The organism is Vibrio sp. Y29_XK_CS5 (genome assembly GCF_024181835.1).
GTDB classification, from domain to species: Bacteria; Pseudomonadota; Gammaproteobacteria; order Enterobacterales; family Vibrionaceae; genus Vibrio; species Vibrio harveyi.
Map to the genome: position 1 here is coordinate 1 of NZ_JAMZAM010000013.1, position 51,616 is coordinate 51,616.

A 51,616-nucleotide genomic window follows, 5' to 3' on the forward strand; every position below is an offset into this window, starting at 1 on the left:
ACCACGGTTGATTAAGGCTTTGTTGTACTGCTTCCAGTTAGTTGTTTTGTAACGAGGTTTAGGCATGAGGCTACGACGATTGATGGGTGTAGCCGATCAGATCGTAGCTTCTAGATTTAGTGCCATCGATTTAAGCAACAAAGCCGCTTTTGATTATAAAAATGCATGCTTTACTGTACAGTTGTCTTGAGCTTCGTTCACGAAGTTCGTGAAAGATCCAATATGTTAAATAGACCTGTTTTGAGCAAACAATTCTTCCATGCGGTTAAAATACGCAGTGCATATCAATGTTTAATTTGGAGTAAAGATGATGGACAGGTTTAATAGTGAAGCTATTTTCTTGTTGGATGCAGGATTAATCGATTGGGATAATCCTAATTTTAATAAAGATGAATTGTTGAACATGTATAGGTTTGCTCAGAAGGTAATGCAGTTTAATCCAGAAGATAATATGGATTATCAGCGTGCGGAGAGTGTGTTTTTTTCATGTGTACGTGTAGTTAGATTTTTTATCTCTGAAGAAGCTCGAAAAATAGTGAACAACGGTAATGATTATATTATTGAGCCTCAAGAGCTGTTCGACAACGCTAAAAATAATTATTCATATATGTTTAAATGTTAAATGAGCAGGAAATTTGAGTGAATAAATCATATATTGCATTTTATCCATTAGAACCTTTCACTGTAAAATATAAGATAAATGGAATATGTTCAGATAGAGAGGTGACTTTCACTGAGCAGATGAGCGAAATTATATATAACTATAAGTTTAATTATTTTGAACTTGAGATGTTTCGAGATGGAAGAATTATGTTTGAACTTAGGCACTCTAATGATATGCCTGAGATGCTTGATATTGAACGACATATAATATGTTGGAATAAATGGCTTTTAAAGTTAAATGCTTTCTATCTTATATTGGCTTCAGAAATTAACCAGAGTAAGGTAAATCCTTTTTTTTCTGTTAGTGCGTTAACTAGTCGAGACGTATTTCTTATGTCAATTAGAGATGGAGAAGTACGCGAGGGTCTTATTGATAATTCAAGTTTTAGAAAACATCAATATGCGAGGCTCTCAAGTAACTACCTAGAAGCAATAAGAGAAAACCCTAAAATAGCAATGGGTTACGTTGCCGATATTGATACTTTAAATAAAGTGTCTCAATGCTTTGAGATGATATTATCAATATCGGGCTTGACAAAAACAATAGCCTTTTTAACAAAAAGTATTGGCGAATATGAATCGGGGCAATTTGATACATCAATCATTTTTTCTTGGTTTTGTATAGAACGATTACTAAAAGCCAAAGCCAAAGCCAAAGCTAAAGAAACCATATTCAGTGTAATCGAAAGCCAAAAAGAAGATCTTGGAGATGAACTATATGAAAGCTTAAATAAAGTTCGTTTAAATAGGAATGACATTGTTCATCATGACGTTCGTCTTGATATTAAACAAAAAGATGCAATGCTTGCAATTATTACAGCTATAAATCTTATAGATAAATATCATTGTATTAAATTGGAACCAAGAATTTCAATTAATGTTAAGGCTTTTTGTCTTTGACTTGCATTATGATTTTTTCTTATATGTCTAAATAGACAAAGTTCGTATAAATAGCTTTATTGTTAAATGACCGCCCACAGTGGCGGTCTTTTTGTACCCTAAAGGTACTTTGTGAAGAAGTTACCAATACTTTTCCTAATATCAACCAGCCTGAATAGAGCTGGCTATCTAACAAAGTTTTGTCCAAAAACGAGTTACACCGCCAACTTTTTCAACTCTTTGCGTGGGTTTACATTTCAAGGACTTATATTTCTATGGGTTTACATTTCAATTTCGTATTACAGATCATATGTTAAATACCTAAATTTAGGGTGATTTTTGCTGGCTCCATTCTCTGATTGCTACAGAATGGCAGAAATCACCCGTCTTCAACCTCAATACCTTGTATTTTTCGCCTGTAAGTTAATTACAGTTTTCTGCCAAATGTTAACGAGTTGTGACTTCGTTTTTATTTCGTACTGATTTCGTGCCGTAAGCTCTAAAAATGGGACTTTCCTTAAATGCTGGCACTTTACGTAGCTATGAGGTAACTATCCCAATAATTAAGGCTTGGGGAAAGGAACGATAGTCTTGAATAGGCTACTGTATGGTAATTCAGCCCAATCATAGGTTTTTACTAACCAACCAACAAAAAGTAGTAGCGCAATAAATAATGCAGTACCTAGACTTTTTATAAACAAGTGTCGCCACTTCGCTTTCCAATCATATTTGCTATCAAGCTTTGACTCTGCATCTTTCGCTGCAAGCTTTAAGGCATGATTTTCATGTTCTAGCTCTAGTTCTGCTTTCTTGATAGTGATCTGCCGATATTGTTCAGAATTCAACTCTTTAAGTTTTCGATGTTCATCAATGAAGCGTTGAAGCGCATCTTCCACATCACCTAATACATCTGAATCATCTTCACTGTATATGTCTAAATTGCGAACTTTTTTCTTTAATTCAACAAGGGCATCAATATTAAAATCTTTATATTCACGGTTTATATCTTTGATTGCTCTTGGTATTTTTAGTCTTGGTGTTGCTATTGTCTGTTGAACTGAGTTTGGTAGGACTGATGCGGAAGCTAGCACAGATTTAGGAAGACCAGAACTCACTTTACTTGCTAACTCTGCTTGCTTTAAAACAGAGTCATGAGCCTTAAACCCTGCCGTTATTTTTGATATTGATGAAAGATAGTTTTCTTTTTCACTCATAAATGCTTATTTTTAATTCGGATGAACAACTATATGTGCTTGATACGTTTCTGCATTCCACTCTTTCATTTCAGCAAGGAAAAGTCCGTGCTGATTTATCGAGTCGAGAAGTTCCGGTGCTCTCTCCAACTGGATGAGCATTGAAAGCGGGGCGACTTGTTTTTGCTCATGGTCAAAGCCATGCTCTATCTGTTCTTCAATCATGTATAGAACGCCAGCTTCAGGCTCACTGCCTTCTTCAAACAAGCGTGACTCGATACCTTCTACATCGTAAAGGTGAACGAGTAGGTTATAGAGCTTTTCAGCACCAACAAGTTTTGTGCGATTGGCCTGCGAGTTTAGATCGTACAATCTCATTTCTAGATTCCCTCCCTGCTTTCGAGCTACATTAAGCATGAGCTTAATGTCTTTTTTGATATTAGATAAACCTTTGTTAGTCACTTTGGGTTTGAGGTATCGGATCAGAATTTCGTTACGAGTCGAAACGGGAACATGACGAGCCGTTTCTGATACTTTGCTAAGTAAATGAAGTAAGGCATGAGTCACTAGGTTATGCAGATTGTGGTAATACTCAAAATCTCGTTTGATTTGCATCGCTGTTTTAGGCTGCTCTATACATGATATGAAATATGGGTGCTCGTTGATCTGCATCATCACAAGACTGAATCAGGAAGAGGGCGAACCCTCTTCCTGTCCAGCTTACTTCACCATTTCGTAGACAACGAAGCGTGCCAGAAAGTCGGTGTGTGCATCCTTGTAACGCACCTCACAAAGTGAGTCGCGGACAAGCCATAGTCCCACCAACACAGTGATACAAATCACTACTAATCCCGCTAAGGCGGTTTTACTTCTTGGCATTTTTCATTGCCTCCTAATGGTAAAGAGGCTAGTATTTGTATTGTTGGATACATATACGTTGCCTCGTTTGAATTTATAGTTCATTCGGGGCTTTGTATTTTCTACCACTTACAAAACAGGTTTTGCTCATGGTAGAAAACCAAGAGCACCCAGCGACATTCTAAAGCTTTTCGGCTTCTCTCTCTATCCTTTTGTTTCTCAAACCCATTTTAAATATTCTTTCTTAAACGTACATATACGAATAAGGGGTGAATTATTTATCCTGCTAAACGATGCAGTGGTTCTGGTGTGTCAAGAAAGTATCTTTTCCGAGGTTTTAATTGACTGGTATACCATGGCATACTTTTTTGAACCCAAGGTGTTTATTGTTTAGATGGGTTTAAATTAGTGTGCTGGTTTAAGCCTTGCTGTTGAAGTTCGGTCTATATTGGTGCCGTTTCCAGTTGCAATTGATGCTCGATATTGGGTTCGAGTTGGGCGTTACCGCAAGCGATCGGGCTTTTTGTCGCTTCGCTCCTCGTGCCGATAACTTAACTCAATACGAGCTGGCTAATACCAGGTTCATACTTCACTTGGTATTAGCCGGCTCTTTTCGTTTAAGTTCCTGTCACACAATCCCTAACGCAACTTCGCTATGCGTCTGAGGCGACGCGCTGCGCCTCGTTCCTCGTTGCAAAAAACATCTTTCGTTTTAGTCTGCTAAGTGGCTGGTAATCGCACCTTACCTTCTCGTCAGTCATGCCGTTTCCTATGTGAGTTCCCATCTACGTCTCGTTTCTTCCTGTTAACCATCCTCAATCAGACCCTAAATGACAAGGTAAGGCAGAGCCGCTTCGCGCCCTTGTCATTTAGAACCATGCTTGAGGGCTGGACTGTCAGACGACGATGAAGATGAAAACTCAAACAAACATAGGAAACTTCACCATGACTGACTCAAACGTAATTTGCTCAACCATCACTAAGCAGCCTAAACCGACCAAGTTCTCGGACTTGGAGCCGAAGACTTCCTCTAAAGATGAGTTTTTAAAATCTTTTACGAGTAGTAAGTTACGTAAGAATGCGAAAAAGAAAATCGCTCAGTTACTTGCTTATGCTGACACTGTAACGCTAGAAACCCAATCTATGGGTATGGATGATTGTTTCCGTCACAATGAGCCTGTATCAATGCCTAAATCGGATTTTTGGGCGTGGTATGAGCGCGAATATTCGGACATGGTGATCATGCTGACAGTACAAGATGGTGTATTAACGTGCGCGAAGTTTTGCGACTGCATTTACCACTTTTCAAATGATGTGGTGATGACTTTTTCTCTAGAAAAAGAAGAGATAGAGGAAGAAAATTCAAAGGTTGAAAAGCTTATGTTTAGCTTTACGCAAGTGACCGAAGCTCTAGAGCAAGGTGACATTTCACCACTTAACCACGACCAAAAGCACCCAGAGCCAACCCCACCAACGGACGAAACCAAGACCCGTAAAGTCAGCAGTCTTGGCGATTATCAAGAGCGTATCGAGAGCAAAAAAGATCGTTTAGAAGCGCGAGCAGAAAAAGCCCAGGCGCAATCTAATACCCGTTTTGAAACCGCTCACCAGTTGGGGCATGTTCTACCATTCGGACAACCTATTCTTGTGGGACACCATAGCGAACGTAAGCACCGCCGACTGATTGAAAATATTGATAACAACATGTGTAAATCTATCGAAGCGCAAGATAAGGCAAACTACCTAGAGGCGAAAGCAGCGAGCGTAGGAAGCGCAGGGATAGCGTCAGACGACCCAGAAGCAATCCAAAAGTTAAAAGATAAGCTGGCGAACCTTGAGTGCAGTCAAGAAATGATGAAAGCCATTAATAAGGTGATCCGTTCAAAGCACATGAGTAACACAGACAAAGTTGAGTACATGATACAAACTCATAAGCTCACCGAAAAACATGCGGCAGAGCTACTAGAAGGGGACTTTTGCGGTCGAGTGGGCTTTCCAAGCTATGCCCTACAGAACAACAATGCAACCATTAGAACAACGAAGCAGCGCATCGAGGAGCTAGAAAAGCTGCACAATGAAGCGCCTTTAGATGATGCTGGCGAGGTAGAGGGCGTAAACTGGACGCTTTATGAAGAAGACGGACGCATCAAGTTTTCGTTTGATGGTATCCCATCGGAAGCGGTGAGAAAGGTGCTTAAATCGAATGGTTTTAAATGGTCACGCTATTCTAAAGCATGGGTACGTAAAATGACGGGGAACGCCGTGAGAGTGACGAAGTTTGTCGTTGAAGAACTGAAAGAAATGTAGTGGTCATATCCAGCCTTCGGGCTGGATTTTTGCGAGCGCGGCTCATTCTTCGCCGCGCATCATGGCTTATTAGCTTTTATAAAGGTTTGTGCTGGCTGCTATATGCTTGCATGTAGAGTCAGTGCAAAGCCGACAGAGCGAAGCGGCGTCAGTTGTATACAAATCATTGAACTGGGTGTGTATACAGTGTAATAGTAAGGTATTGATTGAGAGAATTATTCAGAAGGTAATCTAATATGAAAAAACAATTAATGACAGTGACCTTACTTTCTATCTTGGGAAGCCCAACCACCTTAGCCGATACATTGCCGGAACAATATGTGTACCAAGTGGCGCTATTTAACGGCGATGATCTTTTGTATAGAGACTCAGGTTTTACTACGGACAGTAACCGATTTTCCAACGGAAAGAATGTACCATACTTTATAAAAACGTGTGAAAAAAAAGGGACAAAAACCATCAATAAATCGGGCGGTAAACAATTCTATCAAGGGGTGGGCTATCAGATCGATGTTCATGCCGCTACTGTGATGTTTGTCGAAACGGTTATCGATGAATCTACGTACATTGAGCCACAGAAAGACGAGTTTAACTTGTGTATGAATACAGGCGAGCCCCAAGAGAAAGAATACGAGTACAACGCGAACTTTGATCTAAAAGCTCAGGGAGTTCAACAATTCACCTTTGATAATAACCGCCGTGTCGAGATCATTGTGCAAAAAGAAGGGTGAATGACATAAGCGGTTTGCTGCTGTCAGAACAGTAAATCTTGCTCTCTTTTGCCTATTTGAATGCTGATTTTTAGCAATTTCGCCGTAAACCCTCGCCCGATGAGGGCGGGGATATAAGGCGTAAGACGCGATAGCGTCTTAATCTGGGGGCGATTGACTCTATATTGAGTCAGGTTGGGGGTCATCATTCCAAAACTTGGGCGTTACCCTTCGGGCAGGGCTTTTCGCTTGAATCTTCCATCTATGGACTAAGACCTTCATCCCCCTGGAAAGTCACAAGTGCCTTCCCAGGGTGTGAAGCTCTAAAGCCCCTATCTGCAAGGATATCGCTTCAATCCTGAACACCTCCGTTCATTTCATTCACTGTGCCTCGTCGTACCTCCTCGTTACCTTTCACTGCCTGACATTAAGTTCGAGTAAGGACTGTTTTTTTATGCGCCGATTTTCCTTTCTACTCGCATCACGTTACGGGCTCGCAAGCTGTTTAACCTTCTCTCTCCACAACCTGTTTTGCAAGGGAGGCTTCGCGCTGTATCCCTAGAGCAGCAAGCTGCTAAGGGCTACTCGCCCCTTGTCAAACCAGAGCGATGGAGAGAGTACGGACAGCTAAGCGGCTCCGGAAAGTGATACTCAAACAAAAAGGAAATTCAATATGGCGCAACAAAACTCAACCCTAACTCTCCCTAAAATGCCAAACAGCGACCAACGTCTCGCCGTTGGGCACGAAAGCCCTCCTAAAAATGATGTCTCTTTGTCCGAGGTTCAAGTTGGCTTCATTCAACTGGTTGATTGCGATTCTCAGCAGGTTCTTGCTCAACGTGAAGGTCTTAATAAGCCAACGTGTTTTGAGTATCTACAAGAAAAAGTATGGAGCGTGGTCGCGGGGTTGGAGATGCGCTTTGTTGAGCAAACAGAGGTGGTTCATCCTTATAAGTTCTTCTGTGCAGTGCCTAAAGCCTCCGTCGTAAAGGTTTATCACAGCCAGCTAGTGAGCCAAGAGCCAGTAGATGTAAAGCCGGTTTGGCAAGGACTTGCGGTGCAACTTGAAGAGAGTCGTGCGCTTATCGAAAGTGCGCAGTGGGATGCCTTTGACCTTGAAGGCAACTGGATTGGCACATCGGAATACTAAGCGAGGGATTGAGCATGACTCCACTATCTAACAACACCGTTCGTTTTGTTCAACTTCATGAGCAAGTTAAAGCGTTGCGCCAGTCAACGAGAGGGACCTCTGCATCACAAGGTGTCACTAAGCTGTCTTCACGTGAGTTGATGAGCCAGCGTCTGCAGCATTTGAAAATGTTCAGCCGCGGTAAGAGTGAAGAGCAATTGCGCGACGTGGCAGTGTTAAAAACATTGGGGCTGCGAGATACCATCAAAAGCCTGTTCCCTGAACTAGGAAAGCGTGCGCTCCAGCATCATGAGATTTTCGAGCTTGTGCTTGAACTAGACAGCAACATTGAACTAGGCGAGTGGCGCTTAAGAGAGAGAGCGCACGAGGTGATTGTGTATGCGTATTATGGCTCTGTCTTCCCTGGTCTGCGCTTTAAAAAATGCGGTGATGTTTACCACTGCGCAGGTTTCAACTTTGATATCCGTTTATCGGAATGAGGTGGTGAATGATGAATAACATTGAAATCCCAGTGACTTATGACGCCCTTGGTCGCATGCGGTATCACCCTGACTTTCACCCAAACCACGGTTCGCCTTGGAAAACGACAGAGCAAAAATATCTGATTGAGCGTTACGTGCTTGATGGACCTGAGCAAGTCAGTTTTGCGCTTGGTCGAACCATTCATACCGTGATGGCAAAAGCCTGCGAACTGCGAAAGCTTGATCTCATGCCAAAGCTAGTCAAATTAAAACACCATCGCCGAGTTCAACGTTCAGAAGGAAAATGAGATGAAAACGCCGAGTTATTTGGTTGCGCTCTCAGCGCTCACTGGTCGTGATTTTAAACGCCGGGCTGTCATTACTTCCAAGCGCCGCTTTGAGCTCTATGACGATGGTAAGCAGTACAATGTGCACAACTGGTCAACTGAGTATCAAACACATATTTATCATCAGCTAAGCCTTTCTATAGTGGACGATAAGCCATTGTATTTTGTTGACACCCATTGCTCATTGACTCAAAGCTGGCTTTGCTCGCAGACGTACCGAACTATCAAGGAAGTGAAAGAAGCTTGGCACGGTCTATTGTAGAAGATCAATTTATTGGTGCGGGTTGCCACTGAGTCAATCTACATCGTTTCAATTAGGTTATTGAGGTGTAAACATGAGCATTCACTTACTCTTTGTCAAAATCCAATCTCTCTCAGAGCAGGCCAGTATTGATAGTGGGACGTCTTATGAAGAATACCTTCGCCTTTTTACGCTCTATTTTGAACGCAGCTTTAAGAGAAAGTCAGAGGTAGCACTGAAAATTGCTGGAGTGTTTGGTTATGACACATCGATGCGTCAGCGTGTCACGGCGCAAGGTTCGAATCGTCGCTGTCGATAACCTGGCATATCTGGCTTTCCGTGTTCTTTCGTCTATCGCTCCTTCCTTTAAACCGTCTCTCGCCACGCTTTGTTTGCAAGGGAAGTACACGCGATATCCCTAAAGCAGCAAGCTGCTAAGGGCTAGCGCCCCTTGCAAAGCACAGCGATGGAGAGATGCCGGGCAGTCAGGCGATAACGAAATGAACCGGAGTAAGCCATGACTGCATCGATTACCTACACCAATAACGCTCTTTTTACTGCTGAAGAACAAGCGACCTTAGCGCTTGCTGCAGATATCCTAAAGTCAAAACTCACCATCAGTGAGCAACCAGCACTGACCTCTCCAGGCATGGTGAAAACCTTTTGCCAACATTCCCTTGCTGCCAAAGAGCATGAAGTGTTCGGCGTTATCTTCCTAGATAACCAACATCGAGTACGCTCTACCGCAGAGCTTTTCACTGGTACGGTAGATGCTGCATCGGTTTATCCTCGTGAGGTGGTTAAGAAAGCATTAGCTGAAAATGCTGCTGCCGTTATCTTGTACCACAATCACCCGTCGGGCGTTGCAGAGCCGAGTCAAGCTGACCGTCGTATTACGCACCGATTGAAGCTGTAGCGCAGCGTTTTGGTAAAACACAGCTTTACGTGCATCAGCGCATGAAATGAGCCGCCGTTGAGTCGGTTATCCTCGATGCATACCGTGAAGGTAATGTCTCGCTAGAGCGTGTCATGTTGTTCACCATTGCCAGCCCTGAGCGTCGGCTTGAAGAGTGGGAGCGAGTAAAAGACAGAGCATTCTACGGGGATAGTCAAATTCGCAATATGCTCAAAGAGTCTGCGTTAGAAGCATCAAGTGGCTTGATGGTTAGGATTTTCAATCCTAACCATCGAATTAATGTAACAACGCTAATTTTAGCACTACATGATATTTTAGTTCCCTGCCATGCGACAGAGCTTTAAAAGCGCAATTGGGCTCCAAACATTAGACCGCTGGAGTCAAAATCACTGTTTTTTGAATATACATATTCTGCGTTTAAGCCGAAATATTTATAACTCCAACTTATACCACCTGCCGCTTCTCCACCGATGCTAGCATGGTCGATATTTTTGGTCTGGTTATTTACTTTATATGTATACTCAAGAGTGTAATATGTAACGCCGGCTTTACCGTAGAGTTCAAATCCTGAACCCAATGGGTAGCTCGCATAGCCACTCATTCGGGGACCTGAGAAACTAGTGTCAGAGATTTGAGAAATCTGGCTAACGATTGCTGAACCGATACCGTCAAACGCTCCTTTATAACCAGCTTCAATACCGAAATTGTGCATTGGCATATATCTATAATAAATCTCGCCGAGGAACATGTCTCCAGATTCTTTACTTGTTGGTGCGTCGTAATTTACACCTCCATAACCCATGTTTGTGCCAATAATATGTTTATTAGTTGTGGCATTAGCAGATAGAGAAAATGTGGATAAAACCAAAACAGCAATAAATGAATAACGCATATTGCGCTCTCCTTTAGATTAGGGTGTCACCATGACTCACATATCAAAGCATAAATTTTAAATTATATATACTGGCGACCAGATACAGATAGCTTTTTGAAGCGCATCGATAAAGGCGCTCAGGGGCTCAAGAAAGGCGATTTGGTGGCTCAGGCCACTTACTTCTAAGTGGCGGTGATACCTGCTTATGCAGGCACAGAAAGCGCATTTCGATAAGTGGATGCCAAAGGGCTTCTAACTCAACAAGATAGGCCGTCCTAACGGACTGCCCATCCGCACTACTTGGAGAGTGACCCATGGCTAACCTTGGTGTACTGCGTATTTATAAAACCCGTCGATTTGTCGCTTGTTGGGGGGAAGTGCAGTTGTATTGCGTTGTGTATGATAGGCGATGTTATGAAATGAAAACGAAAGTTCCTATCTGGGCGTTGCTCAAAGGCTCTTATTCTGTCCCTGAAAATCGAGACGGTAGGGTAGTTAAGCCTATTCATGCGCTCAAGCATGTTCATCAACGTATGATGAGAAATAGTTTGTTGTAAGCTGTTCATGTATTTCATGGGATAGGCCGTTTCACTGCCTATCCTGTTGTCAAAGTTTCAAAGTTTCAAAGTGCTGAGTTACCTTGATTTTTTTCAGTACGGGCTTTTGCAGGCGTAGCTTTTGCAAAATGGTGTATTCGGAAAATGATCGGAAGATTTATCAATTTCTGATTTCGTGTTTTTCTGTCCTGGCGGTTCGTTCGCCCTCGCGCCCTACGGTTGCGGTCTTGTATTTTTGCACAGCAAAAATGGGTTGTAGCGAGTTTGCAAAGCGTCATTACAACATCTTAACCCGTTGTATTTTGAACAAAGAAACTAAAACCATGAAATATTTATCAGATTACACCAATGAAAAACAAACCGTTTTATTTGACCAGTTAGGCGCATTTTTTGCCTTTTCAAATGAACAATTTAACGCAGCGAAAAAAGAGGGGATCAAATACGTTTCACTTGGCTTTGGCATGATCGTGCCAGAGAGTAATGCGAGTGCTTTAGTCGAAAAGCTAGACGAGATCCAAAAGGAGGGGATTGCGCAAGATATTGCCGAAAATGGCATCAAAGCCATCATCCGCCGTGAGCTATTCAATCACGAGTGTTTTTACACCAATGATATTTTTGACTGCGTTGAAAAGCTTGAAAGCTACGACGTTTCATACGATGAAGTTTATGAGGTGTTTAACCACATCCGTAAAACCGAAGATGTGTATTAAGCACATATAAAAACGCCTAGATATTTGCACTAACAAATATCTAGGCAGTGTCCACAATTAAACTTACTCAGGATCTAAAAATGAACGAGTTAAATATTATCCCAACCAAAGAACAATTGAAAGCACAAACTTACGTTTGTACGGCAGAACCATTTGATTTAGGCAAGGTGGTGATCACGCAAGGCATTGACGCTCTATTACGTGAAAATATCGGAGCAAGTCTGCGCGTCTGTTTAATTCGTCACCAAAATGGTGATTGGGGAAATATGCCAATTGAAGATAAGATTTCAAATGATGAAGCCACAAAAACAGGTGAGCGTATTATGTCAGGCTATCGATTGTGCGATAAACAGATTTGGATCATTACCGAGTGGGATCGCAGCGTGACGACGGTATTATTACCGCATGAATACTAATCACAAAATCAACTAAAACCAAATCCAGTCAATGACTGGATTTTTGCGTTTGATTTTCTGATTTTTCGTTTAGGTTTTAAAAATCGACTCGCACTTAGTCATAATAAACGATGAGGCTAAAGCGAGTATAGGTGTGATATGAATAAGTGCTCGCTGATCACGCTGTTTTTTTCTTTGTCATCCGACTATAACCCTCATTTTGTGTTGTCAGTATTGTGGAACCATCACAATAATAATGAGCTTGTTTTTATTATCGAGTCATTAAGGTCTAGCAGGATGGAGGGTATTTTGTGGTATGGTGAATTCTGAACCTTTCTTTAGATTTCTATTATACTGCTATCGTGCTTCTTACTCACTTCGTGAGCGCATTCTCTACTCGTCACGCCGCTCCTCATGGTAAACTGCTTTGAGTTTCTGCATTTATGTCATTTGTTGTGGTTGTGTTATGAAATTTAAAATGATCTTTGTTTTTCTAGTTCCCTTTCAAGCGTCTGCTTTTTGTTTTGATGAGGCTGGACAATATTATAATGTATCACCAGATTTATTAAGGGCGATTTCTCAAGTTGAAAGTAGCCTTGATCCGGCTGCTTATAACGAAAATAAAAACGCTGTGGGTAAGATCACTAGCCGTGATTTTGGGTTGATGCAAATTAATTCAAGCTGGTTTAGCAAACTTGCTGATCTTAATGTGAACGAGAAGAATGTCTATGAGCCGTGTTTTAATGTGTCATTAGGTGCTTGGGTATTAAGTACGAAATTTGCTACTCACGGCTATAACTGGAACAGCGTAGGCGCTTATAATGCAGGGTTCTCCAAACGTACCGAGAACGCCAGAAAAATATACATCCAAAAAGTCCAATCTGTTTATTATTCCGCAAAAGTTAAATAACCATCATTGCACTATTGTAGTGCAATGATGGTTATCATCTTCTCTTCCTTCTCTCTCTTCGTTCCTGCGTCTGACCCTTCTTGCTGTTCCCTATTCAGTCGCCATGGGTACGGCTTTTTAGCTTTGCACTGGTCAGTTGTTTCCAAGTTGATCCATTGAATGCTGATGTTGTCATCCTGACTTTTCTCTTTCTCCGAAAGCTACCACACCCTACGGCGCATTGATTTCAATGCGAATGGTTGTCTGTGGAAAGGATAAATACAATAAAAACAATGAGTTACAAAGTTACGCTAAGGCAAGATGACCATCAAAAAAATTTTCAAAATCTCAACTAATTAGCCGCTAAAATCCCAATGTAAAAATATGAATATAGAATGAATTGTCATTGACGCCTTTTAGGGTAAGGCTTCAAGGTTGGTTTCAATGTAAATATAATTAAAATTAATTAAATTGTTATTTATGCCTTGTTTTGTAAGGCAGTAGAGGGGATTTTTAAAGAGTGCTACAATGGTGTTTAATTGGTGTTTAATTGGTGTTTAATTGGTGTTTATTGAGGTGAAAAAGTGGACTTCATTGAAATCCATTGAGGAGAAAAAGCTAAATTATGTCGCGTTCTTACCCTTTACAAAGCTCCCTGCGAGGGAAGTTAGAGCAAGATTTTAAGAAGTACAGAGATAGAGAAAGGTTAAGTGATGCTGAGGCAACTCGTCAGCTTTTGACACTGGCATTACGCATCAAGCTAAACGATAGTGACGATGATAGACCTTCCAACCGTGAGCTGATGGAAGAGACTTATCGCAGAGTTAGGCAAGTTCAAGGAGTGTTGAATTTAAATTTAGCGCATAGCTTTGATGGTGAGAGTTATTATAAGAACAAGGCCGACTCTATTGAGCAAAGAAAATCGAATACTGCATTGGTAGATAAAAGCGTTGATGAGTATCTTTCAGGCGAAAAAAAAGGGTAGCCACTGGCTACCCTTTTTTATCGTTCTAACTCTCTGTCGATTTCTCTGTCCTCCCAATCACTTTCTTTCTCCGTATGATTAAAGTCCATCTCTTGCTGAGGTGTATATTCTTTCGGCTCAAAGTGTTCAAGTGATTGGCTGTCGTTTTCTTTTTTCTCATTATAGCTGAGGGTGTCTAATTCACTCTCTTGATGAGAGGAGTGTGACTCGTTTAGTTCAATGTTATATGTGGTGTTATCTCGCTCTAGTTTATCAAGGCACTGTTTGATTTCCTCTTTGAGATTATCATCTGACATGAATTGAATGTCTCTTCCATTAAAGTTCTCGATGATTTTCTCAATGTTATTTGGGTTTAAATCGTGATTGCCTTGGTTTAATACAATAATGATGTTCTGTCTTAGTTCATCCGTGGAAATGTTTTGAATGTCATTCTTGTGATTGACGTTGATAATATCAATCTGTCCTTTAGTTTGGTCTCGAATTAAAAAGGAGTTTTCAATCGAGGTACTGATGATGGTGGTGTTTAAATTCTCTCCTTGATGGAAGTGGGTTAATTGCTTGGATTTTGTACCTAGCGTGCGCGGATTAATGTCTAGTGTGTTGTCTCTATTTCCTTGTGAGTCTAAATAGGTCACTTCAATGGCTTTGGTTTCACCTTGTTTGTTGTGGATGTTGGTTAATATGGCAGGGTGGAAAGTTTTATCTTCGGATGAATACACTGCAGGGTGATATTTAACGTTATTGTTTTCGATATTACTAATGCCAAGGCTGTTTAAGTACCTTTGTGCTAGGGTGCCATTTATTAGCAAGCTTTCACTAATGTATTCCTTGGCTCTTTCTTCAAACTTTGCAATATGCCTTGGGGTTGTGGTGAGTAATTTTTCGTGTTTACTGTTTTCCTCCAGTTGGTGTTTTTCTGACTCGTTTATCATATTGTGAGCTAGGTTAATGGCGTCTTTGTAACTGATGTCCTTATGGCTCATGAGAAGGTTAATTAAAGCGCCTTTTTCGCCCGTTGTGTAATCTTTAAAATAACCACGATATTCTCCGGTTAAGGTGACTTTAATCGCAGACTTACCAATGCCAAAGGTTAAATAGTCCCGGTCTGATTTGGATTGATTAGGCTTGCCTAATAATTGGGTAGCAAGGCTTTCAGTGTATTTTGGTAGTTGCGTATTGATGTGCTCCTTAAATTTGTTGTAGTCAAAGTCACCGCTTTTATTTTGGAACCGAACGTCCTCATGAGGCAGAGCATTACGGTTAAAGTAAGTGGTGTCTTTGGGTGGCATTTGGTGGAGGGTTTCTATTGCGCTGGCTTTGTGGCTCTCTTTGGATAACCAACTTTTAACTAGTTGCTGGGTGTTATCGGTATAAAGCCTGATGTGCTGGCTAGCACGGGTGACATCGATGCCTGCACGTCTTAGATTGGTCAGTGCGCCTTTGCTCTGAATGGCGGTAATGACGTGGGGGTAGGTGGCCCCTTGCGCCATGTCCGCGGTTCGGCTATACGCATAATCCCAATGCCCGTCTTTGGGCTCGTTAGGGTTAATCGTGAGTGTCTCTCCCGTTTTCGATTGCGCAATGATGCTGTCTGAGCTTGCTTGCGTGATGCGGTACTCCACGTTGGTTTTGATGCCACGCTCTTTATCGGTAAAGCGAGTGACAATCTTGTCGCCCGTTGAGAGAGGCTTTTCCGACACGCTAAACAGTGTCGTGAAGGTATGGTCTCGGTTGCGGGGCAAAAAGGATTTGGTTTCACCTGCTGCATCTTCGAGTGTCACCACGCCATGCTCTGAATCTACGTGGGTAATGGTGGCGTACTCACCGGGCTTGGTACTCAGTACCAAGCCTTTTTGGTAGGGCATCATGGTGGTGAGCTCTTCCCCAGTGGCACCGATAGAGCGTAGCCGAGTCGTGATGACGTTCTCTTTGCCTATTTCTTGGGTTTTCATTAATCCGACCCGGATGTATTCGGTTATCGTGTCACGCTCCTTGTTGGTGTAAGCGATGATAAGCGTATTCTCTCGCGTCTCAGGGGTGCGCTCTAGATAGTCTTTGGCAACCATAAAGGGCAGCTTCTCTGTCGCTGTGAGTTGCGCTCTGCGTCTATCCTTGTCGTTCTCATCCAGCGTAGAGATGACATGCTGACTGTTGCCTTGACTGTCAGGGGCTTGCTGTTGGAGCTTATCCAGGGCGCTGAGTGGCTGTTTATCAATGGTGTTTTGCGCGGCATTAAGTAAGGTGTCGTTTTGCTGACGGATGATATCGGTCATGTAAGCGGTATCGATGCGTCCTTGACTCATAGCCAGTTCAAACGGCTTACCAGCACTCAGGGACAGTAGCTGCTCTTTATCGCCAAGGAGGGCGGTCTTGGACTGACTGTCATTGACCAGTTTGGTGAACTCATCGGCTTGCTTGTTGCTGACCATGGAGCTTTCATCGAGAAAGAACAAGGTGTGTTGATAGTCGCTGGCACTGCGGTTTCCTTGTCTGATGTCAGATAATAAGCTTTCCAGGGTTTGCGCTTTCACGCCTTTGCTTTCGAGCTCTGCGACGGCAGCGTGAGTGGGCGCAAGCCCAATCACGTTTTGCTCAGGCGACTTGCTGGCTTCTCTCACCAATTGGATAAGTTCAATGTTGGACTCCAGCATGGTGGACTTACCCGTGCCGGCTAAACCTTGAATCGCCACAAAGCTGTCTTTGGTGGTTGAGATAAGGGTGATGGCGTCCTTTTGTCCTTGGGTTAAGCGAGGCTTGGTATCGAGAAAAGTTTGCACCTGCTTAGAGGTAGCAAAGGGTTGATGTTTGCCTTTGCCATCATCGATGTTTTGCAAGATACGCTTTTCTGTATCGAGTGCCGCTTGTGTCGTCCAGCGTGTTCCATCACTGTATTCTGCAGAGAGGGTGTCACTGCGTTTTCCCAGTTCGGTTTCAATTTGGTCTTTGGTGATAGAGCCACCGGCTTCTTCAAAAGCGTAACGAACCGCTTCGACCACTAACGCTTTTTGGCTAAACGCGGCTTCTTTCTCTGAAAGGTGGTTTAGGGCAAAGCTGACCGCTTTCTCGATAAGTGGGGCGTTTTGTGCTTTTGCCAGTGCTGATAGTGCCTGACTGACATCTTGCTTTAACAAAGCTTGGGTGGTGTCGTTTAGGTAACGGTCGTTGATGTTTTGTGTCTGCAATACACGCTCAATCGCTGACGGGGAGACCTGCTCTTTTTCCAGTGCGCTTTGGGCTTTGTCGGGCTTGTCGGTGAAGATATCAAGACGCCCTGTTTTTTCAGTAAGGTCATTTATCAGTGGTTTTGACAGAGTGAAGGCTTTTGCTGAGAGTAGGGTGTGTTCTTTTTTCTCGATATGGTTGGCGCCATGAACGTAGTCGTATTGCAGTGGTGCGTCTTTTAAGCTTTCTAAGTCTATGCGTTGTGTTACCCCCTTGCTCTCAAGCGTGAGGCTTTCTTTATCAATGTGTGTGACAAGGTAATGTTGATTTGCCTCTAAACCAGAAGGGAAGTGTTTGCCTAACGTACTAAGGCGCTCACCTTTGGCAATGTTCAAACTCTGTGGTTTGCTGATTTGCATCTTCATGGCTTTGAAAACATGGGTGGATGGGTCAAATGTGACCTTATCACCCTTGTTTTTGGGGAATGCCGTCATGGTATTACTCTCTTTATCGATACTGGCAATGACAAAGCTTTGAGGTTTGCCGTCATCCCAATGGGTGAGTGTCATGCCTGGTTTGTAGTGTTGAACAAGCGGCTGCTGCGCTTTAGAGAGGTAGTGGGGGACTTGAGTGAATAGCGTGGTTTCATGGCGAGAAAGCGTACCGGTGTTTTTGAGTTTATCCCGAATGACTTCGGTTAATCGCCGCTGCTCAACACTGGAAGTGGCAATCACTTGGGTGTTGGCTTTGTCGGGGAGGTCGGCGTACACCCGGGCTATCCTATCGGTGTCATTCTCATGCAGTTTTACGTCTGTTTCGATAGGTTTACTGCTTACCCAAGTATGGCTCTCTACATTGCCTTTTTGATACAGCGAGATAGCATTGTTGGCTTTAAATCCTTGACGGCTAGAGACGCGGTTTAACATGACGACTTTGCTGTTGGACTGTTTGGCTTTGTCGGTTAGGGCTAACAGTTCATTAGCGCTCATCTTGTTAGCGTCATCGATGAGCAAGACGTCTTTATTGGTCAGCGGCGTGTCACTTTGTAGCAAGCTATGGGTGGTGTGGCGCTGCTCTGGTGAAAAAGCATTGGCTATCCACGCCCCAAGCGTTTTGCTTTGCCTTTGTAGGCTCTCCATCCCTTCTGCTTTGGCTTTGGTGCTTTGTGAGACGAACTGGACCCGTTTACCACTGTGGTTTCCCACGTTAAGCAGCTGCTGCGCAATGCTTTGTGATGAGCCATGCACATTTACTACGTGGAACTGTTTGGTGGAGTGGTAAAGGTTGGTAAGCATACGTTGCTGACTTTCAGGAATGGCGAGCTTGTCTAGGACTTTGGGTGCTACGTGGGTACGCATGTGATGCGCCCGTCCTTGTGTGCTGTCGATAAGCGCTTTCTCGTTATCAATTAAGCCTTTGGTGGTGTATTGCCCTTTCTCTGCCAGTGGGATAAGCGTCCCTTCTTTTATCCATTCATCTGCGAGGTTTTTTACGTCAATGGCGTTGGCTTGAATATCACCTTTGGTAAAATCAGAAACAGCTAATTTAACGATTTTTTCCAAGCGAAGGGCTGTATTGTTTTGTTCAAGATGAGAAATGGCGCGCGACAGGGCTTCTTGAGCGATTAAGGCTGGCTGAAATTCTTGTTTAGTGAATTGTTGTGCATTCTTCACCAACTCTTCGGGCTTATACCCCATATCTTTGATTTGCTGCTGCCACTTTGTGGTGAGCTCACCGTTGCTCAGGTAGGTTTTACTTTTACGTGTATCAAGTGCTGCCATATCCCTTGCTGCTTGTGTGTCTCCAAAGTTTAAGGCTTGTTGGTTGATTTGCTGCGTTCGAGTGGAAGAGTTTTCGATGAGTGGTTGTGGTATACCAGATATGTCTATCTGTCCATTGCCTAGCCCATGGGTTTGATAGCCAATTTTTTCAACGTCGTGTGCTATCTTACTGTGAAATAGTGCTGTGTAATATTTTTGGAAGTTATAGATGCGCTCGCTTGTGCCATTGATGACGCCGCCTTTTTGCTTGATGGTTGAAGCGAGTGAGCGCAGTTGCCCTTCCTGATCTCGTGTCATGTTTGGCGCTAATAAGTGGTAATGAAGCTGCATGTCGTTTTCACGGCTGGTCTTATGACCAATGGCTGCAAAAATCATGTTACCGGTATTGATGTATTCACGTTCGCCTTCTTTATTAGTTGACGTGACTTGTGCGGTGTCTTTTTCAATTTCATTGGCGACAAACTTAACGGCGTCCTTGAGTATGCCAAGTAAGCGCATATCACCACCGCCTAATGCGGCAATGGAGAAGCCTTTTGATACGGATAAAGTCAGATCTAAGCCGCATTTATGATCGTCTCTTTTCCCCTTGATGGTTTCATCCCCAAGGTTGCCAGATAACACGGACTCTAATGTCTCCTGTTCGACGGTTTTGTTCAGTAGTCCGGCTTCTTCTGCAAGCTTGCCATACCAGAACGTATTTTCTCCCTGGTCTTTTTCTTTGAGGTAGTAGTTATCGCTGGCGTCTTTCTCTAAAGAGACGTCAGGTAGGTCTTTGGGGTTTTCTTCGCTTAGGTAGTATTTGGCAGCGCCAGAAGCAGATTTGAGTGGGCTGATAGAAAGCATGCGTATTTTCCTTATGAAAATACCGCGAGCCAAAAAAGTGCACCCAAAACAGAGAGAATCAACGAACAACACTAAGCAGAATGGCCATTCATCTTAGTGCGACAAGGAAGGTAATACCTGTTTAGTTGATGAGTTTTGGGTGCGATAGGAGTATATCAGAGAAATGAGTTTTGGCTAGCGGCTGGGTGATGGAGTCGACGTCGTGAGTAATGTTATTGCAGCTCTTTTAGCCGCAATGTGTTCATTTTGTTTGAATAATGCACAAAATCAGTGGGTGGCGTATCGGTTGCAGAACAAAAAACATTGAGACAGTTTTGTATCTTTTCTAATGATTCATCATGTCCAGTTAACGATGTGGGCGCTCTTACTGATAGTTCTTGGTGTGTGATTGTTAGGATTTCTTCTAGTGCATTGGGATCTATCTTGTCTTTAATATCTATATCGTCTAACGAACTAATAATGACGTTGATCGCGAAAAAAACCATGCGATTTAATTCCCTGTAAGCCTCTGAATATAATAAAGTTGGATGTATTTCTGTGACTTGCTTTGTCGCGATTTGATTGACTATTTCCCAGTACTGTTCATCGATGTTGCTACCACGAGTGAAATGCGCGGTTGTGGTTTCCTCCCAGTATGGTCTATCGATAAAATGGCGTTTTAATTCTTCTATACACCAATTGACATCTTGTTCAAATGAGGGATTAACAATGTGTTTTTTCATTTTCTTTCCTTATGCAAGGCAAATTGCCGCTGGCAGCAAAGCTGAGCGGTAGTCAGAATGAGAGGCGGAATTAAAAAGCCTTGCTGCTGCAAGGATTGTGGCGGTCTAGTGATTAACGATTATCGTAAGGCTCTAAGGTATAGCCTCTGTGTTGGGTGCGTTGGATAAGCTTTTGCGCAGTTTTGTGGGATAGAACAAGGTGGCGCCAGTCATTGCCAACGAGCATATCGAGGACAAAAAGAGAGTCAGAGTCGTTTTCGGGTGAATTTAAGTTGTGTGAATGGGTGCTTTTTAACTGTGAGGTGTGCCGGCGTTTATGCTGGGTTCTTGGTTTCATGAGCGCTCTCCGTGTTTAGGAAACATCGCACGAGAAAAGAAAGAAAAAGCGGCGTGGTTATGAGCGCCGCTAGCTAAAGAAATCAAAAGGCATGCGCCCTTTAAAGATAAGCCTAATAATTACACTGGAAGCAATGTGAGCAAATGTCGTGTCAATCATTTCGTCGGGAGACTTCATAATTGATGTTTTAATGATAATCATTATCATTTGCATGTCAACATTATTCTTCATTCCAGAGTTTATTAAAGGCTTGCTCTTCTAAAATATCTTCAATCCGCCTTCTCGTTTCGGCTTGCTTTCGTTCCTGCTCTGCATTGTTACGTTTGGTGTACTTAGGTAGATGGAAGGATTCTTTTATGAGTTCATCGTTTTGCATTAATCGTCCTCCAATAGTGAAACGGTGAGCGTGATTGATGTGCCTGGTTCGGGGGCTTCAATATCGGTAAACGCAACATAGCCTTGCCAAATACCATCAATCTTTTCAAGGCGTTGTAAACACGCATCTAGTTGCCAATTATAGAAAGCGTCATCAACTTTTTTGTAAGGCAGTTTGCATTCAGGTGCATTTTTTACCACAAAATCAGCAAGGTCGAATTCGCCTTCAAAGGCGCATCCGCCACTTGGGTATTTTCTAATAAATTCAATCTCTAGAGTAAGGTTTGACATCGTTTTTCCTTTATAGTTTTTCGCATGAGCCGTTATAAATATTTATAACGCTTACTATCAGCGCGTAGGTCCAGACACAAGAAAATGCCAATGTTATAAATAACGTCCACATCTGAATAGGTAATGAGAATAGCGGTATTGCTATGATTGATGCCGTGATCATTGAGCACGCACTAGAGTGACAAAGGGTGTTTCTTAGCATTGTAATGCTGGCTCTAGTAAGTGCTCTTACATTTTTCTTTTTTGATAGCCACTGGTGAAAGCGTGAGGCGTGAATGTTGTTTTCTTTTCGTTTGTTCAGGACGATAGCTAAGAATATTGAGTAAGTGATGATCAGAACAATTTCTAGTGCAATCTGAGATAAGTTATTGTGCATTCTGAGTAGGATGAATGGACTATAAAACAAAAAAAATCAACCATGCTAAGTTACGGGTCAATAGCGCTATTGTCATAACAGGGTGTTCACTTATGGTGCTGTGTATCGTTTTTTTAACTTGTCTTTGATTGGCATAGTGGTATTTCCTTATGCAACGCAAGTTTCCGCTGGCAGCAAAGCTGAGCGGTGTATAGTGGTTAAAATGAAATCAAAAGCCTTGCTGCAGCGAGGCTTTTGATTGTTGGGAGTAAAAGGGGAGAGCGTGTCTTGTTCTGATATGCTGTCTATCTCAATGCCTTGAGAGATGGCGGCTTCTTCAAGCTCTTAAAGTTATTCCACCATCTCTTCTGAGTTCATCTCAATATCTTGAGAGATAACAGCTTCTTCAAGCTCTTGCTGAGCTCGCTCTTGATAGTTACCATCGGATTTGAGTTTTTCTGCATCCTCAGTGGCGAGTTCTTTGACCGTATCACTTCGCTGCGCCTCTCTGATTTGGTCGGTTTCCAGCTTCATCTCTTCTGGTGTCTCAAACTGCTTGGCTTGCAGTTCAGTTAGGGCATTACGGTCTTCTTCGCTGAGGAAAATACCCGGAGCGACACACTCACAGTAAATCGCTTCTTGGTATGCCTTCATCATGGCAGGTGATGGTGTGTAATTACGCTTGATAAAGGCTCCGCTGACATCTCGCATCTTATCAAAGTGCAAATCCAGTTGAGTGATAAAGCTGCTGCCTGGTACGCGAAGGTAGCATTGCAAATCATCCAAGGCTTGAATTTCACTGCTCGACACGACAGGGCGAGTTACCGTCTGGTGACCAATTGATACCCCGTCACGCAGTGTATTCGCACCGTAGGAGATATTTTCTCTCGATACATCGACTTCTTGCTCTCCCAAATCTTTGGAGGAGATTTGCGCCATCTGCGCTGAGGGAGCGCGGAAGTAAAAGCGAGAGTTGAGTAAATCAAAGATGACGTCGGCAGTGTTCTTACCGTAGGTTTTCAATAGCTGCGCATAAGACTGCAGACCAATCACATAACACCCACCAAACTTACGCACTTCAGCAATGATGCTGTCCAGCTCTGGCAATTTATGCAGGCTTGGCATTTCATCCATAATCACCCAGATACGGCGGTCATCATCTGGCTCTAGCCCTAAAATGGCATTAGAGGCAATGGCAAGCCAAGTGGAAATCAATGGACGTAGTGAGGCGTGTTGCTGCGCATTACTGGATAAGAACAAAAAGCCACGTTGCTTATCGTCGAGTACCCAGTCTGTAATAGAAAAGGGTTTGCGTTTGAGCTCGCCCTTGTCGTCTTTTTCATCCAGTCCATCGAGAAAGCGTAGGCTCTTAATGTAGGTCGCCAGAACGGACTTAATCGAGATGGCGGTTTTTTTGATGTCTTTGGAAACAAGGGAGGCCGATTCTGTACCTTGCAGGAAGTTGCCAAGTGTTTCGAGTTCAGAGGTGAGTATCAGGCTGAGCAGTCTTGCGGTTGAACATGGTTTATTATCTTGACTCATACGATAGGCGGCACTAGAGAAGATAGTGCGGGCGGAATCCACCCAAAACGGGTCACCTTCACCGTGTTGCGAGATAAGGGCATTGGCAATGTTCTCAAAGTCAGGGGCTTCCTTGGCATCGCACCATACATCCCAATTGGCGCAGCGTTCATCGAATGGGTTGAGTAAGATATCTTGGCTTGGGTCAAAGAACTTACTGGTGAAGGTACACCCTTTATCGTAAACAATCGCTTTGTCACCGCGCTTGCGTATCCAGCGCAGCAGTTTACGCAGCATCACGGATTTACCTGCCCCGGTCGTCCCATCAATGAGTACGTGCTGAACTTCAAACTCATGTTTAAACAAGGCAAGTCCATCGACTTTAAAATCAGAAATTTTCCCGTTGCCTACGCCTTGCTTTTTCAGCTTTTTAGCTCGCTGTTTTAAATCCTGAGTCAGCCTTTTAGGCTCAACATATTGAAAACCCCTTACGTGAAAATCTTCACTTTGCTTTTCGCCTTGGCGTCTGAAAAAAGCCATGGCGCCCATCAAGATAGCGAAGGCGATACCTAGGGCGATTAAGAAGTTGATTTGTGTCTGGCGTATGACGTTGTCGTAGAGAGTGATGAGTTGGGTGTTTTCTAATTGAGAGGCGAGGGTGCCGACGTAGCGTTTGCCATTCCAGAAAGTGGTCACTTCACTATTGAGGTCGTGTCCAAGGTTGGCATAGACTTGGTTGCGCCAGTAATAAAACACAGACCAAAAGGCATTGTTAGGGGCACGAAGCCAAGTGAGAAATCCGGTTAAGGCAATGACCGCCCAAATGGCAGCGTAGACCAAGGTATTGTTGACTTGAAAGAACATTCGAATGGAATGGAAGGTGATTTGTCCACCACGGGTAAAATGATTGCCCTTGGAGCGTGAAGGTCTAGGCATGGAGCCTCCATATAATAGAAATGTTGAAATTAAAGGGGTGGGGTGAAGTTGGGTTAAGAAAGGGAATAGGTTAATCCGCTCGCCTATTACGCCTTTCTTTTTTTGCCTCAAACACCGCTTGATAAGTTGTTTCAATGTCTTCAAGCGAGAGATAGGTAGAAGGACCATTTCTTGAGCCCCATCGAGTTCTTGGTAGTGCTTTCCATATCGTGTCGTCATCGATGCCGAGTTTTCGGTAGTGCTCAATTAACGCCACGTCGATGCACTCTCCTTTTTCATGACACTGGCTGCACCATGAAGTATCAGCAACCAAATAACCGTAGTGTTTGAATAACCCTAGTGCGCAGTTATCACACACCTGACAAGGAAAGGCTTGTTGCTCAGGGTGGTTCATCGCAGAGAAAAACTCATCCGCCCCAAGATTAAAACCAGTCATTGGCGATAAATGAGTTTTCAATAGTCGCTTGGCTTCTATGCGGGAAAGGTTGAGCGGTTTGATGAGCGTTTTTAACTGATAGGTTTTACTTTTGTCTGCAAGCAAAGCTAACCGAATGTTTTGCTTATGACACTCGGTTAAAAAGGTATGGAGTTGGTCGTCTTGGGTTTTGGGGTATTGAAATAAGCGTCTTTTGATTGCAGATAGTGCTTTGAGAATGACGTTCATTACATTTCCTTTGAATTAGGGTTGCAGGGGCGAACGGTTGTGTTACGTTGAGAAAGTTCAATTAGGAAAGCAATGTAGAGTCCTGCTTTCTGGATTGGCTTCTTAAAGAAATACACTCGCGTCAAAACACCCTCCTTGCGAGGGTGTTTTTTTGTTTTGTGGGTATAGAAAATGTCACTTTGTTATCAGAAGTGACAAACAAAGCGTTTGACTGGTGTTGGTTGTAAATATTAAGTAAGATAATGAGGCTGCTTGGTGCTCTTCGGGACAGGGGATGTTTTCTTAAGGAACAAGCCTTGAGTGGCGAGAGGATGATATACAATCTCGCAGCCAAGCAGCAATCAACATGTAAATGAATAGAATAGACACCTTCTAACCAGCACTAGGCTCTCTCGCGTGCTGGTTTTTTTTTGCCTGAAATAACTAGAGTGGAAACGCAAAAGGCTTTAGAATCGCGCTGGGTGCTTTTGGTGTTCGACCAAAAGCAGTTCGAAAGATTTGCTGGCGGTAGAAAATCAAAAACCCCGAATGAACTGTAAATTCAAACGAGGTTTTAGAGATGTATCCGACAATACAAATCTTAGCCTCTATCTCGATTTATTTCAATGCAAAATTGAAGGAGGCAAGTTATGCCAAAAAGTACGATTGCATTTGCAAGCCTAGTAGTGGTGAGCCTCACCCTGCTTTGTTCTCTCTGGATAGTTCGGCACTCACTTTGTGATGTACATTACTTGGATGAGAGAGTGGACTTTCAGGTAACCCTTGCCTACGAATCAAGATAGTTGCTAGCCAGGGAGGGGGCACAGGAAGCCCTCTCCCTGAACTAGTGTTGTAAGGGCACATCATAAGCACCCATATCATCAGATGCCATTTCCAGTTCAATCAACACCACCTTTTCAAGCGGTAAGCCCGTAATGCTCACCACCAAATCAATCGGCAGCCACGCTTTGAGCATGTTAGCCGCAACTTCTTTCTGAAAGGCAGTAGTGTAAAGGTAGCGCGCCTGCACCAATTGCTGGCTATCTTCATCGAGACTGAGCAGATCAAGCCAATCTATTTGCATCTTGTGACCTCTGCTTTTAATGAGGTTAATATTTCCAGCCGTTAAATTGCAGTGACTTTGGAATAGGGCTGTAGCAAGGGTATTCGGTTTGTAAGCCGTACTCAAAAATCACAGCTGTAGACATGGCAAATGCTGGCGCGAAATTGTAACGAGTAAAACGCTCCGGATCATTCTTTGCTGTTTTTTCCAGCACTGTCCAGATCATATCTTTAAGGAATTCAGGGTTGCGCTTCGGATCGAGTGCCATCGTATCGCGCATGCAGAACCAGTTATTACCACCTAAGTCTTGTTGGCGATTTGCACTACCAAAATACGCAGATTGCAAACCTTGCAGGTAAGCCTGTAGGCGTATTGATTCGACGGTGTCCGTTTCATCAATGTGCTGCAAAAAGTACGGCAACTTGGTGATGTCTGCCATGTACATGTCTGCGGTTGCTAAAGTCGAGTGTTTGTACTGCTCGTGTATCTCGCTCAGCAGTTGAGTGAGCTCAGGAGAGTGGGTTTGAGCTTGCGCGCTTGCGCAAGTAAGCAGCAGTAATGGCAGAATTTTTTTCATGGTAACGCTCCTTCTAGATACCTGATCATAATACCAGTATTTAGACGGTGCATAAAGTCCTTTTTATGCACCGTGATCAATACTACTTGTTTGGGTTTTGGGTAAATTTTGGCGCGGCAGGGTACGCTTGATCGGAAGTGACGTATTCTGTCCTTTCCGGTCTGGTCACCTCACTCTCAACCTCTGGCTTGATGGTCATCTCAATGATGGGCTCTGGCTTGCTAATGGATTTTTGTGCCTGACTTTGCTGGTACTTGACGTTATCCGTTACCCCGTCAAAGCGATCTTCATTAAACAGTCCGCCAGTGCCCTTGTTGTGTAGTACATCGGTGCGTGTTTGCGCGACCGTGTCTTGCGTATCATTCCATGCTTGACTCATGGTATCAGACTGCGCGGAAGACAGGTGTGGTTGCCCTGTTGCTACGCTGGCTTGATGCTCTTGGTTCATCTTACCGACGATTCGCGCCGTATCTCCGTCCAGCCCCGCCATTTTGGCAAATTGTTCGGTGCGAGTGAAGTTCTGCCAATTCATTTTAGCTTCCGCAATATCTTCTGGTTTGTGGGCGGTCATGATGCGTTGAACGTCTGGTTTGTGCGGCATGGTATTTTCCAAGTAGTTCTGGAATGCGCCATTGGCATTCGCCGTAAAGCTGCCTCCGCCTGATTCCAAACGGGTTAGGGTGTTCGATAGGGCATTTAAGTCTGACTGGCTTTGCATCACGCTGGCACCCAGAGACTTGGTGTTGCTAGCGTTAATCGCAAAATCATGCGCAAACTGTTCAACCGACGTGCGCGTGTCTTTGTTATCCACTTGCGTGCCTGCATTGGTGACGGCATTCGCCCCCTCAGAGTATTGCTTGGTCGCTTGCTCAAGCTGCTGCTTTTGCTCACTACTCATGTTGCTGTAAGCGGTGCGCTCTTCATCTGACCATTTCACGCCAGCGTTGGCACTGCCACCCAATGGTCCAAGTTTGCCCCCTACACTGACGTCCACACCAGCATAAGCGCTTTGCAAGTAAGCCCGCGACTGGTCTTCCGTCCAGCCCGTTTGCTTGATGACATTGTTAATGGCACTTTGTATATTGCTCACTCCCTGATTGACTTGGGTATTAAAGCCGCTAGAGCTGCCTTCACCGTAAGAGAGGTTTTTACCCACGCTGTCATGCCAGCGGTCGTTAAGTGCCGCTCCCGCCTGAATCGTTTGTCCTAGCTGGCTGCTCTGTTGTGTCAGGTTTTGCTCAGTCTGGGTTCGGGCATTAGCAACGCTTTCTTGCAGCATGGCAGAGGTATTGGTGGAGATATTACCTCGGCTGACCGTTTGTGTGCTGTCGTAGGTGGTGCGTCCGTCGGGGTGTTGTGTTGTCACGGAGCCATCGGCTTTTTGGGTGTAGGTGTGACCTTGGTTGGTGAGTGTGTTGGTATCAAACTTATTCGCATGGGTGTTGTTCATGCTGTGGTTATCAATTTGCATACTGCCAAAATCCAAATTACCGGTTGAGGCTGCCGCGCTCGCTCTGGCGTTGGTTGAGTTAATCATGCTTGATAGTTGGTAGTTCATGCTTGACATGACGGATTGCCCGCCTTTGAGTATTCCCCCGGCGATTAACGGCACCCCTATCATCAAGATACCGGTCATCCATGCAAAGCGGCTGTGAAGTTCATCGGCTGCATTGGCATTGGAGAGAACCAGTCCACCAAATTTACCGGAGACATCGGTGGAGAGAGATTCTAGCCCCCACAGTTGGAAGCCATTGATGATGGCAAAGAGCGCTGGCCACGTCGCCAGAAAGGCAAACGTTCCAAAGTAGTTTTTCAATACCATCATGGTTAAGCCAGGAATGACCGCTGCACCTGCAACAAAAAATCCTAAGCAAGCAAACAGCATAAACAGCATGGTATGGAGCATGGGTAAATATTCCCTTGCCATCAGTCCTAGTGACGCCCACATCGATGTGGTTTGAAGTTTATTGGTGGTATAGGCGTAATTGAGCGCCGCTTGAGTGGGGTCAAGGCTATCAAGGTTGTAGCGCAGTTCGTTCATCAGCATGTTTTGTTTGATGGTGTTGGAGGCACTGGTGCTGATGGCAAAAAACTTGTTGTAGCTACGCTTGAGCGATTGCACGATTTGTGGTTTGTAGCGATTGGCTTCTTTACCGAGTAAGTGGTGTGCTAACAAGGTGACGTTTTCGTTAGCGGCAGCATTAAACCGCTGTTTTACTATTGGGTACGCTTCTTCACACAGCTTGTAGCTGCTTCGACCGCCGCCTTCGTCAAGGTAAAGCGCACGCAGTGGACTTTGCTTGATGCCATCAAGAAAAGTAAAGATATCAGGGGCGGCAAAGAGTTCATCCCAGGTGTATTTGCCGTTGATCCTGACGTCCCCAATCATGCAGTTATGAAAATAATCACTCCACAGTTTTTTGAGTCCAATTTCGCGCACGCTAGATTGTCTTGAGAGCTGATAGAGCTCAGAGCCAAACAGCATGCCAGTACGACCGTAGCGCTCATCATCTGAGGTGGTGAAAATCGCTTCCACGCCCTCAGCCATTCCCACCATGACTTGAGAGAACCAGTAAGTCGGAACGGCGACAAGGTAGGGGACGTTATCGACTTTATACACTTTCCCCGGTTGGGTTTTATCAATGATGAGCATGTCGGCTTTCATGTTGATAAGAAACAGGGGCACGGCAAAGAAGACCACCATCCATTTGATGATGTCTTTGGGGTTACGAGAGAGCATGAAAATAAACAGACTGGTGATAAGCCCGAGCATCATGCACATCTGTAAGTAATCACCAAAGGTATTGGTTCTGAAAAAAGTGGCCAGCGCATTAAAGGCTTTGTTGACCACCTCGCCCGAGGTATAGGTGTAATATTCGAGTATCATAAGTTAGTTCCCATAAGCCGGCACAGGTTTGGTGGTCGTGCCAATGTCTTTCTGGCTTTGTTGCGCGGTCTTTCTTTGTGAGTCGATAAGTTGATTGCGGTTATTGAGCGCTTCAATAGCTTTATCGGCAAGCCCAGCAGTAAAGCGTTTGGCGTTATCGATATCACGAGTGATGAGGGTGATATCATCTTGACTGTTGTTGGTATTGGCCAGTGATTGGCTGGCAATGCTCAACATGTTGGTGAGATATTGATTAAGCAGCTCTACCGCTATCATGCGTGAGTAACTGCTGGTATCTGGCGTTTGATTGGCGGACAAGTCATCAATAAAGAACTTTAATATTGGTGTTTGAGTGAGCTCCAAAAAGCTCTTTTGCTTATCCGTGAGTTTTTGGTCAGTACCAATGCTTCGCAGTATTGAATCCAGCTGTTTGCGTATCTGGCTTTGAATGCCATTGACCTGGCTAATGGATAAGTTGTTGCGTTTGCTGATGCTAATGCACGCTTTGGGGCCTGTGCTTTTGCATTGGTAAATATAGGCTTTGCCTCCTTCTAGAAGCACGTTGACCAGATTATTGTTGTCGGTCAAAAGGCTTGGGTAGTAGCGAGGGTTGCCGTTAGCGTCGTACACATAAGTCCCTGACAGGCTCATCATAAATTGTGCGAGGTTTTTATCTGCAGATAAAAACGCGTTATTGGTAATCGCAGACCACACCACATTGTGATTCGTTTGGGTGATGTCTTTCAGTGCCGGGTCATTTTTGGCGTTGGCTAATTGACCTGCGGCTTTGCCTCCTGCGCCACATTCATGTTGGGCTTGTACCCAATCCGAGAACGCATTGTTTTGAGTGCCGAGTGTCGCACAGACGTGCTTTTTGGTAGCTGGCGCGGTAAAAGCTGCCAGCCCACCGATGCCGGCTTGCGCCGCTTCACAAGAGTTCACTGACTGGTTTAAGTATTTGTCGGCAATCGCTTGCAGATTATCGAGGTTTTGCTTGAGCTGCGGAGCCCAAGTTTGCAAAGCCAGATTGGTGATGAAGGGTGGGGCGTTGTGGATAATTGCTTTGCCCACTCTCACCAGTTGGTCTGAGCTGATATGAGAAAATCCCCCCATAAACATATCGATGCCTGAGCATCCCGCACTGATAGAGGGCACGGTGACGCTGACCAGTTGCGCATCAATGATTTTATTGCGCACAAACAAGCTGCCTCCAGTGTAGTAGTTGGCAGACTGACCTTGATAGGCGGTCGGGTTCGAGACATTGGCGTTGTACCCTGAACGGTCAAAAAAGCGGGCCAGTGAGTTATTAGTATCGGCATGGCTCATACTAGGTAACGTGATGAGTAATAAAGGAATAAGCCGCTTATGCACCGAAATGGTGGATAAGTGGTGAGTAAGTGAGCGCATCATTGCAACGCCTCCTGTACCCGTGGGTCATTGAGCGCGTTTTGAATGCTCTGAGCTAATGTGCTTTCTGGTACGTCACCAATGCTCAGGCGGGAAAACTTACGGCTATTCACATTCATTAAGAAGGTGGCGGGCATGACGGCTTTGCCATTGTTTGGGAAAAAAGTGCTGCCTATTTCAGGGGTGACAGGAATAGGGACTTCAAAGCCAGGAATGCCTGCCCCATCAACAGAAAAAGCGTAAACAGGTAATTGGAAGCGTTCGCTAAGGCGAGTAATTTTAGGTGCAGTCTTGTGGCAGTATGGGCAGGTACTTTCAAAAAAGAACACCAGAGCGTATTGGTTTTGCATGGCGGCGTGTGCGCTGCTAACAAATAGCGCAAAACTGAGCAAAAGGGTGCGAAGAGATGGCATGGTGCCTCCTTGCGTTTTAGGTTAAAAAGAAACAAGTAAAGTGTTGTCATCCAAGAGGGCGGTATGGACGAGATAAATAATGCGGTATCGAACTTTGAGCTAGGTTTGGGGTTTATGGCAGCGCTTGCGTTGTTTGCTTTGATATGGTGGCTGTTTATCGATTGAAAGCGGCGATTAAAAATCCGATTGCTTAAAGTTGGTCGCAACGTTGTAAAAACGCCCAAGCAAATCATTCTGGCTTATCCAGCCATACGCCAGTGGCTTCATCTCTCCGGTGCGGGGGTGTACTAAAATCAATGCAGGTGTAAAAGGAACGGTGACCTTGCCTTGGTTATGGCGGTTCTCTTTGATGTTGGTGATGAAGGTTTCATCACTGCTGATACCAAGAAGCTCTAAGTGGTATTGATCAGCAAAAGCTTGAATGGAAGGTGCGAGTTGCTGACTGAGAGTATCGTTGCCGTCATAAACAAAGAAAAATCCCCAGCCTTCCTGCTTCATCTTTTCAACTGCATCGGTTTTCTTTTTATTTTCTAGATCGAGATACACCTGCCTTGCGGCTTGCTCTGTCGGGTGATCTTTGGTGTAAGAGAGCTCCGGTCTTTCCAGTAGCAGCGATTTGAATGTCATGCCTAGCTGGTCAGTCTGGTCAGTGATAAATCGATTAAGTGCCAAGAACCTTGCCAGTTTTTCCTTATCTTTGGGGTGTATGGTGGCATCGTTTTGCGCCTCCTTGTGCATGGTATGGAACCAGTCCATTTGCTCGGTTGCTGACAAGGTTTTAGGGCTGGATACCGTGGTTTGGGTATTGCTAGGTAGCGGCTTGGGTTTGGGCGTTTTAGGTGCTTGTTTTGGCTCGTTGTACCATCGCCACCCTGGTGGGGCATCATTGGCGAGAGCAGAAGATAGCGGGGCAAGCAGCGTTAGGGTAATGACGTAAAGCAGAGATTTTTTCATCATCATAGACCTTGGTTAGATGCGGCAGAGTGTTCAAGTAATAGGTGACATGAGTTTTGCAAGTCTGCAAAGAAAGTCATAGAGCGCTCACTCTCCCTTTGATGTTGATGAACGTTCGCTTGGTTGTGGGTCTTTCTCGTCTGAATAAGCGCCTAGTAATACAATCCCTGCTGCCATCATTAGGCTGATGAAATCTTCAATAGGATGGGTAATTAAGGTGTACGTCACCCCTCCTGCTAAAAGTAGAAGGCATCCGTTTAGTGCGGCCTTGTTTAGCGTAAAACCAGAGGGGCGAGAGTCGGCCCAAGTGATGAACCCCCATGCCAGTGCACTTGCGGCTAACCAAAAATACCAGGTTATTGCGCAAATAGGTCTGCTTGGAATGAAAACCACTAGATACGCACCAACGAGAGAGATAATCAAGTTGCGTGCTGTTTGAGGTGAAAGGTATTTATGCATGGGCGAATTTCCTTATGTTAACTTGAGTTATCGCAGTGATATCAGCCTATGGGTTGAATGATGGCAGTCACTTTGCCAACAGGCGCTATTTCTGCAATACAAAACGACGGCTTAAATGGATTGCTCTACCTTCTTGTCTTTCTCCATTGTCTTATTGTTTTCATCAGTCTTAGTTTGGTGCGTTGATCCTTCGTTGCACTGATTGGTCATCTGTCTTGAGCGCTTGCCATACTTTGCTTTGATGTGGTCGCAAGCTCTAAATAAGCTGGTTAGAAACAGACTGATAATCACCAAACTCAAATAAAGTAGCCCTATCTGCTCTCTTTCGCGCTGTGTGGTCTGGCGTGCCGAGTCGGCTATTGATATGGCTTTCACTGCCGAATTTGGACAAGGGTTGGCGTTACCTACGATGGTCGCTCTATCAATCGGTGTTCCATCAATACATTCAAAAATGCGTATCTGCCCTTTCTCGGCTTTACCAAGCCACGCAGCTTGTGTCACTGCGGTGACTAATCTTTGGTTGTAATTAAAATGGGTGTCAGTTGCTAAAACATAAGCAGCGATGACAAGCAGTAATACCGCGGGTGTTTGAATTAGGTGCTTAGCAAGCAGTGATAGTGTGGAGTGGTGGCGCTGGATAAAATTTTTCATCTTGTTTCCTTTTTAAATGATTAAGCGTGAATTACGGGTTTAGTATCTGTAGTGATTTTTGCGCTTGTTTTTCTCGCTTCTGATAGGTCTCTATTAGTGAGAGTCGAGTGTCTTCTTCCCATTTATCTTGATTTTCGCAGTTCACGCTTTCAGCGGCAGATTGGAAGCTTAACGGCTTGCTGTCTGGGTCCATACTTTGCAGTGCGAGAAGAAAAACGAAGAGAGGATGTTCTGTTGTGACATGCTGAATGTGTTTTACTGTGATGGGTTGGTTGCACTTTTCTTTGAGTGTTACAGCCATAAATTCAGACACGTCAGCGCAGGTTGGACAGGTTGCTGCAGTAGCATCGAGGAAGGTTTCTACTTCCTTTGAGTAAGGTTTGTTTGTTTTTGCCATTGCGGGATAGGTAAGGGTTAAGGTGGTGAGGATAATAATGAGCATTTTGTTCATGATGAGTCGTTCCTTTACTTTGTTAATGAAGGTCGGCTTAACCGCCCGCTGCACTTTGAAGTCGTTTCTTGATTTCATCAAAGTTAGGCAAGTTGGTGTTGGCGTGCATTTCTGGGTAGAACTCTGAAAAATCGATGTGCTCAAAGTTGATTTGACCGAGCTCTTCTGGAGTGATGGCAGCGCAAGTTGGGTTTTTGGCACTGCCAAGTCCTTTACCTAATTGCCCGATAGAACCTTGCTCTTGAATGATTTTGGCAAGTTTGCTGTCATAGACGCAGTAGCTGCGTTTTTTACGTGTGCAAACCCCAAGGACTTTCTTGGCGCAGTATTGCCCTACATACAGGGTTAATCCTTTCTCTTTCGCTTTGCCTAATGCTTTTTCACCTTCGCTGCATTTTGCTCCCAGGCTTTGTCCCCATCCTGAGTCTTTGCAGCAGTCGTTAAAGCCTGCGAGTTTTTTGTCACATTTCATGGGCTTGCCCGTAAATATCTTAGGCGGGTCGCCGACATCTTTTACCGCTTCGGCAAGCCCTGCCAGTGCCGCGACGGATTTATCAAAGTTGCCATTGAGTTTTGGCTCTTCCACGTAGCAATCGCCATCAAGGCAAAAGGATTGTTCACCACACTGCATTTGGGTGGCGCGGCATGATTTCTCAAAACAGTTCTTCGTTACCTCTTGCTCAACACACACACCATTTTGTTTAAGGCTACACTGCGTTTTTACTGTTTCGCATTCACTAGGTAAGGACTGACAGGTATCTGCCATTTGGCACTGATAAAGTGTTTGGTATTTCCAACAATCCAGCGTGACCTCAATACCATCAATGTTGCGTGTTTCTTTTCCTTCAATGCATTTGCGCCCTATGGGCTTGCATTGAGGGATGAGACGGTCGCACTGCTTGCTCCAAGTTACTTCATAATCGGTATACCCCCATACAATGCGTCCAGTCATGTTGCTCGGCGTTGACCAATTAGGGAGAGTACGAGCTCCTTTTCCTTGTACTTTTATGATGCGAGAGAACGTGACAGCTTTAGTTGCGAGAGATAATGGCGGGGAAAAGTTGATTGTGCCTGGCGTGGCCGTTTCATCACAGTCTTCAAAGTCAGGGTCGCATGTTGATGAGTTCATTCCTCTGTGCGTATAGATAAGGTGGTCGTTAAGGTAAAACTCTGTCGTGGTGTCCGCATTGTCATCGGCAAAGACGATGGGGATAGTGACAGAAATAATCGTCTGCGCTTTTTTCGGTAATGTCGCATTATCAAATTCATACTGGCGAACATAAGCGTGCTGATAGATACGGGGTTGATAAGGCGTAATGCCGGTAATAAGTTGTGGGTTATTTAATATCGCTGTTTCATTGCAAGGTACGGGGGTGTTGGTTGGCTGCGAACATACCTTAGGTGTCGATTTTTTAAGGCATTGCTGACCAGTTTTGCAATCAACGTAGGCGTTAGAAATGCCATGGGTGATTTCAAAGGCATTTTCTTGACCAATCAAAGCAAAGCGCATCGCCGGGTCGTTCTTTATATCAGGCTCACCCTTATTGAAGTTATTCTGTATTGCTTGGGCAGTCTCATCTTTTGCAAAAGCGAGATTTTTTTGGCTATTGATGTCGCTGTCAGAGAGGCGAGACTCTTTAGGGTTTCGTATCTCTCTTTTGCAAGCTGCGTCTTTACAGTAGTCGTCGATATTAAGGGGAAGCGAGCTAGGCTTTAGAGCTTGGTTTGCTGTTTGTTTCGCCCAGCTTGTGGCATCAGTGAAGGTTTGTTGTTCGCTGGTCAAAGCCGGTGCAGAGAAAAGACTGAGCGCGAGCACAGTCCAAGGGTATAGGCGCATAGGGAACACCTCATCGAAAGTGATGGTAAGAAAAACTCATTGCGAATAAAGGGTGCGTAGCAGAGGGTGAATGTTTTGCTGCGCATCGCCCGTGGCGAGATAATCTAGCGCTTGATAAAGCGAGATGTTGCCATAAAGAATGTCGTAGTCAGTATTGGAGCAAGGTTGCTCTGGCAGACAACGCCCTGACTTGACCGATACAAAAGCCGGCACCTTTGTAATATCAAACTGCTTAAACCAATCAGGACTGATTGAAAATCCACTCTGGATTGGTGCTTGGTTTGGTGAGCGTATTAATGACTCGATGCGCTTGGCAGTGGCTGGAAAACCTTCTGGCAAGACACCACGTATCACAAGAGGAACGCCGAGATGCTCACTTTGCGTCAGCAATTGTTTTAGTGCTGTGTCTGGCATGGTCAGTGATACAAATACCATCACACCTTTGGGCGCTTGGTCTGGATTACGTGTGGGTTTTTGCATGCCGAGCAATGGAGAGAGGCTTTCCTCTTTTACTAAGGCTTGAATTTTTTGGCTGGCATCAAGCGCTTGTCGCTTATAGGCATTGGCTTGGTTTTGCACCTGGTCAATCGGCCATTGATTTGCCGTGTCAGTTTGCTGGCTAAGCGCTTGCTCAAGTTTGGCAAAAGCTTTGAGTTCTTGCTCTGTATAAGCGTTGCTAGGCAGCGATATAAACAAGCACAGAAAAATAAGAGAGCGCCACAAGGCGCTCTCAAACGATGATATGATCATATTACCCCCTTGGTCATGGGCGTTTAAATGGTGGATAGAGAGTATGAGCGTCTTGAAAACTGATTGAGCAGACTTTGCGGGCGTTGAGGTCTTTGCAAAACGAGAAACAGAAATGCGTCAAAGGAAAGCAGCAATAGATGTGCTTGTGGTTGGCTATGTCCGTCTTTAAAAAGTCCTCAAGAGAGCTCAAGTTGCTGGCAATAAACAATTCTGACTCGCCTTGTAATATCGGTGGTGAAAAAGTCATGATTGCCTCTTACAAAAATACACAGTTGCGTTTTCGCCACTGAACAAAACCAAAATTATCCCCTGTTACGGGGTTATCGTGTCCAGCTTCCCACAGGGTGGTTGTGGTCGTATAAGGGTGGCACCACGCTGCATCAGGGGTGGGTGACGACATCTGATAGCGGTAGCGAGATTTTGGTAAAATTGGGTCGGGATACTGGTAACAAATTGCTCCGTCCTCACCGCGCGTTTCCCACACAATGCCTTGCCTGTGAAGCTTATAATTCAGCTTTTCCATGAGCAGCGTTGCGGCTTGAATGGGAGTATCTCGGTAGTTAGTTGTTCCCGTCAATGGATACGCGCTACCTTGTGAGCCCAGACACCAAAATAACGCATCAATAGGCAGTGCAACGTTCGTGGAGGTGAGCATCGCTTCGGGGACACAAGCAAGTTGTGCAACCAGATTGCCAAAGAGTAATGCTTCTGGGTTGAGTATGAGCGAGAGCTCGTCATCGTCCCAAAGTGGATCAATTTCCGTCATGTACGCCACATCAAAATTATCCGTTGCCATACACGCGGTCGATTGCATCAATTGCAGCCAGTAAATGACCGGGTATTTATACCAGTGCGCATGATAAAAGCCGCCGTCGCTACTGTCGCTGTCACGAGCGGTGACACGTCCTCCTATTTTTTGGCTGTTTGCACCAGAAAGCTGTGTGCCCATATTCACCATACAATAAGGCACGCGGGTGACGTCGGTTAAGGCATAAGGCTCCCAATAGCCGATATTTACCCCAACTTGAACAAAGATAGGCGGCGGTTTAGGGCAGTAGGATATCGGCATTGTCGGGTTATTGGTGTCGGGGTATTTGGAAGGCATCACGGTGGCAGAGCCGATGGTCATGGGAAATAAACAGTCCCAACAGATGTCTGTGATGGGATTGATAAAGCGGCTTTTGCACGCCGCACTGGCTGCTAGGGTGGATGGTGCAATAAAAACCAATAGGCAGCACAGCAATAAAGGAAAGTGTCGCTGTTTCATTAGGCGTCCTTTTCCACGCGTTGCGTGGTACTCCTTTTGCATCTACAAGAGGCTTCGCCTCGTTATAGCAGTCAAAAGCGAGCTTGGTGAATAGACAAAGAAGTGATATGGGAAGCATGATCAATGGAGGTGCACAGTCCCAAGTCAGTTATGCTGTGTTAGACTCTGGTGCGAAATTTAATCATTTATGAGGTCTTATATGGCATCCTTAAAAAGTTGTAGGGTTTGTAATGACTCTATATCCTCAAATTCTAGAGCTTGTATACACTGTGGAGAGCCAGATCCGTTTGGTATAGAAAAAGCAAAGAAGATAGTTTCTATTCTCTTGCTCGGCACCGTCGGGTTGTATTGTTATTTTTCAGGTTACTTTGATTTCCTCTATCGTTGAGATCAGTTGGGCTAGCTGAACAAGTTCTTTGTCGGCTTTTTCTCGATGATATCCAAGGTGGTAAGTCAATGAGAATGGCACAAGAGAGCGATACGCTTGTCGGTAGCGCCTGTGAGTGAGATGAAAACACAGCTGGCAACGGTTGTTGAACATGGCAGAGAGATGCCATGGCGATGTTTGTAGCTTTTGGCAAAGTTGGTTAGCAAACCAAACAGGTGCAGTAAAATAGAGATAAGGTGCAGAAAACCGTCCCGTTAACCAGGCAACATGCCCTTGACAAGAGCCGATGGTCGCCACGCCCTCAATGGCGTTAAGTGCGTGTACTGCAGGGGCAATTTGTGGATCGAGTTCTTGATAATCTTGTCTACGAAGCGCAATGCCTGCTAATGTGATTTCGTAGAGCAATCTTTTCCATCGTTTTTGGATTGTCATTACTCTATCTCCAAGGGCTGCAAGCCTGAGACGTTAACCTCATCGATGCGCCAGCGTGTGCCTTCTTGATAAGCAATGGCAGGAACATGAGTAATGTTCAACCGGCTGGCCAAAAAGCCGTCTTGAGCAAAGTATATTCTGGCATCGAGTAAGGTTGCCATTTGGTTTGGGCTCCCTGCGGTCAGTACCCACTTGATAGGCTTATCATTGTGGTACTCGCTGGCAAAGCGCCTTTGCTGCGCATCTCTGGCATCAAAAAATACCAGTACCTTACTAAGCTCAAACTTAGGCAGAATGTCTTTGTCGTCTGCCTTTGGCCACGTTCGGCTGTCAAAGGGGTTGACCCTAGTGCCCGCTTTGGCGATGACTTGCCCGGTGGCGGGTACAACGATGTCTTTAGGGATAGTGATGCTTGGGTCAACGTAAAAGGTACGTGGGTTGGTTGTACTCGTCAGTCCTTCGACGGGCGGCGGGTTTTCAATGCTTTTCTTTACTCGCTGAGTGAACGCTTCCTGCATGTCAGCCAGCTTACCATTGGCTTCAAATTGTCTCAGCCTGTGGTCAATCCATTCAAGCATGTCAATTTCACCGATAGGAAAGACCGGGGCAACTTGCCCCAGTGCTTTTCCATAAGCGTTAAAAGCGGCAATACCCGTTACGAGGATAATAGGCAGCGAGTTAAGTGTGCGCCCCAATCGCTTGGTTAAATGCCTCAATTTCCTTGCCGTAGTAGTGCATGGACGTTTGTTCAATGGCCTCTTCCAGTGGCAAGCCTTGTTTATAAAGATTTTCACAGTATTCAAACTCCTTGGGTTCCGTTGAGAACATGGCGCGTTTTACTGGTGAAGCAAAAAAGCGATGGTAGGTCACGTGCCCCCCGGCTTTGATGCGTGCGCAGCTGTAGCCTGCAATCGCTGAGGGAGCAAAGTTTTTGATAAGTTGCTGCTCATACTTTGAAAAGGCGTCGGGGTTTTGGGCTAGGTATTTATCAAAGCCTTCACCTTGGCGAAGAATGATGTGGATATCGGAGTTGTTGTAACACGCTTTGGCTTCTTCACTGCTAAAGAAGTCTTCAATGCCTTGAGTCACGGTACAAAAACTGCCGCCGAACTTACGCGCTGTGCGATAGCCGGTGTTGATGAACTCTCTGGCTTGCTCGTTAGCTCCAGACAGCAAACTCCACGCCTCTTCAATGATGCACATCTTTGGCGTTGAGCGAGAGCCAGATAGGTACATCTGCTGGTTAATCGAGACCATTAGAGCAAAGATAACCGGTCTTAGAACGGCAGGTGGGAATCCATCAAGCTCTAGGGTGGTGATGTCCACATTAGGGTCAAGCATGGAAGGTTTGTTGAACACATCGCCATACATGCCGTCAGTGCAGAACTTTTTCAGCTGCACGGCAATGTCTTTGATGCGTCGATCGCTCTCTTCTCCGGCAATCTCAATCAGCGCATCTCTGACATCATCCACGAGTGCTTGGTTGCCCTTGCGCTCCCATGCGGTCACGATGGCATCGCCTAACACACTTTGCTGAAATGCGGTCAGTGGTGTGTAAGGCGAAGCGATGGTCGCAAACAGAGCCGTGATGTTATCGAGCGCTTCCATCATTGGGTCTACTGGCTTGCCTTCGTCGTCCACAAACTCAAAGTCAGCGTCCTGCATGGCGCCAAGATGGGTGAATGGGTTTAAGAAGATGTTGGCGTGCGTCATGTAAGTGCCACCAAGGCTCAGGGTGATTTTTTTATAGCTGACACCTTTGTCGAGTATCCACACTTTACCGCCCATGGCGTAGACGGTTTTGGCTATCTCCTGAACTAAGAAACTCTTACCTGCCCCAGAGCCACCGGTTAAGGCGATGTTTTGGTTATCACTGCCACAGGTAAAAGGGTCAAAGAAAGAGATTTGCTGGCGCATGGTTGGAAGCAATACCCCGCCTTTGAGCTGGCAAAAGTCCATGATGAGCGGAAAGAAGTTAACCAGGTTGGAGCTTTTTAATGTGCGAACTCGCCCGGCTTTTTTGCAGTCACCCCATAGTCCTTCACTCATCATAAAAGGCAGAGTGGAGAGCAGCGCTTGTGGCTGATTCATTTTCAGTGGAATGATATCGAGTCCGGCATTACTGAAAGACTCTTTTGCTGCTTGTGTGTCTTTCTTTTGACGGTTTTTGTCCGTAAAGAGAGAGACCGTCAACACCATGGAGGCAATGGTGAACTCTTTGGATAAAAGGCCTTTTTGTAGGGCTTTGCGCTCTTTAAGTTCATCTTCTGCCGTTGGCGCGAGCAGCGCCATTTGGCTGTTCACCGTTTTGGTGAGGTCTTTTATCTTGTTGTCATTATCTGCATTTTGTTTACCCGTTGGCTCATTACGGAAATTCAATGTTACGCGATGAGGGCAGGTGATATTACGTGAAACGTTGCGGATAGAGGAAAATGCCTCTGGCAGCGCATAAAGGCGATAATCGCCTGGCAGTCTTGACAGTCCCATGTTGACAATACGAGTGTGAACCTCTTCCCCTTGGTCGTTGGTGTGACGGGTGGCAATATGACCTCGATGGGTCAGCGCTTCGGTGTCTGGCGATAAGGCTTGCAGATTTAACGGCTCTAGTGGGTTGTAGTTTTTTTCCTTCGGTCTGTCTTGGATTTTATCAAAGTTTAAGATATCTCCAACGCCTGTAAGCAGCATCTCTGGTGTGACGGGCAGCAAATCAAAGCCAAGCTGCGCCAGTCCTGTCTCTAATGTCATGCGCGCATCAAGCAGCTCTTGCGGGTCTTTTTCGGTGGTCGAAACAAAAAAGAAGGCGTCGTAGTCGCGAAGGTCAAAGCTGTTGTTCTTTTGTCTGTGCAAAAAGCCGTGCTGCGCAGCGTAATGGGCATAAATGGCATCATCATTCGCCATCTTCTGACAAATGCCGCCACGCTGACTGAGTAGGTGTTGATTGCCCTCTAAGTAATGCGCCACGCGGTTATGACCAAATAGCTGGACTTGATAATCCCACTTATCGCCTTCGGGTAAATCCCCGACAAGGTGGCTGAGTGACTGAATTAAGTCATCATTTGCACCGCCAAGCACACTGATTTTAAATCCAAACCCGCGAGAGTGGGTGTTTTCAAAGACGTGCTCTATAGGGTCGTAGTCTCGATACGGCAGTTCATGGTGAAGGTGGTTTTGGGCGCGTCTTGCCTCTTGGAATAAGGCAGATAGACCGCTAGTTGAGGTGGAAAACATGGATATTCCTTTTTCAGTTACCAAAACAGAGACAGTGGCCAGCTGACGCTTTGCATTGCGCTGTCGCTGGTCTGTATATCGATAGCGAGCTTTGGTTGATTTTGCTGGCGCAAGCACTCATACACGCTAATAGGTGGTGTTGGCGGTGGTATGGAGAGCGAGTCTGTTTTCAGCGTTGATGGTTCTAGGCAGTGTTGCACGGCTTGGGTGATGGCTGGCTCTGCTTGAGCTGGTTGAGAGGCGATATAGTTTGCAATGGCGTAGTCTCTGGCATCAAAATGTGAGGCAACAAACTGCGCTACTTGGGCTAAAGCGCTGCTCAGTAATACACCCCATAACACCAATAATGCCATGAATGCTTTTTTTAGTGTTCGTCTCATGGTTAATCCTTCCAAATAGCACGTGCTGGTCGTCCTGACCAACGACTTTCATCCAAGACGAAGTAGACGTCCATGGTGTCGATATAATGGTTATCTTTATCGATAAAAGGGAAGATGGTGAGCTTTTTGACCTCTTCTTGACTTCGCTGTGGCTCTCCATCTCGGTTTCGCCTTGGCAGTAGGGTGAACGCGCTCGGTGGTGTGGTTCTTGTATGGCTGTTTATCGTGGCATTATCACCGGTGTAACCGTACAAGTTGTCTCGTACCTCGTTCATGGTGACGCAGCCAGAAACGCCGCCAACTTTGTCGCAGCTGTATTCACTGTCAAAGCCAGCGCTGCAGCCAGTTAGCGTGAATAATGCAAAAGATAAGTAAGATAAAAGTTTCAATCTCATGATGGTTACTCCTCACGCCCAAAGCCCACGCTGTTTAACCCTTGTTGGGTGAGTTTTTGCGCTAATGGGTTGATTGGGGCAGTTTGGTTGACTTGGGGCAGGGTTGGCGCATTGGTGATGACATCGAGTATCTGATTGGTGCTGGAGACTTGTTCTCGCTGCTCGTTAATACGTGTCTCGTACTCCTCGGCAAGAAGCGGATCGAGCGGAAAGCCTTCTAAAAAGACAATGTTCACTACGGCGCCGGGATTCACTTCGACAATCGGGTGGTAAAGCTCAGCCAGCTTGATGTAGTAGTCAGCCAGTTTGCTACCTACGCCTTCTGTTGCGCCGCCAAGTAGGCTTAACCCGATTTTATCGGGGTCAACACTGGAGCTTGGTCCCAGAGCCGTAGGAGTGGTGGTTTGAGCCAGCGCTTTACCTGCATCCCCCACACCTTGCAAAATGGCCGCAATACCGGCCATTTGAACGATTTTACCGTTTTTCAAAATGGTGGTGCCGCGGATACCATTGCGACCAAAGTTAAACACGGTGGCATTGATAGGAATATCTAAGATATCGCCGTTGTCTTGAATGCAGCTCATGCGGTTAGTTCGGGCGACGCCACGACTGGATGAGATTTCACCGTAAACCGCCCCGGTAATGGTACAGTTGCCCAGCTTAGACTTTTTACCGTTAGGTAAAATACCTTGATTGACGGTCTGAAAGACAATTGGAGAGGTATCCCCTTGACCTGAAACGCCGGCGTTAGCATCAGCGCCGCCTGTCACTACGGCGGTAACAAAAGTGCCTGTCGGAACATAATTATCGGTTGTGCGACGGGATTTTTTCTCATCGATGCTGGCTTGCCAATGAAATTCAAAGCTATCAAACGCATCGCCGTTAAAGGCGATATCATCTTGTCTTTGGTAGGTGAACTCATCAATATTGCTCGCATCCACATCGTCCCTAATGGCGGATTTTGCCGGCAGTTTGTATTTGCCGAACACCTCGCCTTGAGCCGTGTTCGACTCATAAGGTTGATTTGGGTTGATGGCGGGACCTGCTGCAAGCTGCGCCTCAAGTTCAGCTTTGAGCGCGTCCACTTCATCAAGCTTTTGTTGCATCTGCTGCTCTAGTCCGGCGAGCTGTGACTCTTGATTGCGCTTTGTGGTGGTTTTGAGGTTATCCATTTCAGATTTTAAACTTTCACCAATGCGATTGAGTGTACCTTCAAACTTGGTCAGGCTTTGCTCAAGTTGGTTAATTTTATCTTGCTGAAAGGTGAGGGCGGATTGGTTGTCCTTATCGGTAAAGTCGTCAGTAACAATAGCGCCAAATCCTACCGCTTCGTTTTGGGTTTGCTCTGGCTCGGAAGGCAAGGTGAATCGCCAAACCGCGAAGGCAATCACACCAATGACGGTTAGCGCCACAAACGTGATGTTGCGGTTACGCTTTTGTGTGGCTGCATTGACTTCTCCCCCTTGCTCAAAGTCGCCGTCAGTGTCTTTGAAAAAACGTTTCTTAAACCCATTCAAAGCGTCTCTTTGTTTATCGAACATGGGCTGCACCTCCTCCAGTGATGAGATAGAGCGTTGTGGTTTGTCCAGGGGCTAAGTGGTAAGCCTCAAGCGCGGCTGAACGAGCGGAATAGCTGTAAAACTGCGCGGTTGTGAGAGGCATATCGCTGCTCCCTTGATTTTTGAGCTGGTAAATCACGCCAGAGTAATCGCTGCCAACAAAGACGGTTTGAGGAATGATGGCAAGTTTACTTTCATCTTTTGGCAGCGTTTTGGGGTCAACGTCATGACGTTTAAAGCCGGCAATGGGTGAGCCATCATGGACAAAACGCATCATGGCTTTAGTCAGAGCTGTCATAGCGGCGGGATAATCTGCAGCAAGCTCTATCGAACTTTGCTGTTCTTTGTAACTTTCAGACCAGACAAACTCGGTTACTAACGCCGGGGTGGCTTTTGGGGTGATAAATAGGGCAAACAAGCGTCCTTTTTCTGTGGTCAGGTGCGCAGTAAAGGGTAAAGCAATGTTAATTTTTAAGGTGATAGAGCCAGAGGCGTCTTTTTGGTTGCCTGATGAGGTACAAAACCCTTTTGGACAAACAATGGAGATGATACGGTCATTTTTGACCACTAAGCGGTTGATGTTAATTGAAGAGAGTGCCAAGGGTATCGTGTCACCTTCGGCAAATTCATAACTGACTTTAGATGCGTTCTGCGCCATGGCAAAGGGGGCGATAAAAAACGCCAGCAGCAAGACGATAGAGATAAAGTGATAACGCCATCGCTGCTGTGGAGTTAATGATTGCTCATAAAGATTCATCGGTATTGACCTCGACTTCTTCAATGGATAGTAAAGCTATCACGCCATGCTTATAGCTAAAGCTGACCTGATACCATTTCATTTCTGGCTCTAAAGCGCGCTGTCCTACGTACTTTTGCAGTTTGCCGTAGAGCTGCACTTGGAGGGTATCGAGCGAAATGCGGATAGATTCGACAGAAAATTGACTGCTGATGTTGTCTTTTTTAATCACCGTTGCTTCACGAAGTAGCTTAGGTTGCACACTATGCCAGTTTTGCTTATCGACATACTCAAGGAGTTGTCCAAACTGACGTGCGACGTTGGCAGGGGTGACGTTGAGTTTTAGGTAGAGAAAATAATCCGCCATCTGCTCAAGGTAAGGTTCATCGACGGCGCCATCGGAGACAGTAAACGCTTTTGAAACGGTCGGAGGAATGAGGGTTCGACTTTGATGGGTTAGGGCTTGATAACTGGTGTAACCCAATACCAAGTTGGTGATAAGCATAGCAAGAAAGCCTGCAACCAATAAGAAGTTGAGCAGGCTTTTGATGGCTAACCTATCCCGTTTTACATACGGGTCCATAAGAGGTTGGCTCCTTAGAAAATCCAATAGCGTCGGCAAGCCGGCGGAGTGCATTTAAAGAAAGTAGGACTGACAAAGGAAGCGCCCCACCAATACAGGGACAAGATGATGATGTTGTCGCCGTATTGCGCTTTGATGTAGCGCAGTCCACCGAACCAAGCCATTGATAACGCCAGCCCTATCATTTCGTGCTTAAGCCAGAAAGCGAGACCAAAAATAAAGAAAGCAGGCGCAATCTCATCGACTGGGAAGCCGAGCCATCGGCGTCCTTTGTTCATGTGCTTAGGGATAGAGAAAAACTGATGAGGGTCTTCCATCACTGCTTACCCAAGCCCAACTAAAGGCGCACCGACGTTCCATAAAATAGAGCCGCCAGCAAAACCGCCAAGTGCTGCAAACCAGTTGCGACTCATTAACCCTGTGACGACGGCCCCGACAAGTCCAGTGCCTAGCATGGCGGTTTCTACCGAAGAGCCTTTACCCGCGGTATCTTTCATGGCTTGTTTACCACTAGCAAAAATATCGGCAGCTAAAGCAGGCTGCGTTACTAAAATCGCAGAGACGGCAAGTCCGAGAGCAAAAGCCAAAGTGCGTTGAGTTCGTGTGTTCATAACATTATTCCTTGGTTGATGAGAGAGTCACCGCTTCGTTGTTGGTGCCGTCGGCGGTGTATTGAAATATTAAGTGGACGCTTTAAATGCTCACTGGCCTTGGATGGGGCATGGGTGCTTTGGTCGGGCCGCTTGCTCTTTTTCAGCCTACTGCCAATAGACTGCGCGATAAGTGCTCTTACAAGGCTGACGCCCAGAGGTATAACGGTTTATTTTTGAAGTGTTGGCATCACTCACAGTTTTACTGTGAACAGAAGGTTTTCTGTGCTGTTTTCAAGAGCACAACCCATATTGGGTCAGTGAACATTTAAAGCGTCCAAGAGGTAAATTGCGGTAGCGGCTAAAATTTTATATACAAATCCGTTAAGGACGGGGTGCTACCGCAATTTGAAAGAGGTCGCCAGAGCAACGTCTTTCAAATTGCCTCTCAGTCTGAGAGTGCGGTGAGTTCAATCCGCTGGCGCGGTACTCCTTTTGGCTCTACAAGAGGCTTCGCCTCGTTATAGCAGCCAAAAGCGAGCTTAAAATAGAAAGGTTTCTTCGATATAACCGCTCGAAAGCGACGGATCACCGTTACTGTCATATTGGTGATTACAGATGCTACATTCCCGCTCCTGACAGATACGGACATCGCCTAGCATACGGCTCGCACATTTCCCGATTTATGTATCGGAGAAGGTTTTCGGCCTTCTTAGGAGTAACCCGCCCTGCGCGGTTCTTCGCGCTTACAGTTGCGGTAATCGCATTCCTATAAAGCTTTTCAGGGAAAGGCTATATAGGAGTGAGCTAACGCAAAGCGATCCAACTTCGGGATCTTTTTTTGAAAAAATTACGGTTTGTTTTTTGGCACTTCCCAGTTCACACCAAAAAGTTCAAGGTGGCCTCGGCACGTTTTGTTCGGTTATTCTGAGCCTTAGAGCTCTCAAGGATTTGGTTATGTTTGCCCGATAACTCAACGTTGACGTGCGTGCCTTTTGGCTCTGATGACGCTTTACTCAAAATTGCTTCACTTTTATCTAATTTAACATAATTTATATAACGCGAATGTGTCATAAGAAATTGAAAAGTATATGTTAATTGTTTATTTTTGATTGATGAGTGCGCAATTTATAAAATATAAATGCTATGAAATAAGTATCAATGGAGTATAATCTGTGATTGCTTATCACAGATTATAGAATTGACATCTAAGTTATTGATATAAATGCGGATAATATAAATTATGTTAAGCGATTTTTTAAAAATGTGATTTAGGACTTGAGACTAAGAAAGTAAGTGCGCTATACTTTAGCCAAATCCTTAAAGCGAAAAGTGCATTACATAGCACGCTACTACATAGTTTTCTATGTAGTGTATTTTTTAAGGATTGAGAGTGTGTTAGACCCTCAATCTAACTAGATAGCATTCGCAAAGTAGCCGTTCTCCCGAAAGTGAACGGCTTTTTTGTGCCTCAAATTTAAGAATTTGACCTTTTTACAGATCTTGTGTAAATTGAATATTCATTGTTTGGCGTGAGAAACCAAACAACCCTAAAAATCTTTCGGAATCAAAACATGAATAAGCCAATTGTGTCTTGCCTATGGCAAGCGACCCTCAGACTCAAGACCTCAGTAATAACCGCATGGACATCAGATGAACGCACTCTGATCTTGCTCGGTTATGGCTTAGAGGGTGAGTCTCATGTGGATTGTTAACCTCTCCCCTACCCTAATAAAACTTGATTGCCAGTGTGGTGCAAGGGGGCGTTATGCCGCTAAGTAACCGCAACCCACGTGATCGCAGTGCAGAATTTGCACACCATCTTCGCTTTCATGAATCACTCGAATCTCGATTGTGTCGTTTACACATTCGTGTGCTGTGCTTTGGAAAAATTCCAGACAAGTATTTTGCTGCGTATGAAAAATACCAGCGTGAAGGTCAAGATGAGATGCGCCTTAAAGTTCATGAGCGCGATTCATTAGAAGTGATCCTGGCATACTTGGAAGAGTATGGTTTACCTCAATGTAAGAAGAACGGTAAGCCGATGAAGTGGTTCACCTACTTTCAGATGCGTATCTTGCTGGCGTTTTGTGATTTCATCGATGATCCACGTCGATGCCATCAGGGGCGTTTGATGGGATTACATCAATGCAAAAGCGGTCAAAAAACCCTTCAAGCTAAGCAACGTGTCGCGATCGTGCAGACCGTGACGACCATGTTTTGTACGATGAACATTGATGGTCATCGTATTGGGCGCTATGCGGATAAGAGTAAAAATGAGCAACCGGTGTTTGATGAGCATGGTAACGAACTACTACGTGGGATCACTCACTATGAACTTCGAGGTCTGTACTCTCAGATTTGGCGTCAACCGATTTCAAGAACCAAATACAATGACGTGGTAAAAATGCTCAAGCTAGCGGGCTTTTTAGAAGTTGAGGCTTGCTATTTGGCGCAGCCAGAAGCTGCCGTGCTTCGAGAAGAGCTGCGTGAGCAAGGCGCAAGTGAAAAAGAGATTGAGGCAATTCCTTCGATTAAATCTCAAGCAGCCTATAAATGGTTTACCCATCAGTTTATCGAATTGTTTGGCATTCATTTCCAAGAGAAGATGAAAGAATCATTGGCATACGCAAAAGAAGCGATGGCAAATAAGAAGCTTTCCAATATCTTTGCCACGTACAGCCCATTCTCAGACGGATTCTGGACTAAGAAACGCAAAGACCACTTGTGGCGTTTAAACCAATTACGCTATCCACAAGGACGTCCGCCAGATCCAAACCCTTATGGAGAGGATGTGTTGCCTGAGCTGGCGATCTCCTGGCATTAACCTCCCCTTCCTTTTTGAATTAGCTGCTTGAATGCGGCTTTTTGTGTTGGCATCACGCTAGCATCGGTCTGCTTTTCTTCATCTTTTCCCCACATTTTTGCTCATGTCGATGATGGTAGTTGTGTACCACCCTCATTTTTGTGCTCAGATACCGGTGGTTTTCATCGATATTTGGGTGTTGTGGATAACCTTGTCGATAGGTTTCTAATTTAGACCTTAGAATTAGGAATATTGATTGAGCCGGGATTCTTTAAGGATTAATTACTAGCGTATTAATCACTTATATTAGGAATATATAAATATATTCACTTAATAAGTCGCACGCTTCGCTGTGCATAAGATACCTCCCCTAAAAATCACTATTACGTACAGAGCTAAAAAATAGACGGAGGCAGATTTTTAGGGGCAAAAACGCACCCACCAGGCAAAGCGATAAACACTGCGATCGCATTAACTTCATCGCATAGTCTTACTCGCTTCGCTCGCGCATTCTAGCAAGGCGAAGGGCAATTTCTGTGCCGTTACCTTCATCAGACCATTAGGCTTCATATTGAGTGGTTGGAGAGCGTCTTACTCGCTGCGCGAGCGCGTTCTAGTATTCGTCGCACAGCGACTCATGGAATAAAAATGACAGGGCGGTGGATCTTATTTTATCTGCACAGATCTTGCGCAAAGAAAGAGAGTTGAATACGATATTAATTACATTGATAAAGTTGCGTTGTAACGTATTTTTTGCATCTGTCAGGGGAAATTTCGGCGGTTCTGGCGTAGAGCTCCATCAAAGGGGTTTTGCGCCCATTTCAGCGATAAGTCCAATGTGGCTGCTTCATCCCTTATCCGTAAAGGCGTTACAGTAAATCAGCTTCAACAGAATAATCAGTTAATACCTATGGATTTGCGAATCAAAGTAGGCATAGCTACCGCTATTTAAGTTATGACACTGGCAAGTGTGACAAATAAGTCATGACATATGATGTTTTTAGACTCAATAACGGCTGTATCTAGAAGTACACACCAATCTCATAACGGTGTTTGTACAAAAACCACTCAGGAGTATCTGTTATATTCATAATTTCGCTAGACCTTACAGGGTATAGTCTGAGAGCCAAGTCTGGACTTATCGCTGAAATGGGCACAAAACCCTAGTTAGATGTCAAGGTATGTGCTTACTTTCCGTCATCTACGACCCTAAACTGACATCATCGATCCTTAATGCATACGAATATCCTTTGAGTTGAGTGACTCCAAAATTGTTCCATTGACTCTCAAATTCCAAAGATCTTCAACTTTTACGACCACACTTCCTACCCTGTTTTTGGCTCCATTTACCAAAATGCAAGTAGTTTTATAAAATCCGTTGCGCATGAAAACTATTGGGAGTAATATCAACTTGACAAATTAGCCGCTGAGGTTCCATATGAAAAAGTTATTTTCTATAATTGGAATATTGTTTACAAGTTATTCTTTTGGTGAAGTAGCAAAAGCAGATGAATATATTTCTTGTAATAAATGCTCATCTGCTGATATATCTTCTGCCGCAGACTCTTGGGGATTAAAAAATATATCAGAATCAGATTCAAAGAAAAATATTAGAAAGAAAGTTCATATTGTAGATTTAGTGAATTTAAAGTCATCATCTTATTTAGTATCTAAAAAGAATTCTAATGGTACATTCTACATCGAAAAAAATAGAATAAGCCCTAGTGAAGAACTAAAGGAAAAATTAGATGATGTGATACAAAGTAAAGAAGAAATGAACTTAATGTCATCTGATCTTGTCATTCCAAAAGACGTAATAAAAGATCCTTGGGAGTTCGTTGGTTGTAGCTACTGTGTTGTAGATCTTCAAAACTTTCTCAACAATTCTTTACAAGGTCAAATTTCCCAATTTAATAGTACAGTCCAAACTCTCGCTTACACATTTGGATTAATAAACGGTCCTTACCAGCAAACTTTTACACTAAAGTTTGCTGGAGGGGGGAGCACTACCTTTGAAGTAAAACAAGTAACAAATACATATGACTTCGTTATTATAAAAATATTACAGGTAGTCGATGAGTCTGGAAATGAGATACCATTAAATAGAACTAATGCTAATTTCAAATCTCTTCGCATTCCAAGTCATGACCGATGGCAGATTATTAATAATTATTTATGGAGATATAAATTATCAATCCCTCCAACCGATGGTGGTGTAGTGACAGTAACAGAGTGCCCCCTAGCTCCGCAACATAACTGCTGGTAAAGAGAATTCCCCATCTAACTTTAGATGGGGTTATCGAAACAAACCCATAATGTAACCACTCTCTTCCCATTCAAATCCTAGATCTTTCTTTTTCGTGCCGTAATGCTTTTCCACTACTGGAGCTGAACGCTCTGTTTGATTCACAATCATCGAAATATCAGTAACATGTTAGGTATCTAACACTGCTCTACAGGTACGCCAGAATGAAAGCTTACATTATTAAAGTCGCTCTTCGTGATGTCAGTCCTATGGTTTGGCGACGATTTAGGCTGGCTTCTGACACATCACTGGGGCTTTGTTGCTTAAATCTATGGAACTAAATCTAGAAGCTACGATCTGATCGGCTACACCCATCAATCGTCGTAGCCTCATGCCTAAACCTCGTTACAAAACAACTAACTGGAAGCAGTACAACAAAGCCTTAATCAACCGTGGT

At 44.7% G+C, this 51,616-nt stretch carries 51 protein-coding genes and 1 pseudogene; 19 read left to right on the forward strand and 33 right to left on the reverse strand.

All coding sequences use genetic code 11. The features are described from left to right. The first annotated feature begins 307 nt into the window (after nucleotides 1–307). Nucleotides 308–622 (forward strand): hypothetical protein, encoded by a 315-nt coding sequence (locus NL647_RS25785; protein WP_253650810.1) that lies wholly within the window; start codon nucleotides 308–310, stop codon nucleotides 620–622. Between the two features lie 17 nt (nucleotides 623–639). Then, nucleotides 640–1,563: a hypothetical protein gene (locus NL647_RS25790; RefSeq protein WP_253650811.1), complete on the forward strand. Its 924-nt coding sequence runs from the start codon at nucleotides 640–642 to the stop codon at nucleotides 1,561–1,563. 542 nt (nucleotides 1,564–2,105) lie between these two features. Here the strand turns inward: NL647_RS25790 and NL647_RS25795 are convergent. The 3 genes from NL647_RS25795 to NL647_RS25805 form a co-directional block, all read right to left on the reverse strand. Next, nucleotides 2,106–2,756, reverse strand: coding sequence for a hypothetical protein (locus NL647_RS25795; RefSeq protein ID WP_253650812.1), 651 nt, complete (start codon nucleotides 2,754–2,756; stop codon nucleotides 2,106–2,108). Nucleotides 2,757–2,768: 12 nt separating this feature from the next. Continuing rightward, nucleotides 2,769–3,350 (reverse strand): DUF2913 family protein, encoded by a 582-nt coding sequence (locus tag NL647_RS25800; RefSeq protein ID WP_253650813.1) that lies wholly within the window; start codon nucleotides 3,348–3,350, stop codon nucleotides 2,769–2,771. Nucleotides 3,351–3,455: 105 nt separating this feature from the next. Continuing rightward, nucleotides 3,456–3,614 (reverse strand): Hok/Gef family protein, encoded by a 159-nt coding sequence (locus NL647_RS25805; protein ID WP_253650814.1) that lies wholly within the window; start codon nucleotides 3,612–3,614, stop codon nucleotides 3,456–3,458. Nucleotides 3,615–4,538: 924 nt separating this feature from the next. On the opposite strand from NL647_RS25805, the gene NL647_RS25810 reads away from it, so the two are divergent. The 9 genes and pseudogenes from NL647_RS25810 to NL647_RS25850 all read left to right on the forward strand — a co-directional run bounded on the left by NL647_RS25810 (nucleotide 4,539) and on the right by NL647_RS25850 (nucleotide 10,069). Then, nucleotides 4,539–5,900 (forward strand): DUF3560 domain-containing protein, encoded by a 1,362-nt coding sequence (locus NL647_RS25810; protein WP_253650815.1) that lies wholly within the window; start codon nucleotides 4,539–4,541, stop codon nucleotides 5,898–5,900. Nucleotides 5,901–6,136: 236 nt separating this feature from the next. Continuing rightward, the gene (locus NL647_RS25815; protein WP_017818198.1) at nucleotides 6,137–6,631 is read left to right on the forward strand and encodes a hypothetical protein; all 495 of its coding nucleotides are present in this window, start codon (nucleotides 6,137–6,139) and stop codon (nucleotides 6,629–6,631) included. 652 nt (nucleotides 6,632–7,283) lie between these two features. Continuing rightward, the gene (locus NL647_RS25820; protein WP_253650816.1) at nucleotides 7,284–7,760 is read left to right on the forward strand and encodes a hypothetical protein; all 477 of its coding nucleotides are present in this window, start codon (nucleotides 7,284–7,286) and stop codon (nucleotides 7,758–7,760) included. A 14-nt stretch (nucleotides 7,761–7,774) separates the two neighbouring features. Continuing rightward, nucleotides 7,775–8,239, forward strand: coding sequence for a hypothetical protein (locus NL647_RS25825; RefSeq protein WP_253650817.1), 465 nt, complete (start codon nucleotides 7,775–7,777; stop codon nucleotides 8,237–8,239). A gap of 8 nt (nucleotides 8,240–8,247) precedes the next feature. Then, nucleotides 8,248–8,529, forward strand: coding sequence for a hypothetical protein (locus tag NL647_RS25830; RefSeq protein ID WP_017191082.1), 282 nt, complete (start codon nucleotides 8,248–8,250; stop codon nucleotides 8,527–8,529). Nucleotide 8,530: 1 nt separating this feature from the next. Next, entirely contained in the window at nucleotides 8,531–8,830 is a 300-nt protein-coding gene (locus NL647_RS25835) for a hypothetical protein (RefSeq protein WP_253650818.1), read from the forward strand. A 73-nt stretch (nucleotides 8,831–8,903) separates the two neighbouring features. Then, entirely contained in the window at nucleotides 8,904–9,128 is a 225-nt protein-coding gene (locus NL647_RS25840; RefSeq protein ID WP_017191084.1) for a hypothetical protein, read from the forward strand. A 198-nt stretch (nucleotides 9,129–9,326) separates the two neighbouring features. Further along, nucleotides 9,327–9,713: pseudogene (locus tag NL647_RS25845) on the forward strand (JAB domain-containing protein); the annotation flags it as partial. Nucleotides 9,714–9,838: 125 nt separating this feature from the next. Next, nucleotides 9,839–10,069, forward strand: coding sequence for a hypothetical protein (locus tag NL647_RS25850; RefSeq protein ID WP_253650820.1), 231 nt, complete (start codon nucleotides 9,839–9,841; stop codon nucleotides 10,067–10,069). On the opposite strand, the gene NL647_RS25855 is transcribed toward NL647_RS25850, so the two are convergent. Continuing rightward, nucleotides 10,066–10,617, reverse strand: a complete 552-nt coding sequence (locus tag NL647_RS25855) for an outer membrane beta-barrel protein (RefSeq protein ID WP_017191087.1) — start codon at nucleotides 10,615–10,617, stop codon at nucleotides 10,066–10,068. The two genes, NL647_RS25850 and NL647_RS25855, sit on opposite strands and share 4 nt — an antisense overlap. Before the next feature lie 862 nt (nucleotides 10,618–11,479). On the opposite strand from NL647_RS25855, the gene NL647_RS25860 reads away from it, so the two are divergent. The 4 genes from NL647_RS25860 to NL647_RS25875 all read left to right on the forward strand — a co-directional run bounded on the left by NL647_RS25860 (nucleotide 11,480) and on the right by NL647_RS25875 (nucleotide 14,135). Then, nucleotides 11,480–11,866: a hypothetical protein gene (locus NL647_RS25860; RefSeq protein WP_026000392.1), complete on the forward strand. Its 387-nt coding sequence runs from the start codon at nucleotides 11,480–11,482 to the stop codon at nucleotides 11,864–11,866. An 80-nt stretch (nucleotides 11,867–11,946) separates the two neighbouring features. After that, a complete protein-coding gene (locus NL647_RS25865) occupies nucleotides 11,947–12,282 on the forward strand; it encodes a hypothetical protein (protein ID WP_050926420.1) in 336 nt (111 codons plus the stop codon). Nucleotides 12,283–12,727: 445 nt separating this feature from the next. Further along, a complete protein-coding gene (locus NL647_RS25870) occupies nucleotides 12,728–13,171 on the forward strand; it encodes a lytic transglycosylase domain-containing protein (RefSeq protein WP_301339249.1) in 444 nt (147 codons plus the stop codon). Between the two features lie 604 nt (nucleotides 13,172–13,775). After that, nucleotides 13,776–14,135, forward strand: a complete 360-nt coding sequence (locus NL647_RS25875; RefSeq protein WP_017818223.1) for a hypothetical protein — start codon at nucleotides 13,776–13,778, stop codon at nucleotides 14,133–14,135. Nucleotides 14,136–14,152: 17 nt separating this feature from the next. Here the strand turns inward: NL647_RS25875 and traI are convergent, their stop codons facing one another. From traI to NL647_RS25905, 6 genes are all read right to left on the reverse strand, one after another. After that, nucleotides 14,153–19,921 carry a conjugative transfer relaxase/helicase TraI gene (gene traI / locus NL647_RS25880; protein WP_253650821.1) on the reverse strand — a complete coding sequence of 1,923 codons (5,769 nt, stop codon included), beginning with the start codon at nucleotides 19,919–19,921 and terminating at the stop codon, nucleotides 14,153–14,155. Between the two features lie 212 nt (nucleotides 19,922–20,133). Next, entirely contained in the window at nucleotides 20,134–20,643 is a 510-nt protein-coding gene (locus NL647_RS25885; RefSeq protein ID WP_253650822.1) for a hypothetical protein, read from the reverse strand. 557 nt (nucleotides 20,644–21,200) lie between these two features. Further along, entirely contained in the window at nucleotides 21,201–21,356 is a 156-nt protein-coding gene (locus tag NL647_RS25890; RefSeq protein WP_253650823.1) for an adenosine deaminase, read from the reverse strand. Further along, a complete protein-coding gene (locus NL647_RS25895; protein ID WP_253650824.1) occupies nucleotides 21,356–21,646 on the reverse strand; it encodes a hypothetical protein in 291 nt (96 codons plus the stop codon). The genes NL647_RS25890 and NL647_RS25895 overlap by 1 nt, the downstream gene beginning before the upstream one ends. A gap of 706 nt (nucleotides 21,647–22,352) precedes the next feature. Then, nucleotides 22,353–24,458, reverse strand: a complete 2,106-nt coding sequence (gene traD / locus NL647_RS25900; RefSeq protein WP_253650825.1) for a type IV conjugative transfer system coupling protein TraD — start codon at nucleotides 24,456–24,458, stop codon at nucleotides 22,353–22,355. Between the two features lie 70 nt (nucleotides 24,459–24,528). After that, nucleotides 24,529–25,122, reverse strand: coding sequence for a hypothetical protein (locus NL647_RS25905; protein WP_253650826.1), 594 nt, complete (start codon nucleotides 25,120–25,122; stop codon nucleotides 24,529–24,531). A gap of 629 nt (nucleotides 25,123–25,751) precedes the next feature. On the opposite strand from NL647_RS25905, the gene NL647_RS25910 reads away from it, so the two are divergent. After that, nucleotides 25,752–25,904, forward strand: a complete 153-nt coding sequence (locus tag NL647_RS25910; RefSeq protein WP_074052092.1) for a Hok/Gef family protein — start codon at nucleotides 25,752–25,754, stop codon at nucleotides 25,902–25,904. A gap of 41 nt (nucleotides 25,905–25,945) precedes the next feature. On the opposite strand, the gene NL647_RS25915 is transcribed toward NL647_RS25910, so the two are convergent. The 23 genes from NL647_RS25915 to NL647_RS26025 form a co-directional block, all read right to left on the reverse strand. Beyond that, the gene (locus tag NL647_RS25915) at nucleotides 25,946–26,185 is read right to left on the reverse strand and encodes a hypothetical protein (protein ID WP_253650827.1); all 240 of its coding nucleotides are present in this window, start codon (nucleotides 26,183–26,185) and stop codon (nucleotides 25,946–25,948) included. Nucleotides 26,186–26,210: 25 nt separating this feature from the next. Continuing rightward, nucleotides 26,211–26,741, reverse strand: coding sequence for a hypothetical protein (locus NL647_RS25920; protein ID WP_253650828.1), 531 nt, complete (start codon nucleotides 26,739–26,741; stop codon nucleotides 26,211–26,213). An 82-nt stretch (nucleotides 26,742–26,823) separates the two neighbouring features. After that, nucleotides 26,824–29,628, reverse strand: coding sequence for a conjugal transfer mating-pair stabilization protein TraG (gene traG, locus NL647_RS25925; protein WP_253650829.1), 2,805 nt, complete (start codon nucleotides 29,626–29,628; stop codon nucleotides 26,824–26,826). 3 nt (nucleotides 29,629–29,631) lie between these two features. Then, nucleotides 29,632–31,038, reverse strand: a complete 1,407-nt coding sequence (locus NL647_RS25930) for a conjugal transfer protein TraH (RefSeq protein WP_253650830.1) — start codon at nucleotides 31,036–31,038, stop codon at nucleotides 29,632–29,634. Further along, complete coding sequence (gene trbB / locus NL647_RS25935; protein WP_017188049.1) at nucleotides 31,035–31,448, reverse strand: type-F conjugative transfer system pilin assembly thiol-disulfide isomerase TrbB; 414 nt, start codon at nucleotides 31,446–31,448, stop codon at nucleotides 31,035–31,037. The genes NL647_RS25930 and trbB overlap by 4 nt, the downstream gene beginning before the upstream one ends. 174 nt (nucleotides 31,449–31,622) lie before the next feature. Then, nucleotides 31,623–32,402 (reverse strand): type-F conjugative transfer system pilin assembly protein TraF, encoded by a 780-nt coding sequence (gene traF, locus NL647_RS25940; RefSeq protein WP_253650848.1) that lies wholly within the window; start codon nucleotides 32,400–32,402, stop codon nucleotides 31,623–31,625. 87 nt (nucleotides 32,403–32,489) lie between these two features. Further along, nucleotides 32,490–32,861, reverse strand: coding sequence for a hypothetical protein (locus tag NL647_RS25945; RefSeq protein ID WP_253650831.1), 372 nt, complete (start codon nucleotides 32,859–32,861; stop codon nucleotides 32,490–32,492). Between the two features lie 111 nt (nucleotides 32,862–32,972). Continuing rightward, a complete protein-coding gene (locus NL647_RS25950; protein ID WP_253650832.1) occupies nucleotides 32,973–33,512 on the reverse strand; it encodes a hypothetical protein in 540 nt (179 codons plus the stop codon). A 31-nt stretch (nucleotides 33,513–33,543) separates the two neighbouring features. Beyond that, on the reverse strand, nucleotides 33,544–33,963 hold the full coding sequence (locus NL647_RS25955) for a hypothetical protein (RefSeq protein ID WP_253650833.1): 420 nt from the start codon (nucleotides 33,961–33,963) through the stop codon (nucleotides 33,544–33,546). Between the two features lie 37 nt (nucleotides 33,964–34,000). Beyond that, on the reverse strand, nucleotides 34,001–35,800 hold the full coding sequence (gene traN, locus NL647_RS25960) for a type-F conjugative transfer system mating-pair stabilization protein TraN (RefSeq protein ID WP_253650834.1): 1,800 nt from the start codon (nucleotides 35,798–35,800) through the stop codon (nucleotides 34,001–34,003). A 36-nt stretch (nucleotides 35,801–35,836) separates the two neighbouring features. After that, entirely contained in the window at nucleotides 35,837–36,550 is a 714-nt protein-coding gene (trbC, locus tag NL647_RS25965; RefSeq protein WP_253650835.1) for a type-F conjugative transfer system pilin assembly protein TrbC, read from the reverse strand. A gap of 256 nt (nucleotides 36,551–36,806) precedes the next feature. Beyond that, nucleotides 36,807–37,817, reverse strand: coding sequence for a conjugal transfer pilus assembly protein TraU (gene traU / locus NL647_RS25970; protein ID WP_253650836.1), 1,011 nt, complete (start codon nucleotides 37,815–37,817; stop codon nucleotides 36,807–36,809). 358 nt (nucleotides 37,818–38,175) lie between these two features. Then, on the reverse strand, nucleotides 38,176–38,637 hold the full coding sequence (locus NL647_RS25975; RefSeq protein ID WP_085319431.1) for a hypothetical protein: 462 nt from the start codon (nucleotides 38,635–38,637) through the stop codon (nucleotides 38,176–38,178). Beyond that, nucleotides 38,637–39,332, reverse strand: coding sequence for a type-F conjugative transfer system protein TraW (gene traW / locus NL647_RS25980; RefSeq protein ID WP_253650849.1), 696 nt, complete (start codon nucleotides 39,330–39,332; stop codon nucleotides 38,637–38,639). The genes NL647_RS25975 and traW overlap by 1 nt, the downstream gene beginning before the upstream one ends. Next, nucleotides 39,316–41,865, reverse strand: coding sequence for a type IV secretion system protein TraC (gene traC, locus NL647_RS25985; protein ID WP_253650837.1), 2,550 nt, complete (start codon nucleotides 41,863–41,865; stop codon nucleotides 39,316–39,318). The genes traW and traC overlap by 17 nt, the downstream gene beginning before the upstream one ends. Nucleotides 41,866–41,882: 17 nt before the next feature. Continuing rightward, a complete protein-coding gene (locus NL647_RS25990) occupies nucleotides 41,883–42,245 on the reverse strand; it encodes a hypothetical protein (protein ID WP_234352468.1) in 363 nt (120 codons plus the stop codon). A 2-nt stretch (nucleotides 42,246–42,247) separates the two neighbouring features. Then, a complete protein-coding gene (gene traV, locus NL647_RS25995; RefSeq protein WP_253650838.1) occupies nucleotides 42,248–42,640 on the reverse strand; it encodes a type IV conjugative transfer system lipoprotein TraV in 393 nt (130 codons plus the stop codon). Nucleotides 42,641–42,645: 5 nt separating this feature from the next. After that, the gene (locus tag NL647_RS26000; protein WP_253650839.1) at nucleotides 42,646–44,181 is read right to left on the reverse strand and encodes a TraB/VirB10 family protein; all 1,536 of its coding nucleotides are present in this window, start codon (nucleotides 44,179–44,181) and stop codon (nucleotides 42,646–42,648) included. Next, nucleotides 44,171–44,956, reverse strand: a complete 786-nt coding sequence (gene traK / locus NL647_RS26005) for a type-F conjugative transfer system secretin TraK (RefSeq protein WP_253650840.1) — start codon at nucleotides 44,954–44,956, stop codon at nucleotides 44,171–44,173. Before traK ends, NL647_RS26000 begins: the two co-directional genes overlap by 11 nt. Further along, the gene (gene traE, locus NL647_RS26010) at nucleotides 44,943–45,518 is read right to left on the reverse strand and encodes a type IV conjugative transfer system protein TraE (RefSeq protein WP_253650841.1); all 576 of its coding nucleotides are present in this window, start codon (nucleotides 45,516–45,518) and stop codon (nucleotides 44,943–44,945) included. The genes traK and traE overlap by 14 nt, the downstream gene beginning before the upstream one ends. 14 nt (nucleotides 45,519–45,532) lie before the next feature. After that, nucleotides 45,533–45,835 (reverse strand): type IV conjugative transfer system protein TraL, encoded by a 303-nt coding sequence (gene traL / locus NL647_RS26015; RefSeq protein WP_253650842.1) that lies wholly within the window; start codon nucleotides 45,833–45,835, stop codon nucleotides 45,533–45,535. A 6-nt stretch (nucleotides 45,836–45,841) separates the two neighbouring features. Continuing rightward, the gene (gene traA, locus NL647_RS26020) at nucleotides 45,842–46,129 is read right to left on the reverse strand and encodes a type IV conjugative transfer system pilin TraA (RefSeq protein ID WP_253650843.1); all 288 of its coding nucleotides are present in this window, start codon (nucleotides 46,127–46,129) and stop codon (nucleotides 45,842–45,844) included. Between the two features lie 858 nt (nucleotides 46,130–46,987). Then, nucleotides 46,988–47,182, reverse strand: coding sequence for a TraY domain-containing protein (locus NL647_RS26025; protein ID WP_253650844.1), 195 nt, complete (start codon nucleotides 47,180–47,182; stop codon nucleotides 46,988–46,990). A gap of 500 nt (nucleotides 47,183–47,682) precedes the next feature. On the opposite strand from NL647_RS26025, the gene NL647_RS26030 reads away from it, so the two are divergent. The 3 genes from NL647_RS26030 (at nucleotide 47,683) to NL647_RS26040 (ending at nucleotide 51,180) form a co-directional block, all read left to right on the forward strand. Continuing rightward, the gene (locus tag NL647_RS26030; RefSeq protein ID WP_172963237.1) at nucleotides 47,683–47,823 is read left to right on the forward strand and encodes a hypothetical protein; all 141 of its coding nucleotides are present in this window, start codon (nucleotides 47,683–47,685) and stop codon (nucleotides 47,821–47,823) included. A gap of 53 nt (nucleotides 47,824–47,876) precedes the next feature. Beyond that, on the forward strand, nucleotides 47,877–48,935 hold the full coding sequence (locus NL647_RS26035; protein ID WP_253650845.1) for a hypothetical protein: 1,059 nt from the start codon (nucleotides 47,877–47,879) through the stop codon (nucleotides 48,933–48,935). Between the two features lie 1,417 nt (nucleotides 48,936–50,352). Further along, nucleotides 50,353–51,180 (forward strand): hypothetical protein, encoded by an 828-nt coding sequence (locus tag NL647_RS26040; protein ID WP_253650846.1) that lies wholly within the window; start codon nucleotides 50,353–50,355, stop codon nucleotides 51,178–51,180. The last annotated feature ends 436 nt before the right edge of the window (nucleotides 51,181–51,616 follow it).

Excerpts from the sequence above, each read along its gene's own strand:
- NL647_RS25950 (WP_253650832.1), bottom strand. The coding sequence starts at position 33,512 with ATGAAAAATTTTATCCAGCGCCACCACTCCACACTATCACTGCTTGCT.
- NL647_RS25830 (WP_017191082.1), top strand. The coding sequence starts at position 8,248 with ATGATGAATAACATTGAAATCCCAGTGACTTATGACGCCCTTGGTCGC.
- NL647_RS25840 (WP_017191084.1), top strand. The coding sequence starts at position 8,904 with ATGAGCATTCACTTACTCTTTGTCAAAATCCAATCTCTCTCAGAGCAG.
- NL647_RS25915 (WP_253650827.1), bottom strand. The coding sequence starts at position 26,185 with ATGCAAATAGATTGGCTTGATCTGCTCAGTCTCGATGAAGATAGCCAG.
- NL647_RS25860 (WP_026000392.1), top strand. The coding sequence starts at position 11,480 with ATGAAATATTTATCAGATTACACCAATGAAAAACAAACCGTTTTATTT.
- traA (WP_253650843.1), bottom strand. The coding sequence starts at position 46,129 with ATGAACACACGAACTCAACGCACTTTGGCTTTTGCTCTCGGACTTGCC.
- NL647_RS25975 (WP_085319431.1), bottom strand. The coding sequence starts at position 38,637 with ATGACAATCCAAAAACGATGGAAAAGATTGCTCTACGAAATCACATTA.
- NL647_RS25815 (WP_017818198.1), top strand. The coding sequence starts at position 6,137 with ATGAAAAAACAATTAATGACAGTGACCTTACTTTCTATCTTGGGAAGC.
- NL647_RS25870 (WP_301339249.1), top strand. The coding sequence starts at position 12,728 with ATGAAATTTAAAATGATCTTTGTTTTTCTAGTTCCCTTTCAAGCGTCT.
- NL647_RS25920 (WP_253650828.1), bottom strand. The coding sequence starts at position 26,741 with ATGAAAAAAATTCTGCCATTACTGCTGCTTACTTGCGCAAGCGCGCAA.
- NL647_RS26000 (WP_253650839.1), bottom strand. The coding sequence starts at position 44,181 with ATGTTCGATAAACAAAGAGACGCTTTGAATGGGTTTAAGAAACGTTTT.
- NL647_RS25825 (WP_253650817.1), top strand. The coding sequence starts at position 7,775 with ATGACTCCACTATCTAACAACACCGTTCGTTTTGTTCAACTTCATGAG.
- NL647_RS26030 (WP_172963237.1), top strand. The coding sequence starts at position 47,683 with ATGAATAAGCCAATTGTGTCTTGCCTATGGCAAGCGACCCTCAGACTC.
- traV (WP_253650838.1), bottom strand. The coding sequence starts at position 42,640 with ATGAGATTGAAACTTTTATCTTACTTATCTTTTGCATTATTCACGCTA.
- NL647_RS25850 (WP_253650820.1), top strand. The coding sequence starts at position 9,839 with ATGTTGTTCACCATTGCCAGCCCTGAGCGTCGGCTTGAAGAGTGGGAG.
- traD (WP_253650825.1), bottom strand. The coding sequence starts at position 24,458 with ATGCCTAGACCTTCACGCTCCAAGGGCAATCATTTTACCCGTGGTGGA.
- NL647_RS25890 (WP_253650823.1), bottom strand. The coding sequence starts at position 21,356 with ATGCAAAACGATGAACTCATAAAAGAATCCTTCCATCTACCTAAGTAC.
- traK (WP_253650840.1), bottom strand. The coding sequence starts at position 44,956 with ATGAATCTTTATGAGCAATCATTAACTCCACAGCAGCGATGGCGTTAT.
- NL647_RS25835 (WP_253650818.1), top strand. The coding sequence starts at position 8,531 with ATGAAAACGCCGAGTTATTTGGTTGCGCTCTCAGCGCTCACTGGTCGT.
- NL647_RS25820 (WP_253650816.1), top strand. The coding sequence starts at position 7,284 with ATGGCGCAACAAAACTCAACCCTAACTCTCCCTAAAATGCCAAACAGC.
- traN (WP_253650834.1), bottom strand. The coding sequence starts at position 35,800 with ATGCGCCTATACCCTTGGACTGTGCTCGCGCTCAGTCTTTTCTCTGCA.
- NL647_RS26040 (WP_253650846.1), top strand. The coding sequence starts at position 50,353 with ATGAAAAAGTTATTTTCTATAATTGGAATATTGTTTACAAGTTATTCT.
- trbB (WP_017188049.1), bottom strand. The coding sequence starts at position 31,448 with ATGCCATCTCTTCGCACCCTTTTGCTCAGTTTTGCGCTATTTGTTAGC.
- traU (WP_253650836.1), bottom strand. The coding sequence starts at position 37,817 with ATGAAACAGCGACACTTTCCTTTATTGCTGTGCTGCCTATTGGTTTTT.
- NL647_RS25910 (WP_074052092.1), top strand. The coding sequence starts at position 25,752 with ATGCCAAAAAGTACGATTGCATTTGCAAGCCTAGTAGTGGTGAGCCTC.
- NL647_RS25885 (WP_253650822.1), bottom strand. The coding sequence starts at position 20,643 with ATGAAAAAACACATTGTTAATCCCTCATTTGAACAAGATGTCAATTGG.
- NL647_RS25810 (WP_253650815.1), top strand. The coding sequence starts at position 4,539 with ATGACTGACTCAAACGTAATTTGCTCAACCATCACTAAGCAGCCTAAA.
- NL647_RS25990 (WP_234352468.1), bottom strand. The coding sequence starts at position 42,245 with ATGAGACGAACACTAAAAAAAGCATTCATGGCATTATTGGTGTTATGG.
- NL647_RS25795 (WP_253650812.1), bottom strand. The coding sequence starts at position 2,756 with ATGAGTGAAAAAGAAAACTATCTTTCATCAATATCAAAAATAACGGCA.
- NL647_RS25800 (WP_253650813.1), bottom strand. The coding sequence starts at position 3,350 with ATGCAAATCAAACGAGATTTTGAGTATTACCACAATCTGCATAACCTA.
- traL (WP_253650842.1), bottom strand. The coding sequence starts at position 45,835 with ATGGAAGACCCTCATCAGTTTTTCTCTATCCCTAAGCACATGAACAAA.
- NL647_RS26025 (WP_253650844.1), bottom strand. The coding sequence starts at position 47,182 with ATGACACATTCGCGTTATATAAATTATGTTAAATTAGATAAAAGTGAA.
- NL647_RS25875 (WP_017818223.1), top strand. The coding sequence starts at position 13,776 with ATGTCGCGTTCTTACCCTTTACAAAGCTCCCTGCGAGGGAAGTTAGAG.
- NL647_RS25895 (WP_253650824.1), bottom strand. The coding sequence starts at position 21,646 with ATGTCAAACCTTACTCTAGAGATTGAATTTATTAGAAAATACCCAAGT.
- traF (WP_253650848.1), bottom strand. The coding sequence starts at position 32,402 with ATGAAAAAATCTCTGCTTTACGTCATTACCCTAACGCTGCTTGCCCCG.
- NL647_RS25805 (WP_253650814.1), bottom strand. The coding sequence starts at position 3,614 with ATGCCAAGAAGTAAAACCGCCTTAGCGGGATTAGTAGTGATTTGTATC.
- traG (WP_253650829.1), bottom strand. The coding sequence starts at position 29,628 with ATGATACTCGAATATTACACCTATACCTCGGGCGAGGTGGTCAACAAA.
- NL647_RS25905 (WP_253650826.1), bottom strand. The coding sequence starts at position 25,122 with ATGAACGTCATTCTCAAAGCACTATCTGCAATCAAAAGACGCTTATTT.
- NL647_RS25955 (WP_253650833.1), bottom strand. The coding sequence starts at position 33,963 with ATGAACAAAATGCTCATTATTATCCTCACCACCTTAACCCTTACCTAT.
- NL647_RS25855 (WP_017191087.1), bottom strand. The coding sequence starts at position 10,617 with ATGCGTTATTCATTTATTGCTGTTTTGGTTTTATCCACATTTTCTCTA.
- NL647_RS25930 (WP_253650830.1), bottom strand. The coding sequence starts at position 31,038 with ATGATGCGCTCACTTACTCACCACTTATCCACCATTTCGGTGCATAAG.
- traE (WP_253650841.1), bottom strand. The coding sequence starts at position 45,518 with ATGGACCCGTATGTAAAACGGGATAGGTTAGCCATCAAAAGCCTGCTC.
- trbC (WP_253650835.1), bottom strand. The coding sequence starts at position 36,550 with ATGATCATATCATCGTTTGAGAGCGCCTTGTGGCGCTCTCTTATTTTT.
- NL647_RS25785 (WP_253650810.1), top strand. The coding sequence starts at position 308 with ATGATGGACAGGTTTAATAGTGAAGCTATTTTCTTGTTGGATGCAGGA.
- NL647_RS25945 (WP_253650831.1), bottom strand. The coding sequence starts at position 32,861 with ATGCATAAATACCTTTCACCTCAAACAGCACGCAACTTGATTATCTCT.
- traC (WP_253650837.1), bottom strand. The coding sequence starts at position 41,865 with ATGTTTTCCACCTCAACTAGCGGTCTATCTGCCTTATTCCAAGAGGCA.
- NL647_RS25865 (WP_050926420.1), top strand. The coding sequence starts at position 11,947 with ATGAACGAGTTAAATATTATCCCAACCAAAGAACAATTGAAAGCACAA.
- NL647_RS26035 (WP_253650845.1), top strand. The coding sequence starts at position 47,877 with ATGCCGCTAAGTAACCGCAACCCACGTGATCGCAGTGCAGAATTTGCA.
- traI (WP_253650821.1), bottom strand. The coding sequence starts at position 19,921 with ATGCTTTCTATCAGCCCACTCAAATCTGCTTCTGGCGCTGCCAAATAC.